At 32.8% G+C, this 57671-nt stretch carries 57 protein-coding genes and 2 pseudogenes; 4 read left to right on the top strand and 55 right to left on the bottom strand.

Annotation, left to right across the window (positions count from 1 at the left end; all coding sequences use genetic code 11):
- The first annotated feature begins 50 nt into the window (after positions 1–50).
- On the top strand, positions 51–992 hold the full coding sequence (locus tag CDZ92_RS05230; protein WP_096154150.1) for a selenium metabolism-associated LysR family transcriptional regulator: 942 nt from the start codon (positions 51–53) through the stop codon (positions 990–992).
- Between the two features lie 48 nt (positions 993–1040).
- Here the strand turns inward: CDZ92_RS05230 and CDZ92_RS05225 are convergent, their stop codons facing one another.
- The 3 genes from CDZ92_RS05225 to CDZ92_RS05215 all read right to left on the bottom strand — a co-directional run bounded on the left by CDZ92_RS05225 (position 1041) and on the right by CDZ92_RS05215 (position 3969).
- Positions 1041–2258 carry a dicarboxylate/amino acid:cation symporter gene (locus tag CDZ92_RS05225; protein WP_096154148.1) on the bottom strand — a complete coding sequence of 406 codons (1218 nt, stop codon included), beginning with the start codon at positions 2256–2258 and terminating at the stop codon, positions 1041–1043.
- Between the two features lie 37 nt (positions 2259–2295).
- The gene (locus CDZ92_RS05220) at positions 2296–2673 is read right to left on the bottom strand and encodes a RidA family protein (RefSeq protein ID WP_100333602.1); all 378 of its coding nucleotides are present in this window, start codon (positions 2671–2673) and stop codon (positions 2296–2298) included.
- A 66-nt stretch (positions 2674–2739) separates the two neighbouring features.
- On the bottom strand, positions 2740–3969 hold the full coding sequence (locus tag CDZ92_RS05215; RefSeq protein WP_096154144.1) for a threonine synthase: 1230 nt from the start codon (positions 3967–3969) through the stop codon (positions 2740–2742).
- Between the two features lie 637 nt (positions 3970–4606).
- On the opposite strand from CDZ92_RS05215, the gene CDZ92_RS19855 reads away from it, so the two are divergent.
- Positions 4607–4747 (top strand): hypothetical protein, encoded by a 141-nt coding sequence (locus CDZ92_RS19855; protein ID WP_176483715.1) that lies wholly within the window; start codon positions 4607–4609, stop codon positions 4745–4747.
- A 295-nt stretch (positions 4748–5042) separates the two neighbouring features.
- Here CDZ92_RS19855 and CDZ92_RS20235 read toward each other — a convergent pair whose 3' ends face one another.
- The 41 genes and pseudogenes from CDZ92_RS20235 to CDZ92_RS05005 form a co-directional block, all read right to left on the bottom strand.
- A complete protein-coding gene (locus CDZ92_RS20235; protein WP_227521480.1) occupies positions 5043–5318 on the bottom strand; it encodes a hypothetical protein in 276 nt (91 codons plus the stop codon).
- Positions 5284–6066: a serine hydrolase domain-containing protein gene (locus CDZ92_RS05210; RefSeq protein ID WP_227521479.1), complete on the bottom strand. Its 783-nt coding sequence runs from the start codon at positions 6064–6066 to the stop codon at positions 5284–5286. The genes CDZ92_RS20235 and CDZ92_RS05210 overlap by 35 nt, the downstream gene beginning before the upstream one ends.
- Positions 6067–6599: 533 nt before the next feature.
- Positions 6600–6890, bottom strand: coding sequence for a VOC family protein (locus CDZ92_RS05205; protein ID WP_096154142.1), 291 nt, complete (start codon positions 6888–6890; stop codon positions 6600–6602).
- A 372-nt stretch (positions 6891–7262) separates the two neighbouring features.
- The gene (locus CDZ92_RS05200; RefSeq protein WP_096154140.1) at positions 7263–7478 is read right to left on the bottom strand and encodes a hypothetical protein; all 216 of its coding nucleotides are present in this window, start codon (positions 7476–7478) and stop codon (positions 7263–7265) included.
- A 206-nt stretch (positions 7479–7684) separates the two neighbouring features.
- Positions 7685–8422 (bottom strand): NAD(P)-binding oxidoreductase, encoded by a 738-nt coding sequence (locus CDZ92_RS05195; RefSeq protein WP_096154139.1) that lies wholly within the window; start codon positions 8420–8422, stop codon positions 7685–7687.
- A 514-nt stretch (positions 8423–8936) separates the two neighbouring features.
- The gene (locus CDZ92_RS05190) at positions 8937–9125 is read right to left on the bottom strand and encodes a hypothetical protein (RefSeq protein WP_096154137.1); all 189 of its coding nucleotides are present in this window, start codon (positions 9123–9125) and stop codon (positions 8937–8939) included.
- Between the two features lie 161 nt (positions 9126–9286).
- A complete protein-coding gene (locus CDZ92_RS05185) occupies positions 9287–9727 on the bottom strand; it encodes a hypothetical protein (RefSeq protein ID WP_096154135.1) in 441 nt (146 codons plus the stop codon).
- 784 nt (positions 9728–10511) lie between these two features.
- Positions 10512–10937, bottom strand: a complete 426-nt coding sequence (locus tag CDZ92_RS05180) for a hypothetical protein (RefSeq protein WP_096154134.1) — start codon at positions 10935–10937, stop codon at positions 10512–10514.
- Between the two features lie 169 nt (positions 10938–11106).
- Positions 11107–11676, bottom strand: coding sequence for a hypothetical protein (locus CDZ92_RS05175; protein ID WP_096154131.1), 570 nt, complete (start codon positions 11674–11676; stop codon positions 11107–11109).
- 153 nt (positions 11677–11829) lie between these two features.
- A complete protein-coding gene (locus CDZ92_RS05170) occupies positions 11830–12057 on the bottom strand; it encodes a hypothetical protein (RefSeq protein ID WP_096154129.1) in 228 nt (75 codons plus the stop codon).
- A gap of 209 nt (positions 12058–12266) precedes the next feature.
- Positions 12267–12406, bottom strand: a pseudogene (locus CDZ92_RS05165) (IS1595 family transposase); the annotation flags it as partial.
- Between the two features lie 111 nt (positions 12407–12517).
- Positions 12518–12649, bottom strand: coding sequence for a hypothetical protein (locus tag CDZ92_RS20230; protein WP_255249783.1), 132 nt, complete (start codon positions 12647–12649; stop codon positions 12518–12520).
- A gap of 376 nt (positions 12650–13025) precedes the next feature.
- Positions 13026–13517: a hypothetical protein gene (locus CDZ92_RS05160; RefSeq protein ID WP_096154128.1), complete on the bottom strand. Its 492-nt coding sequence runs from the start codon at positions 13515–13517 to the stop codon at positions 13026–13028.
- Between the two features lie 236 nt (positions 13518–13753).
- The gene (locus tag CDZ92_RS05155; protein WP_096154126.1) at positions 13754–14104 is read right to left on the bottom strand and encodes a hypothetical protein; all 351 of its coding nucleotides are present in this window, start codon (positions 14102–14104) and stop codon (positions 13754–13756) included.
- Positions 14105–14538: 434 nt separating this feature from the next.
- A complete protein-coding gene (locus CDZ92_RS05150; RefSeq protein ID WP_096154124.1) occupies positions 14539–15384 on the bottom strand; it encodes an aminoglycoside adenylyltransferase domain-containing protein in 846 nt (281 codons plus the stop codon).
- 153 nt (positions 15385–15537) lie between these two features.
- The gene (locus CDZ92_RS05145) at positions 15538–16539 is read right to left on the bottom strand and encodes a S66 family peptidase (RefSeq protein WP_096156919.1); all 1002 of its coding nucleotides are present in this window, start codon (positions 16537–16539) and stop codon (positions 15538–15540) included.
- 213 nt (positions 16540–16752) lie between these two features.
- A complete protein-coding gene (locus CDZ92_RS05140) occupies positions 16753–17457 on the bottom strand; it encodes a GNAT family N-acetyltransferase (protein WP_096154122.1) in 705 nt (234 codons plus the stop codon).
- A 103-nt stretch (positions 17458–17560) separates the two neighbouring features.
- Positions 17561–17713, bottom strand: a pseudogene (locus CDZ92_RS05135) (HAD hydrolase family protein); the annotation flags it as partial.
- Between the two features lie 133 nt (positions 17714–17846).
- The gene (locus CDZ92_RS05130) at positions 17847–18092 is read right to left on the bottom strand and encodes an ATP-dependent Lon protease (RefSeq protein WP_096154118.1); all 246 of its coding nucleotides are present in this window, start codon (positions 18090–18092) and stop codon (positions 17847–17849) included.
- A 136-nt stretch (positions 18093–18228) separates the two neighbouring features.
- Complete coding sequence (locus tag CDZ92_RS05125; RefSeq protein ID WP_096154116.1) at positions 18229–18600, bottom strand: hypothetical protein; 372 nt, start codon at positions 18598–18600, stop codon at positions 18229–18231.
- A gap of 152 nt (positions 18601–18752) precedes the next feature.
- Entirely contained in the window at positions 18753–19217 is a 465-nt protein-coding gene (locus tag CDZ92_RS05120; RefSeq protein ID WP_096154114.1) for a hypothetical protein, read from the bottom strand.
- A gap of 503 nt (positions 19218–19720) precedes the next feature.
- Positions 19721–20308 carry a hypothetical protein gene (locus CDZ92_RS05110; protein ID WP_096154110.1) on the bottom strand — a complete coding sequence of 196 codons (588 nt, stop codon included), beginning with the start codon at positions 20306–20308 and terminating at the stop codon, positions 19721–19723.
- A gap of 58 nt (positions 20309–20366) precedes the next feature.
- The gene (locus tag CDZ92_RS05105; protein ID WP_096154108.1) at positions 20367–20585 is read right to left on the bottom strand and encodes a DUF6366 family protein; all 219 of its coding nucleotides are present in this window, start codon (positions 20583–20585) and stop codon (positions 20367–20369) included.
- 88 nt (positions 20586–20673) lie between these two features.
- A complete protein-coding gene (locus CDZ92_RS05100) occupies positions 20674–21501 on the bottom strand; it encodes a DUF368 domain-containing protein (protein WP_096154106.1) in 828 nt (275 codons plus the stop codon).
- A gap of 720 nt (positions 21502–22221) precedes the next feature.
- A complete protein-coding gene (locus CDZ92_RS05095) occupies positions 22222–22488 on the bottom strand; it encodes a hypothetical protein (protein WP_096154105.1) in 267 nt (88 codons plus the stop codon).
- A 253-nt stretch (positions 22489–22741) separates the two neighbouring features.
- The gene (locus tag CDZ92_RS05090) at positions 22742–22957 is read right to left on the bottom strand and encodes a glycosyl transferase (protein ID WP_096154104.1); all 216 of its coding nucleotides are present in this window, start codon (positions 22955–22957) and stop codon (positions 22742–22744) included.
- A gap of 161 nt (positions 22958–23118) precedes the next feature.
- Entirely contained in the window at positions 23119–23394 is a 276-nt protein-coding gene (locus CDZ92_RS05085; RefSeq protein WP_096154102.1) for a hypothetical protein, read from the bottom strand.
- Between the two features lie 258 nt (positions 23395–23652).
- Complete coding sequence (locus CDZ92_RS05080; RefSeq protein ID WP_096154100.1) at positions 23653–24591, bottom strand: phosphotransferase enzyme family protein; 939 nt, start codon at positions 24589–24591, stop codon at positions 23653–23655.
- 220 nt (positions 24592–24811) lie between these two features.
- A complete protein-coding gene (locus CDZ92_RS05075) occupies positions 24812–25564 on the bottom strand; it encodes an alpha/beta hydrolase (protein ID WP_227521478.1) in 753 nt (250 codons plus the stop codon).
- Positions 25565–25768: 204 nt separating this feature from the next.
- Entirely contained in the window at positions 25769–26086 is a 318-nt protein-coding gene (locus tag CDZ92_RS05070; RefSeq protein WP_096154096.1) for a hypothetical protein, read from the bottom strand.
- A gap of 134 nt (positions 26087–26220) precedes the next feature.
- Positions 26221–26754: a GNAT family N-acetyltransferase gene (locus CDZ92_RS05065; protein ID WP_096154094.1), complete on the bottom strand. Its 534-nt coding sequence runs from the start codon at positions 26752–26754 to the stop codon at positions 26221–26223.
- 190 nt (positions 26755–26944) lie between these two features.
- A complete protein-coding gene (locus CDZ92_RS05060) occupies positions 26945–27247 on the bottom strand; it encodes a DUF4190 domain-containing protein (protein WP_096154092.1) in 303 nt (100 codons plus the stop codon).
- A gap of 198 nt (positions 27248–27445) precedes the next feature.
- A complete protein-coding gene (locus CDZ92_RS05055; RefSeq protein WP_096154090.1) occupies positions 27446–27991 on the bottom strand; it encodes a hypothetical protein in 546 nt (181 codons plus the stop codon).
- 289 nt (positions 27992–28280) lie between these two features.
- Positions 28281–28766 (bottom strand): tetratricopeptide repeat protein, encoded by a 486-nt coding sequence (locus CDZ92_RS05050; protein ID WP_096154088.1) that lies wholly within the window; start codon positions 28764–28766, stop codon positions 28281–28283.
- Between the two features lie 115 nt (positions 28767–28881).
- On the bottom strand, positions 28882–29376 hold the full coding sequence (locus CDZ92_RS05045; protein WP_096154086.1) for a hypothetical protein: 495 nt from the start codon (positions 29374–29376) through the stop codon (positions 28882–28884).
- Positions 29377–29817: 441 nt separating this feature from the next.
- Positions 29818–30096 (bottom strand): hypothetical protein, encoded by a 279-nt coding sequence (locus tag CDZ92_RS05040; RefSeq protein WP_096154084.1) that lies wholly within the window; start codon positions 30094–30096, stop codon positions 29818–29820.
- A gap of 227 nt (positions 30097–30323) precedes the next feature.
- Positions 30324–30707 carry a VOC family protein gene (locus CDZ92_RS05035; protein WP_096154082.1) on the bottom strand — a complete coding sequence of 128 codons (384 nt, stop codon included), beginning with the start codon at positions 30705–30707 and terminating at the stop codon, positions 30324–30326.
- A gap of 113 nt (positions 30708–30820) precedes the next feature.
- The gene (locus CDZ92_RS05030; protein WP_096154080.1) at positions 30821–31642 is read right to left on the bottom strand and encodes a cobalamin-binding protein; all 822 of its coding nucleotides are present in this window, start codon (positions 31640–31642) and stop codon (positions 30821–30823) included.
- Between the two features lie 121 nt (positions 31643–31763).
- On the bottom strand, positions 31764–32144 hold the full coding sequence (locus CDZ92_RS05025) for a hypothetical protein (RefSeq protein ID WP_096154078.1): 381 nt from the start codon (positions 32142–32144) through the stop codon (positions 31764–31766).
- Positions 32145–33031: 887 nt separating this feature from the next.
- Entirely contained in the window at positions 33032–33478 is a 447-nt protein-coding gene (locus CDZ92_RS05010) for a 5-methylcytosine restriction system specificity protein McrC (RefSeq protein ID WP_369679959.1), read from the bottom strand.
- Entirely contained in the window at positions 33432–33725 is a 294-nt protein-coding gene (locus CDZ92_RS05005) for a hypothetical protein (RefSeq protein ID WP_096154074.1), read from the bottom strand. Before CDZ92_RS05005 ends, CDZ92_RS05010 begins: the two co-directional genes overlap by 47 nt.
- 135 nt (positions 33726–33860) lie before the next feature.
- Here CDZ92_RS05005 and CDZ92_RS05000 point away from each other — a divergent pair, with 135 nt between their 5' ends.
- Complete coding sequence (locus CDZ92_RS05000) at positions 33861–34514, top strand: winged helix-turn-helix domain-containing protein (RefSeq protein WP_096154073.1); 654 nt, start codon at positions 33861–33863, stop codon at positions 34512–34514.
- Positions 34515–34601: 87 nt separating this feature from the next.
- On the opposite strand, the gene CDZ92_RS04995 is transcribed toward CDZ92_RS05000, so the two are convergent.
- From CDZ92_RS04995 to CDZ92_RS04970, 6 genes are all read right to left on the bottom strand, one after another.
- The gene (locus CDZ92_RS04995; RefSeq protein ID WP_096154071.1) at positions 34602–37076 is read right to left on the bottom strand and encodes a restriction endonuclease-like protein; all 2475 of its coding nucleotides are present in this window, start codon (positions 37074–37076) and stop codon (positions 34602–34604) included.
- Positions 37045–39432, bottom strand: a complete 2388-nt coding sequence (locus tag CDZ92_RS04990) for a hypothetical protein (RefSeq protein ID WP_096154069.1) — start codon at positions 39430–39432, stop codon at positions 37045–37047. Before CDZ92_RS04990 ends, CDZ92_RS04995 begins: the two co-directional genes overlap by 32 nt.
- 98 nt (positions 39433–39530) lie before the next feature.
- Positions 39531–41429, bottom strand: a complete 1899-nt coding sequence (drmB, locus tag CDZ92_RS04985) for a DUF1998 domain-containing protein (RefSeq protein ID WP_096154068.1) — start codon at positions 41427–41429, stop codon at positions 39531–39533.
- A complete protein-coding gene (locus CDZ92_RS04980) occupies positions 41426–44947 on the bottom strand; it encodes a helicase-related protein (RefSeq protein ID WP_096154066.1) in 3522 nt (1173 codons plus the stop codon). The genes drmB and CDZ92_RS04980 overlap by 4 nt, the downstream gene beginning before the upstream one ends.
- Before the next feature lie 19 nt (positions 44948–44966).
- Complete coding sequence (locus CDZ92_RS04975; RefSeq protein ID WP_096154064.1) at positions 44967–46490, bottom strand: hypothetical protein; 1524 nt, start codon at positions 46488–46490, stop codon at positions 44967–44969.
- 5 nt (positions 46491–46495) lie between these two features.
- Positions 46496–47482, bottom strand: coding sequence for a hypothetical protein (locus tag CDZ92_RS04970; protein WP_255249782.1), 987 nt, complete (start codon positions 47480–47482; stop codon positions 46496–46498).
- A 488-nt stretch (positions 47483–47970) separates the two neighbouring features.
- Here CDZ92_RS04970 and CDZ92_RS04965 point away from each other — a divergent pair, with 488 nt between their 5' ends.
- Positions 47971–49617, top strand: a complete 1647-nt coding sequence (locus CDZ92_RS04965; protein ID WP_096154062.1) for a DNA cytosine methyltransferase — start codon at positions 47971–47973, stop codon at positions 49615–49617.
- Positions 49618–49664: 47 nt separating this feature from the next.
- On the opposite strand, the gene CDZ92_RS04960 is transcribed toward CDZ92_RS04965, so the two are convergent.
- The 5 genes from CDZ92_RS04960 to CDZ92_RS04940 form a co-directional block, all read right to left on the bottom strand.
- Positions 49665–51506, bottom strand: a complete 1842-nt coding sequence (locus CDZ92_RS04960) for an AIPR family protein (protein WP_096154060.1) — start codon at positions 51504–51506, stop codon at positions 49665–49667.
- Positions 51503–52528, bottom strand: a complete 1026-nt coding sequence (locus CDZ92_RS04955) for a PD-(D/E)XK motif protein (protein ID WP_096156916.1) — start codon at positions 52526–52528, stop codon at positions 51503–51505. The genes CDZ92_RS04960 and CDZ92_RS04955 overlap by 4 nt, the downstream gene beginning before the upstream one ends.
- A gap of 1 nt (position 52529) precedes the next feature.
- Positions 52530–55205 carry a Z1 domain-containing protein gene (locus tag CDZ92_RS04950; RefSeq protein WP_369679944.1) on the bottom strand — a complete coding sequence of 892 codons (2676 nt, stop codon included), beginning with the start codon at positions 55203–55205 and terminating at the stop codon, positions 52530–52532.
- The gene (locus tag CDZ92_RS04945) at positions 55192–56670 is read right to left on the bottom strand and encodes an ATP-binding protein (RefSeq protein ID WP_096154058.1); all 1479 of its coding nucleotides are present in this window, start codon (positions 56668–56670) and stop codon (positions 55192–55194) included. The genes CDZ92_RS04950 and CDZ92_RS04945 overlap by 14 nt, the downstream gene beginning before the upstream one ends.
- A 497-nt stretch (positions 56671–57167) precedes the next feature.
- On the bottom strand, positions 57168–57632 hold the full coding sequence (locus CDZ92_RS04940) for a hypothetical protein (RefSeq protein ID WP_096154056.1): 465 nt from the start codon (positions 57630–57632) through the stop codon (positions 57168–57170).
- Between the last annotated feature and the right edge of the window lie 39 nt (positions 57633–57671).

Genomic DNA, 57671 nt, shown 5'->3' with positions numbered 1-57671 from the left:
AATTATAGTATAATTACTAGTAGAAAGCTTTAGTGGAAAGGGGATACGGGATGAATATAGAACATTTAAAGGTGTTTTATATCGTAGCAAAGGGTAACAGTTTTTCAGAAACAGCTAAAATACTACATCTCTCTCAACCTAGTGTAAGCTTACAAATACAACAATTAGAAAACTCATTATCAATCAAGCTATTTGAGCGAACAACAAAGCGCGTTACCTTAACACCGGCAGGTAAACTATTATATAAATATGCTGAGAAAATATTAAACGTAATTCATGAGACCAAAAGGGAGATTTCCCTTTTATCAGAGTCCATTCATGGAGATTTGAATATTGGTGCCAGTCTAACAATAGGCGGGTATATTTTGCCTTACATACTTGGACGATATCAAAAGGAGTTTCCTCACGTAAATCTTCTTTTAAAGCTAGACAACTCTGATGTCGTCATTGAGAAACTGTACAATCAAGAAATTCATTTGGGATTCATCGAAACATATACTATTAATCGAGAAGTTCAGCAACTCCCTTTTATGGAAGATGAGCTTGTGATTATCGTATCTTCTAGTCTATTTGATTCAAAGATTAACAAAGAAGAGATTACAGCGGAAGAGCTCTTCTCATTACCAATGATTATGAGAGAAAAGGGATCTGGAACAAGACAGGTTGTGGAAGAAAACTTAAGAAAATTTCACCTGAATCCAAGAGACCTAAATGTAATTTTAGAACTTGAAAATACAGAAGCGATCAAGTCAGCCGTTGAGTCTGGGATGGGAGTATCCATTATATCTAAATCAGCTATTAAAAAGGAATTACAGTTGGGGGTTCTTCGGGAGATATATATTCAAGATGTTCGTATGAAGCGTCACTTCACCTTGATTTACAAAGAAGAAGCACTCACCCTTCCAAGTGAATCCTTTCTTTCGTTTATTTCTCAATACTATCAGATAGAAAAATTAAAAAACGAATCAATAGAAGAAGGGACACCCTTATAAATAGGGCGTCCCTCTTATTTTTATCATTTTTTATTACGAGTTTTAGTATTAAACCGTTTGACCTTTGTCTAATACAGGTGTAGAAGTGTTTTCGGAATTCTCTATAACAACACAACCAGATGCATCCCCCATAACATTCACACTTGTTCTCATCATGTCTAGTATTCGGTCAATACCAGCTATTAGCGCAATTCCTTCTAATGGAAGATTTACTGCTGCCAACACCATTGTCAACATCACCATTCCAGCTCCTGGAACTCCGGCCGCCCCAATCGATGCTAATGTTGCCACTAGTGCAACCATTAACAGTTGAGTAAAGGAAAGATCCACTCCAAAGTATTGGGCAATGAACAAAGTCGCAATGCCTAGATAAATAGCTGTCCCGTCCATATTAATAGTAGCTCCTAATGGTAAAACAAAGCTACTTGTTTCTTTAGAAACTCCTAAATTTTCTTGTGTGTTTTTCATTGTCACAGGAAGGGTTCCTGCACTACTGCACGTAGAGAAAGCAACAGCTGCAGCTGGGAAAATCCCTTTAAAAAAGTGAAGAGGACTCATTTTTCCAAATGTCTTTACTGCGAGTGAATAAACGATTGCCACATGAATGATGGCCGCTACAGCCATGGCGATAATCACTTTAATTAACGGTAACAATATAGCTAATCCATAAGTTCCTACAATGGGTGCTAATAAACCGAAAATTCCTATTGGAACTAACTTCATTACAATTGCGGTAATCTTATACATGATTTCAGACAAGCCTTCAAAAAAGTGTAAGACAGGTCTTGCTTTTTCCCCTACGATGACAATTCCAATACCTAAGAAGATAGCAAAGAAGATAATTTGTAGAATAGATCCCGTAACTAATGACTCAAGCGGGTTTGTTGGAATGATATTTAATAAAGTATTAATGACACCTGGAGATTCTTTAGGTTCAGCAGCAGTTTCATTAAGAGTAATGTCTATTCCAGATCCCGGGGAGAATATCAATCCAGCACCTAATCCAATTGTAACAGCAAGGAGCCCAGTAATCAGGTAATAGGTGATTGTTTTGCCCCCTAAACGGCTCAACTTTTTCATATCCCCCGCACTGGTAATTCCAACGATAATGGTTGAAAGAATTAATGGCACAATGATAAACCTAATTAATCGTAAGAATAAGTCCCCAAGTGGTTGAACGATAGAAGCCTTTTCCCCCATAAATATTCCTACGAGGATTGCGAGAATAAATGCAACAGCAATTTGAAGCGTAAAATTCTTTTTCATCATTTTTCCTCCTTCAAATTTAAAATTGATTTAATACTTATCGTCTAAAAGCGATAATTTCAATCTCTATTTCTGCATCTTTGGGAAGACGGCTAACTTCAAAAGTTGCCCTAGCAGGATATGGTTCTGATAAAAATGTCGAATATACTTCATTAAAAGAAGAAAAGTCTTCTAACGATTTCATAAATACTGTTGCTTTGGCAATATGTTGATAGGAAAGTTCTGCAGTAGCTAGGATCGCCCCGATGTTTTTCATTACTTGTTCAGTTTGCAGACCAATATCCCCTTGAACCAATTCATTTGTTTCAGGATTAATGGGTAATTGACCTGAGACGAAAATTAGATTACCTGTATCAATCGCTTGTGAATAGGGACCTAAAGCGGAAGGCGCAAGTTCGGTTTTCAATTCTTTCAAGTGTAATCCTCCTTTAACAAAAATGATTAAAAACCACATATGACAACGCTTTCATTTAGACTTAGATTATTGCATTGTTATATTTCTAGGTCTAATCTTTTCATTCTTTTGCAGCCTAGGTATTTCAACTTCCACTGTATTAGGGTATTTGATTCCTGCCCCTGTATTTAAAACAACAACTTTATCAGTTGCTTTGATCCAACCATCTTTTCGTAATAGTCTTGCTGCTAGGAATGCTGCAGCTCCCTCTGGACAAACAAAAGCACCTTCTTTTTTAGAAATGAGCTTCAGTTCTTCAATGACGGCAAGATCATTCACGGATACAGCACAGCCTTCTGATTCATAAATAGCCTGTAAAACTAAGAAGTCACCTAAAGCTTTAGGTACATTAATCCCAAAAGCAATGGTCTCCGAATCATTCCAAAACTCTGATTCAGTTTTCCCTTCTTCCCATGCTTTCACGATTGGTGCACAACCGTCTGATTGAACGGCTACTAATCTAGGCATTTTTTCGCCAATCCAGCCTAATTGTTGAAGTTCTTTTAACGCTTTATAAATTCCTATTAGGCCAACACCCCCACCGGTTGGATAAAGGATCACATCAGGAACTTCCCAGCCCAATTGTTCAGCAATCTCCAATCCCATCGTTTTCTTTCCTTCAATGCGGTATGGTTCTTTTAACGTAGAAACGTCATATAGTCCATTATCTTTTACAGCCTGGCCTACAATTTTTCCGGCGTCACTAATTAAACCGTTTACTAAGTAAAGATTTGCACCAGCTACTGCACACTCATTTCGAGTGATCATTGGTGCATCTACTGGCATGACAATCGTGGAGGAGATTCCTGACTTTGCTGCGTAAAGAGACCAGGCTGCTCCAGCGTTACCATTCGTTGGCATCGCCAATTCTTTAACTCCTAATTCCTTTGCCTTTGATACTCCTACCGCAGCCCCTCTAGCTTTAAAGGTGCCGGTTGGAATGATACCTTCATCTTTCATATATAACTCAGGAATATCCATGTCTTCACCCAGTTTTTTCATTCGTACTAAAGGGGTCATTCCTTCCCCCATCGATACGATATTTTCCTCCTTAAGCAATGGCAAAAGTTCATGATATCGCCAAAGATCATTTCTTCTTCCAATGAGGTCAGACGGCTTCCAATTTTCTTTCATACTAGTGAGGTCGTACTCGACTAGCAAAGGCGATCCACATTCGCAAAGCTGTTGAACTTGATTCACGTCATACTTTAAAGAACATTTTGGACAATATAGATGGGAAACGTAGCTATATTTCATATTTCTTCCTCCTCTTGCTATATATGTATTACTATATAATTTATAGTATCACAATTATGGTCAGTATTTTCTAAATATTTAAAAAACAACCTATGACTCTTTCTTATCGCATGTATTAAGATTCTTAATAAATGAATCAATTTCATAATTCCTGTTCGTTTAGTGAAAAACGAATGTTCCGTTTATTATAATTAGACAACGTTCGATTTAACACGTAAATTATATTTAAAAATAGGTTAATTATTCATTTTTCGTTTAGTAATTGTACATTATGAAACTCACTCAAGTAGTTGGACATTTTTGGTCCCCAAAGACTGGCGCTTTGATTCCATTAAAATATGGGAAAATCGCAGAGCGTTTCTATTAATCTCCTTTATTCAATAAAAAAAGCACTAGAATCTAGTGCTTTTGCTAAACTATTAAATATTCAACTCGTGGTCAAAACAAAAAGATGCACGGGGACGGTTCTCTTGCTTCCGGAGCACTAGAACCGTCTCTTTGCTTCAAAAATCTCTACCATAAACAATTCTTTATTGTTTTATTATTTTTTAAAAATAAAAGGGATATTCTATGATTATTTTTATAAAAGGACTGCAAAATAAGAAAGTAGGGATTTTTTAACAAAGGAGGAACACCAATGTCCAAAGACAAGCAGACACCTTCACCAGAGGTAGACCAAAAGAAACTTTTAAATGATAAAGTGGAGAAAGCTCGTCAAAACAATTTTGAAGATAACCACATTCGAAGAGTGACTCCAAACGGTGCCCAAGGCGAATAAGTTTTTTCTCAGAAGCAGAATATCATTTATTCGTGATATTCTGCTTTTTATGTTCAGTTAGTCTAATAGGAATATCCCTTTTGGAGACACTTTTAGTGGAACAAGCAAAACAGCTGCACCGATACAGCCCCTAATACTATTAGTATTTACCTTCAACTTCAGTGCTCGTTAGATAGTTATTTGTATTTAAAAAATGCGAATCCTTCTGGAAAATTAATCCTCGTTCCTTTAAATAAAATACTTCAAAATCTATTCCAAGATTATGTCTTATTAACCCACATTAGGCATCTATTTTTTATTTAATATTTTTGATTATCTTCAACATCATCCCTGCTGCGACATTTTGCCCAAAAAACTGATTAGTTGTTCCTGTAAAATATAGGTCGGTCTTTGGATGGTAAAATGAAAAAGCACCTGTCTGCCCCCAATGTCCTATCAATCCATTTTTAAATTCTTTAATAGATATAGGTTGATTTGCAATTCCAACCCCATAAAAGAATAATCCTGGACCGAAAAGGATTTTCCATTCTTTAAGCTCAGTGAAATATTCTTTCGGAAAAGAACTGTCCATTGAAAAATGCCTTTAAAAATAGCATAGATTCCTTCGCAGTTGATACAATGCCTCCTTCTGGTCCGATAGATGACATATATTGGGGAAGATGGAGTTCCTTATCTTTGTAATACATAGTGGCAGGTTTTTCATCATTCACATCTTCAAATAAGTACGTTTCCACTAAATCTAGTTCATCAAAAATAAATTCTTTGAAAACCGTATGGATTTCTTTTTTAGTTATTGTTTCAATAATTCTACCTAAAAGTTGATAATTTGTATCAGAGTATTGAGCCCTTTTTCCAGGTGCGAATTTCGGTTTCTTTTTTTTGGCACTCGCTATTACTCTTCCAAAACCCCAACTTTGATCTTTTCCTGTCACTAATTCCTTCACCGCCTCAGAGGAAAAGTAATCAGGTATTCCTGACGTATTAGACATTAAATGTTTGATTGTTATATCTTTGGAGTAATCTATACCTTTATATATGTGGAGTTCATGTAGAATTTCATCCGTAAAATATTCGGAGATTTTATTTTCTAATTGTAAGTAGCCTTCTCTTCTTAATAGTAGTAATACAGTTGTTACGTATAATTTTGTAACACTTGCGATAAAATATGGTTTATTTTCAGATAGATTTCCTGCCCCGTATAAGAGCGATAAAGAACTGTCCCCATTTTCAACACATAATACAGCACCATATATATTTTTCTTTGATACCGAAGTTGAAACTAAATCAGCAACAAATGATGAATCAATTGTTCTTAGCAACTATTATAGCCCCCTCTCAATTAAATTATCCTTTGCTTTGGATCTTCTCTAATTATATTCACAAACTATATACTTAAAGCATTTTTCTTGTTCAACTATTGATCGTTAGTACAAAAACATTTCAACAAAATAGCGCTAATCCCTTCTTGGATCAACGCTCTCCGTTTGTTCAATAAGGTTGAACTCATTTGGCATTTTCATTATTTATTTTTTTGTTTCTTATAATACTATGAATGATCAGTCCGATTAGAAATAAAGTTAATGATGTGAATACGATTCCATAGCCTATTTCCTGATTGGTATAGTTTTGATAAACATATAGTGACATCGACGCAGAGCTTATTATTAAAGCAAATATTGTTAACGAATGGGTTTTTACTTTTCTCAAGAAAACTCACCTCTTTCTTCTTCAATACTCCTTCTTCTTTACTTCAACAAGAGAAAGACGACAACCTTCATTCAGCTATCTCACCCGTTAGCCGAAGACAAATGAAGGTTCTTGTGCTATCAATTCATTTGGAAAAAACATATATCTATTCCTTTTCTTGTCCTAAAAACACGGTACTTTCGTCTACAAAACAAATAGGATTGCCAAAAGGATCTTTGGCATAAAAACATCTTTCTCCCCAAGGTTGAGTTTCAATCCTCTCATCAATTGGACACCCGGTCATTTTTACACGTTCATACACTTTTTCAAGTTCAGAATTGTTGTTTTTTTCTTCTTCAAGCAGTTCAATAATTCTCTTGTTTTGTTTCAACTGCTCTCTTAACAATGCAATAATCGTACTTATTCCTATAATAATAATCAGTATCATTACCCACATAAAATTCCCCTCCCATACCCACGCATCTATTAAAGAATTCTGATTCGTTAGCACAATAAAGAAATGCCATTAATTCACAGAAACTCTTAACCCCTATAAACCTATTTTATAGCTGCTGAATTTATATACGGCTGTTAAAAGAGTTAAGTTTCATAAAATCAAATAATAACCATTTTTCCAAGAGTCGTTACAACAATAGGACATCTTCCGCTAAACTGTTCCGTTAGTACAATAACACTTCAACAAAAAAGCGCTAATCCCTTCTTGGATCAACGCACCCGTTAGCTTAACATCTTTATACCATTCATTAATTTCTTCTTCTTTAAAGTCATATCCCCAAAAAAACCGCTCCTATGTGTTTTTATCTTTCTCCTATTCATAACGAATGACAAATTGAAAAGTCACACTTTTATTTATTTTAAATATCAATTTATAATCTGGTAATGCCCAATCATTATGTGCTGTTGAATGAGTATTGGCATTGTCTAATTCTTTTACCAATTCTTCAAAAAACTCTTTATCATCAATAGTTGTAATCATTGCATATTGTTCGGTCTGCTCCTGATTTTCCAAGGACAACTTTAGCATCAACAGAAAGAAGCTAATCTTCTTCTTAAAGATTAGCCCCGTTACTTTAAATGAATATCATTACAAGTTGTTATAATGCCATTTATTCTCCAATTTCTAGTAAAATACAAACTTACCTGATAAATAGCTAATTTCTAAACCCTAGACTTTGCCGTTTTCAGTATATTCATAGAAACGCTGCCATCCTTGTGCAAGAAAGCACAGTTTTACGTATCGCTTCCTAAAGATGATTTATTATAAACCACCGGAGTCTTAAACCGCCATTCTATCCACGTTTTTTCAACTGTCACTAGTTCAGTTATAAAACGACTTACATTAATTCTGCTAGTTTTACCCGGATTGAATAATGGACTTCTTACAGGAGATTCGAAAATTTCATAAGAACTTTCTTCATCATGGTTAACTAATGTATCAGGTCGGACGATAGCCCATTCTATCTTTTCATCCTCTTTACCAATCTCGCGTATCAGATGATTTGCTGCCTTGATGTTATCACGATGAGGTGGAAGCAAAAGCTCTAGTACGGAAAAGATGATTTTTTCTCCTGTTGAATTTGCCTCTCCCGATATAGTATTTGTATAGCCTGTCGTACCCATAAGAATGATCTTTACTTTTTTGTTAGCATTGTTTTTGACTGTCTCACATACTCTTTTAATTGCATCAAACACTAAATTACGAGGATTACCAAACATTCCTTTGGGTGTAACATTGTGACCAAGACACAAAATAATGACATTGCATTCACTTATAAGGGTATTCAACTCAGAATCATCTATTTCGTTGATATTTCCCTTAACGATTTCCACTAATGGATTTTCTTCTAGGTGATTAAACAGAACTGCGCTTTTTCTAATGAAAATCCGAGTATTAATTTTCCTTTTGATTAATTGATTGACCACTAGTTTACCAGTAGCTCCGCTGGCCCCAAGAACTAATACTCTCATTTTCCACCACCTCCGTTTCTCACGCCGCGGTTGGAGAGTCACACTACCTTATTCGGGCAATACAAATACTGTATTTCATCATGCTTCCTCCTCTTGCAATATATGTATTATCCTATTATTCAAAGTATCACAATTATGTTCAGCGTTTTACTAATATTTAAATACTGTAATATCATTTGTTTTTTCCTATCCACATCAAGTTGATAACGGATAGTTATATTAAATATGCCATTTTCAATTCTATCTAAGGGTTTCTTCAATAAGAAAGGTGCGTTCTCCTTCTTGAGATCGCACCCGTTACTTTAATAATTGGCTCTGTTAAAGGTTAGTGTTGATTTTTTGATACCTATCTAGCAGTTGATTTACGCGCAAGTCGTAGACTCCTGCGGGAGTAGCGTTGGCCTGGAGACCCCACAGGCGAAGCCGAGGAGGCTCCAGCCACGCCCGCGGAAAGCGGAGACTTGCGCGGAAATCAACAGCGGTCTTTAACAGAGCCTAATAATTAATAATATACTTAAAGGTGTTTAATACTTAAACCTAAATAAATCAAACTGGAAACTGCAATAAATCCAATAAAAAATAATACTTTATTTCTGTTAGACCAATTTTTCATCCAACCCCATCTTTTACGGTCTCTATCTAACAACAAAAAATCAATCACTACTGTTAAAATAATCAAAAGAAAGACTAAAAAAGGAACCATAAGTTCTTTTACCTCCTTCAGTATCCATTACAGACTATTACAAATTACACCATATTTTTATTGACTAAACTGCTTCATATATACAATAACACTTCAACAAAAAAGCGCTAATCCCTTCTTGGATCAACGCATCCCGTTACTTGAATAAGAAAATTCACGAATTAATCATTACTTTCAAACTCTATTGCACTTGATATTAAACTTACATCTTCTTTATCATTAAAGTAATCTTGAAGTTTCTCAACTGATCTGTTATCTATTTTGAACGTTCCGTTTTTGTCTGGTAAAAGTCGTTGAATATACCCCTCACCATCCTCATTAATCCAAAGGTGATAATTTTTGTATTTATTATCCTTTAGTCCTAAAATAAATGACAATAAAGGTTTAGTAGTAATAACCTCTCCCTCTAGTTCCTTAGCATGGTTGACTGTATCAACAAACATTTCAATTGTTTCCTCATTATCAATAAATTCATCCTTTGGCTTTACACCACCATCATTTTCCCAATAATTTAGATCTACTCGCTCCACATTATTAACATCAATAGAGGAACAGGCAGCTAATAAAAATATTAAAAAGAATAATAAGTGCCATTTTCGCATTTTCGTCCTCCTCCTTTCTTTTTAAATTACCCTAAAAATCCATACTATTATTGATTTATGAGCAGGTTAGTCAAATTAGAAAAAAAAAGAGCTTTAACCAAACTGGTCTCTAACTCTTGCTGCCGTTACTTCACGCCCTTGAAAAATAAATTCATAGAAACCATCATTAACCCCTTTAAACCAAATTCAGCACCTATAAAATAGATACGGCTATTAAAAGGTTAAAGTTTCAAAAAAACAAATAATAACCATCTTTTAAGAAGTCGGTACAACAACAGGACATCTTTCGAATTCAATAAAGAAAGGTGCTAATCTTGCTAAGATCAGTACCTCTCCTTGTTTCATATTCGCTCCAAGTTTGTTGAATAAGCAACTATTCCAGTGGCTATTCTAAACTGGATTTCTTTTTCCAATAAATTCCCTCCTTGATGAACGTACGGTTTATAACTCTATACTACCTCTTTAAATACAATAAGTTGATAATTCCTTGATAAGGATATAAAAAGGATCTTTGGAAATCGTCAACACGAATTAACATTAAAAATAGAGTAATTCTTTCGTACATAAATATATTATCAGTAACTTCTAAAAAATATGGTAGATACCTAGTATACCAAAAGCTCTTCTTGCTCTTCTTCTACAGTCTACGCTTAAAGACTAAAGTTACCTATAGTCCTCCAAGACTCGCTACGAGTGAATGGCTAGTTCTTACTCGACGGGAATCCCACCCGCTTTATGATACGACCTAGGCTCGGCCGCACAAGCATCCGTTAGTTGAAGAAATTTACTTTTCACCTTTATTCTCTTTGATAAATTCTAATAGTTCAGGCGATTTTATGTAATAAGCCATCATTTCATCTTTGTGTATTACCTTAAAAATGCTATTACTATCATAGATAATATGAATAATTTTCTCTGGATTTACATAAAACCCAATGCTAGAGTTCGAAAATTCTTCGACCAAAGGAACTGTTCGAACTAATATATTTTCTTCCACTTCATCAATAAAGGTTGCGGTATTATGCAAATCAACAATCTTTCTTATCTCATCTTCTTCTTTTAAGTCACCACTATTAACAACTATCCCATTTTCACTAATGATAAATTGAATTTCTTTAACACCCTCAATAGGTTTTATTTTATTATTTGAACATGACGTGAAAACAAATAACATTAAAAACATTACTATAAATATATTATATCCAGACATTTTCATTCACCCCTCGATTATCTCCCAATACTTCTACAAGAACAGCTACCAATCCTGCTTAGATCAGTAGCTGTTCTTCTTCAATATTCGCTGCAGATAGCTTAATAACCAAAAGGTTTCGGAAACTATCTCAATTAGTTATTAAAGCCACAGTGACTATCTAATGAAATTAATGGCGTTTATTTATTTCAAAAAGGATTTCGCCATTTTCAGAATGACCAGTTACAATTCGTTCAGGTTCAAAGTCGTGTATTAAAAAGTAAGTCTTGTTACCATAAGAATCCTCGATAATATTTGCAGGAATAAGTTCATTACTCACTTGAACTTTTACCGTTTGAATATCAGGATTATTTATATCTCCGAAACTAATTAAACGGTTCTCCTGACTTGGTAAAAATTTAAAAAAATAAGTTAAATCATCCGTAAAAGAACGTGGAGTTTTCCATGATGAATTTAATCTTTCCCATCCCTTTTTATCATTTTTTACAAAAATATCAATGACTGGGATAGTGTATTCGGTATGCAAATTACTGTTGGTCAACTTATCGGGATTTGCTTTAGAAACTATAATTGCAAATTCATCTAATTTTTCAATATGAATTATTTCTTTTGCCTGATAATAAGGCATTTCTTGCTCTAATGCTTTCTCTAATGTTAGTGGTTTATTACCATAGAAAACAAACCAAATAATTGTAATTGCTATTACTGGAAAAAATAATAAAGTGAATTTTTGCTTCATATATTTCCCCCTTTTTCATAACAGGTTATTGAACTATTCTGCTTCTTTCCTTCTACAAGAGCTGTTACCAATCATGATTCGATCAGTAGATGTTCTTCTTCAATATTCGCTATCCGATTCCTTAATAAGCAATAACTTTTTAGCATACACAAGCTATCTTTTAAATAAAAATATTTGTTTTAATTTTAAATAATCTACTATTTGTTTCGCAATAATATAGCAAAATAAAAAACCGAAAAATAAAAGTATTGTCATAATGATACCTACATACGGATACGGATTAATTGGCAATAAAGTTAAAATAAATTGCTGTACATTGAAAAATACATATCCGAAAACAACGGTTAAAACACCTACTATAAATTTCGCTTTTATATCCAAAGTCTACACCACCTTGATAATTGTATAGAATTAATCAAAGTTCTCCCCGCTTTTTACTCAACTAAAATGCGTTAGTTAAATGAATCAATTTCATAATTAAGGTTCGTTTATTGAAAAACGAACATTTTAGTATATTACATAATAATACGTTAGCGAATTAGGTTAAAATATTGCAGAAATAGATGCTATCATTCGTTTTTGTATAGTAGTTGAATCCACCCCTTAAGTCTGCAGTGGTAGTTGTTGACGTTCTGGATGTGATAGAGGCCTTTTGTGCGAACTTTCCCGTCGGAACTGAATTGATATACATCTAAACTTTTACAGCCGCATATGTTTTAAAGGTGCGCCAAGTAAAACACTAGTGATGGTATTTTCATCCTACTTTCTTATATCATTAAGATTAAAACTTTTTATTACTTTGTTTTTAAAATTAATCACTACTTCTCCATTCAACAATTCACTATTTACCATTGACTTCTACTCTCTGACCAATTTCTTTTAATTTTCTTTTTTTATTAAAATACATATTTGTTAATGTAAATGGAAAGCCCACTACGTCGATCGCAGTTTTTATGAATTTATCCGTTTTCATTTATTTCATCTCCTTCAAGGAAAATAATACCTTAAATATGTTTCCTGTGATTGATTAATTTGAATTTACTGGTAAATATATTAATTCCACATTAGTGTAATAAGAATGGGTACCGCCGTAGCATCCCTATCTTTAACTAAAGCTTTCCATTTTTTCAACAATAACTTATTAGTTCACTTAATTTAGAACTCTGGTACAAACGCTACCAGTTTGTTATTGCCTCCCTTTTACATACAATATCTTTATATAGAATAGATAAAATAGAAATCCTTTTTTTTACAATTATGTTCCTTTACTTCAATAACAAAGGTGCGATCTCCTCCTTTAGGATACGCACCCGCTTAGCTCAAAAAGTGCTAAGGATATATATATTTTTTTAGTCTACAATTGGAATTATCTTAAGTGAAGTAAAAGAAACACCATGAAATGCATAAAATAAACGAGATTTTTCTGTTATAGGTACTTCTTTTTCCTTACCATCACCAAGTATTTTTATTTGTTTGATACTTTCATCGTAAGCCTTTCCTGCTACAATTGAAATATTTGTCCCTTGGTGAGTCTCAATATTAAATCCCATTGTTGAAAAAGTACTCCCGTCATCATCAAAACCAATAAATGGCTGTCCTCTATACCAACTAAATCCCTTCTTACTTTCTATTATACTCGCAACACCTAACGCTTCCTTAAGTTCAAAAAACACAATCGTTTCACCACTATATTCCTCAACAGATAATAAAATTGCATTGGAACTCTCTTCTTCCAATCCATTTTTAATTGCATCTTCCTTTGTGTTATACCATTTAGTGTTGTCTTGAGTGCAACCTACCAACAAGGTAATGGAAAAAAATAAAAGAAATAACTTCTTCAACTATATCACTTCCCCTAAAATAGTTTATTTGCATTTTGACAGGACTCACGGAGATGTTCAATTTCCAGTTCTGTGGTCATTTCATTCAAGTCAATATCTCCAAAGTAGCACAACAATATATTATATAAAAAACAATAGCTTTTTAAAGTCAGAGGAGAATACCCCTCAATCAGTTTATCAAGCTGGTATTAATACCTTATTAAAGAATAGATCCCAAATTGTTTTAAATATCCTACTTATTGACTGTCTTTCTTTGTTTTATCAAGGAATTTAACAGCTTCTTCAATATCATAAGTTTTTAATATTAATTGTTTCAGTTCTCCACCACCAGTTTCGAAAATAAGTACTGCTGGAGCTTTTTCTATTTCATATTTAGGATACTTTTCCTTTGCAGTAGCTAAGTTTGTTAAATATTCTGATTTTACAACAGAATAATCGTTGCTAAAAAATTTACTAAACTTTTCAATAATATTTTCTTCGCCTTGAACAATAAGCAAAAAGAATTTCGTATCAGCTTTTTCATTAGAAGAACAACCTATAATCAAAGCTAACAATAAAAACGAACATATTAGAATTAATCGTTTCATTATAACTCCCCCAAAAGCTTTCACAATCTTTTTTAAAATTAGCTTATGCTATTACTTGAACCGAATGTTACCAAAAGATAGCCAAAAAAGAAGACGATTTCCACTATCAAACTTCTAGAACCTTAACCTTAAGTATGTAAAAAACTATTAAATGGGTAATACATTAAAAAATGCATCTCCCTGATTTCCGTGTTATTATACTTAACTATAACACTAAAGTATCGTACGAAATTTATAAATATAAACAGTTGTAAGAACACGTTTCTAAGTGGACATTGTTCCTCTCCCAGGGCACTGAAAAAGTAATAGTTTTTTAAAAAGAAGATAATTAAGGGGGTAAACTATGTCCCCAAACACATTAGCATCGCTTAGAAACGATTCTGGAGCCTCGTTTTTTGGGCATTCATTTTAATTTTTAAAAATTAGAGACTATTTCAGTGGCCTCTTCCTGTCCCGGTGTCCAACCTTGTTGCAGTTAAGCTCCAGTTTATTAACTTTTGAACATTATCTAAAATATAGTCTCTTAACAATAAAAGTTCAATTCTATCAAAATCATAATTATCTTTATCGTTCGCATAACTATCTACTACTTTTTTAACAGTACTACTCATCTCTTTAGGAAGTGTTAATAATCCCCATTTTCCAGCTTCTTGCTTTGAAGAAATTACTCCTTCTTTTAAATACCAAAATACTCTAATCAAATTTAACGTAGAATAAATCGGGTCGGCTTCAATATTTTGTAAACACTCCTGAAAATCACTAAATATTGACGATAAATAATCTGACCTTGGAATGAAAGGAAAGACTTCTTCAATAGGTTTGCCATCTACACATATTCCTCTATGGTTAGTTATAGTTATATGAGCAGCTAAATCTGTATCTGTGTTATTATCACTATTTAAAAACTTGTATGTATTTTTTGACAAATCATTTTCATATCTTTCTCTCCAGAACTCACTATAATGAAAATCAAATGGACAGGGATGTTGCCAGTCTATTAATTGTTCTTTATTTAAAAAACTAATTTCAATCGGAAATGGGGAGTTAGAATAGGTTAAAAAGAACTTTGCTAATTTCCTTTTAGTTACAACTGTTAATGATTTGTTTGTGATGACCAAAACATCAATATCACTACTGTTAGGGTTAAACCCTCCCATCGCTAATGACCCGTGTATATAGAAACCGATGAAATCATCATTTATTATTTCGATAATCTCTTTATTTAGTTTGTATATAAAGTTTTTTATATCTGAAGAACACGTTTCCCAATTATAAACCATTTATAATTCCCCTTACCTGATTTCATTATCCTGCCCGATTGCTTAGTACCAATTATCCCAAATATTGGACATTTACTCAAGATATATTGACCATAAAAAAAGAAGCTTACCGTGTTGGAGATAAGCTCCTATTGCGTTGAATAAGCGTTGTTATTAGATTACACCATCTTCAAGGAATGTAATTATTCTTTGAATAGTATCTAGGTTCACTTCGATCCCAATTGGAAATACATGCGAAGGGAAAGTGTGTCCAATGTCAACATTTGATAGTATAGGTATATTCGTATCACCAATTATTTCAATAAGTAATTCATCGAGTGAAAATGGCGAACCTAAATCATTGAAATGTTCATGCTTTCCAATAACCAAGCCTGCAATTTCATCAAAAACTCCAGCAACCTTTAACATACTTAGTGACCGTTCTTGAATAGCCATATCTTTAAAGGAGTCTTCAATAAATAGAATTGCTCCTTTTAAATTAGGAAAGTATTCTGAACCAATAAAGCCAGACATCGTATTTAAATTTCCACCAATCAATTTGCCTGTGGCATTCCCTTCACGTAGCGTTATCCATCCATCATTTTTGGCCATTTCTTTTCCTCTATCTTGTAAGTTCCAATCTAACCTTTCCTCTGTCCATTCCAAGGGTACTTCTAGCGAGAACGGAGCCCTCTTTTTTAATTTCACTATGTCTTCAAAATACTCTTTACCCTTTAATAACATTTCTGGAAATTCACCGAAAGAAGGAATAATGGCAGGACCATAAAAAGTGGTTAATCCTGTTTTAGTATAGATTCCTAATAAAAGAGCTGTAACATCACTGTACCCCATTACAACTTTTGGTTTACTTTTTAAATATTCGTAGTCAATATAAGGTAATAAGGAATTGGAATTAAGCCCTCCAATTGTACTTATAATTGCTTTTACATCGTCATTATATATTAACTCATTTATTTCTTCGGCTCTTTCTCTAATTGAACCTGAACGATAAGCTTGTATTTTATTCGAGCATGATCCTTTGATAATTTCAAATCCCATTTTCTCCAACTGATTTAACCCTCTTTGGTACCTCTCCCTAAAAAGAACTGGTGCTGGAGACGATGGAGTAATAATGCCAACAGTATCTCCCTTTTTTAAAGCTTTTGGTTTTAACATTGGATAACAACCTTTCATCGTCCATTTCTCATTTCATGTTGAACTATACTGCCCTTTTGCTTAATACCAATTATTTCAAATTCCTTTGTGCAACTCAATCTTATTTTCGCAAAAAAAAGACACTTTCCTTGTTTCAGAAACGCGCTCGATTCTGGAATAATCCAAGAGGGTGAACACCTATACCCATGTTCCGTTCAAGATCTTTTATGGTTTTTACTTAACTATCTTATAAATCCCTTTTCGATCGCGGAGTTCGCATCCATTTTTCTCAAAGATTTTAATCATGTAAGAGTTGTTCACATCGGTGCTGCCAACATAATAGTTGGCCTGGAATTTCTTGAGTAATACCAGACTGATTTTATGGATATTCCCCCCCAGTCCTTGTCCTCTTAGATTAGGGAGAACGCCAAAGTAAAATAATCTTCCTTCAGTCCCTATTTCAATATGAGGAATACTTATCCCAATTATAACTTCATCATTAATGAAATAATAACAATGCCGGCGCCACTCCGGTCCCAATTCATTGTTGAGCGAATTCATGACTTGGTCAATTGGCTGCCTTATATTTTTATTGGCAGACCTCGATCGGCAAAGGTCGTATAATTTTGCATATTCATTGTCATCCATCAATCCTTCTGAAAGAGAATGCCAACCAAATTGATCATCAATTTCCGGTAAATCCGCCAGTTTCCTTGTATACTCAACAATACTTGAAATCTTGCGAAACTTTTTTTCGAGCAACCAGCTTTCAAAACTTTCATCCATAAGTAAAGATAAATAGCCGATCCTCAGGTGGCCCCATTCCTCCAAGATTTGTGTAAAATGATGTAAGTATGCTTCTTTTGGAATATTATCTTTTTTGATTTGATCAACAAGCCAATATTCTTGTTTGTTTTTGATGATATTAAATAAGTTCAAGTTGTTACCCCCTTTAATAGCATAGGTATCCTCTCGCAATATGCTCATAATGAAATTGCCTGTTGTTCTGGTCTTTTACAGATTTTAGAATCTGTTAACTCGCTAAGACAGGTAGCATATCTCGAATAGGTCTTGCAGATGCGAAAATGACCTCAATACCCGCTTTTGTCAACTCCGACAATGAATGACGTATCTTGCTAGATACTGGTTGTCCTTTAAAACAAACTGTTCCATCTAAATCAAAAACAAATTTCAATAGTCTCACTCACTTTCATATTAAGTCTTTAAATTTTACTGTAAAAAAAAGTAATTGTCTTCTTATTCAACTATCCCGCTGCTAGTTAGTTCAACAAGCGATAAAATTTACGTACCCAATAGCAAAAATATGTTTACTCTTTTAAATCTGCCTCAATTGATTCCCTTTCTTCTTTTTCTTTTAAATACTTTTCATAAGCCAACTGAACTTCATCTACGCTTCCAGTTGGTACTGCTTTTTTATGTATATCATTTAACAACATGTATGACCTAAGAATAATTCCCAATACTATTGTACCTAAAATATAAACACCAATAGGTCCAAAGAAAATCAAAATACCTAAAATACCTGCCAACAAAATAGATCCTAATAATTTCATTACATTCATCCTCCCCTTCATCTACATTACTACTTCTATACTTCAATAAGAAAAAGCCAATCTCCTTCTTGAAGATTAGCACCCGTTTGTTGAACAAGACTTTTTGAATTTATAAAGGTCTTTCCTATAAATATATTCAATCACCCACCTTATACACTTTACCTTGTGCATAAATAAATTCGTTTATATCTTCACCTTTTATGGAATAAACACTTGTTCCTTTACTAACAAATGTTGCCTCTCCATCTTTCAACTGATACTCAGGATTGTCGACTTCCTCACTTCTGGTAACAGAGAAAGTAATTTCACCTAATTTTATTCCAATATCACTTTCAGTAATTATGGTTGTTTTCTCCTCATTTAAATAATATTTGTTTCCGTTCCAAGCAATAGCATCTACCCAGTCCACTGCCACTTGCATCTTATCGATTTCCTTTTCACTTACGACAGAACACCCAGCTAGCAGAAAAACACTAATAGAAAATAAAGCGAAAAGTATTTTACTCATAGTCTCTCTCCTTTTTTAATTGACGTTTTTACTGTAAATGTTGTTGTGCTAAGCTGCTTCGTTAGCTTAATAACTCCCACAAAATAGGAGCTTATCCTTCTTTAAGATAAGCCCCCTTTAGTTCAATATGAATTTATAATAATGGAGGACTATCAGATAGACAAATCGATAAATTCTAGTTCAGTTTCTGCTTCTGCTTTCGAACGATAAACGGTAATTTTATCATAGGGTTTCATGTTGTCTTGCCACGTTCCTATATTACTCAGAAAATCTTTTTCGTTTTCAGAAATTATAAAGCACTCTAAATCCCTATTGATATAACAAAATGGTGCGTCACTTTCCGAATCACACTGTTGATAAACAGTTCCGATAAATCCACCTTTACTATCTTTTGCCATAATATCTACATGTGGAACCGTAAAAAACTCTAAATGTGGAATATCATCTTCAAAGATAAATTGAATATCATAATCGCTAGCACATTTTTGATACTCTTCATTTTTATAGTGAGCACTCATAGGAAAAATTGTTGTCCCTGCTAGTATAACTTCAGTATCTTCTATATTTACACCCACGGCTCCAATTACTTCTGTTCTATCTAGATAAACTTTTCGCATATAAACCCCCGTTTAATCTTATTTTAAAGTAAATGCTCATTACTTTTGTGATTTCTTATTGATACAGATAGGTAAGGGTTTGAAATTATCGCTCCCTTATCCCCCTGTTCACACCAGTACGTGCGACTTTCACCGCATACGGCGTTCCAACTATTTGGACATGGGGACAGGAAGAGGCCACTGAAAAAGTCCAACTTTTAAAAAGTAAAAATAATGTGCAAGAAAATGACGCTCTAGATTCGCTTCTAAGCGACGTTTCTGTGATAGGTAGACATTTTTGACCCCCTAAAAAACATTGTTTTTTAAAAAAGGCGACTTTTTCAGTGGCCTCGGACAGGAACATCGTCCACCCCCAATTGCATAAAAGGCATCTACTAATAAATATAAACTGTTGTAAGAACACGTTTCTAAGTGGCATTGTTCCTGTCACGGTGTCCAACTGAACAGTACCTTTCCTTGTTTCATATTCGCACCTGTTAGTTCAAAGTCTTAGGTTACTATTTTTAATAATCTTTTTGGTACAAGATAGATTCTTCCTGTATTTCTTTCATCATATCCACCCAATAATTACGAGTAATAATAGAAGTCACTACATAATATTGACTAGATATTTTTCTCCAAGCTAAAGTAGTGTTATATATTGGTTCTAATACTTCACGTTCTTCTGCTGAAAAGGTTATCATATCTAATCTATCCAAGTTAGCTTCTATAAAATTATCTTCTATATAAACTAAATCACTTGCCATTAAATACGAAGTTGTCTTAGTCGCATTCTCTAAACCTTTAGCACGATTAGGGTATATCGATCTAGCCATTTCTTCGATTTCATAACTAGCATGTTCAATTGTCTTATAAGCACTTTTTAATTGTATCCATTGTGCATAAGGAATTTGATTTTCATCCATTGCAGTCGTTAATATACTTGAGGCGGTATGAATTTCAATCTGAATGGCATGGACCTTTTCCATTAAAAGTGGATTTAAATAGTTATGTAGATTACTTACTTCTTGATGTTTCTTATAACCATAAATGGCGGCAATAAATAATAGAAAAACTAAAAAATAAAACTGTTTTTTTGATAAATTCATCATAAAAAATTTCCTCGATTCTAAAACTATTCAATATTAATTTCTTCAACAATCGCACCCGTTACTTAAATAAGAGTGATACAATAAAAAATCCAAATATGATTATAAGAGTAAGAATTCCAGTACCTTTCCAACCTAAACTACCTACTAAATCAGCTAGGTTTCTACTGTTTGCTCTATTAAAAGCATCATTCATATTACCAGTAGGATTTCTTTTTAATTCCTCCTGTCTCAACCTCTCTCTCTTTTGTTCAGGAGTTTCTTTTTTATCATTACTCATCATTTTCCCCCTTTAAAACCAAAGCACCCGTTTAGTTGAAGTGAAGTTTTTCACATACTCAATATCTAATCCAAAAATAGTAACACTACTAAAATTTATTGTTTTGAGTTTGCTTTAAAGTAATTATAAAAGCAATACCACCAAAAAAAGTTATCAATGACACTACGATAGTTGAAGTGCTAACTATACTATCTAAATGATACCAAATCGCATAAATTGAACCACTAACTAACCCAATCATCGCCGCATAGGTTTCTACCGTATAATTTGTTAATAAGTACCGAATAAGCCTACTGGTCAAAAGAACTCCTAACACTATACCAGAACCAATCGCTAAAATTATCGGCAAATCAAAGGACATTAATGATGCTGTTGCTATATCATATATACCTAATATAATCAGTATTAAAGCACCGCTTATTCCTGGGAGAACAAGAGCGGTACTTGCAATAAACCCTGCAACGGCAAAGAATATATAGTCGGCAATAGCTAAATTATTTAAATCCATTTGATTTATGCCACTTAAAGGTTGACTTAATACTACAATGCTTAAAAACAAGAACATTATTATGTAATGTTTTAATTTAATTTTGTTTTTTGAATGATTGAGTGTTTCTTTCCAAAGGTAAGGCAAGAAGCCTACAATAATACCAATAAAAAACATAAGCGTTGGTGTGCGATAGTAACTTAATAAATAATTGATAATAAAGATAGAAATAGCAAATCCAATGACCATACCTGTCCCAAATGTAAATAGAAAAGGTAAAGCCTCTCTTCTATGTTTTGTTGTCAAAATACTTAACGAATATATTAGTCGTTCATAAATTCCTAAAATCATAGCAACTGTACTGCCACTAATACCAGGAACGGTTTCTGTTATTCCAACCGCCATGCCTCGAAATATAATACCTAACATTCTTTTCAACACCTTAATGTTTTTAATTTATTTATTATAATCTTATTATCACAATTATAATTTTAATATAAATTTTATTTTTTTTTAATAAAAGTAGCGTTCCTAACAGCTAAACTAATCTGCCATGTTACTTCAACAAAAGTAGCTACTAATCCTGCTAAGATCAGAAGCCTATTAAGCTAACCTGCCTCTATTGCTTAATACCAATTATTTCAAATTTATTTTTGCAACTCAATCATTTTTTTCGAAAAAAAAGACGCTTTCCTTGTTTCAGAAATGCGCCCGATTGCGGAGGATCAAGATAATATTAATGATTGCTGCCTTTATCTTGTTTAACTAACGCTCCCATTTACTTAAGGAAGCTACAAAATAAATTAAAAAGGGCTTATCAGAACTCCTATTAAACCTAAAAAACAACCAATACCTAAAAAAGCAATTGCAACTTTAATATTCATCCTGCTATTATTTACAAATTCATTTGAAAGTATATGGCCAATTTTAAAATTTTTAAAACGTTCTAAAACGAATAAAACTGAATAGAAGCAAGAAGACAAAAAACTAACGATAAAATGTACAAAAATTTAAACCATTCCAGTTTGATCCTCTCCCTATAACTCAACTTATTGCACATTTCTTACATGAACAGCGATTATTAATCTGCAATTACTCCCGATTACAAAACAGGAGAGAGCACTATCAATTTTTATTAAGCACCTAATGCTAGTTATTTAGGGTACTTAATATTTTTTCTCTTAACCTATTTGCTCTTTTTTCATTTTTTAAATCCTTATCAACTTTGGCCCAACCTATTAGATAACGAACATCTTCATTTTTTGAAAAAAAGTCCTCTTTATCTTTATATATCTCCTGAAACCAATCCGTAGATTTTAAACGTTCAATGTTTTTATTAACTTTATCATCTTCTGGCATCCCGCGAAGAAACATTTGCATAGATATTCCTATATTAGCTAAGATTTCAAAAATCAATCCCATCCACCTCTTTTCAAAAAAGCATTCCCCTACAGAAGCTATTTAAGAGACTATAGTAACTAACAGTTATTTAATATTAAAAAACAAAAAACCTGCCCGATTGCTTAATACCAATTATTTCAAATATCAGACATTTACTCAAGATATATTTTCCATAAAAAAGAAGATTACCTTGTTACAGATAAGCGCACGTTTAATGAAGATCTTCTATTAATATCTTATTAAAGAAAAGCTCCATTTAATGCAATATTTATTTCCTGTCTTTTAGTAAAGTAACTACTCCAATACTAAATACCAAGATACCAATTAACATCAATGAATGTATAAATCCGTTTAGAAGAGGTACAAATTCTCCAGTTAAATTCTGGTTTCGATACACTATGTTAACCAGGCTGTACCCTAAAGGTGAACTAACCAGTAAAATAATAATCCCAAAAATAAAATATACCATTGCTTGTTTGTTCATCAATCATTCCCCTTACTACAATTTAATTCTTCTGCCCTATTGCTTAATACCAATTATTACAAATATTAGGTATTTACTCAAGATATATTTTTCCACAAAAAAGAAGCTTACTTTGTTGCAGTTAAGCTCCAAATTGTTGAATTAGACTATTTTTTCACAGATTACCCGGCAATAATTAAGTTTGCAACTGCTAATACAACTGACAGAAATGAAACAATAAATAAGATCCTATAAATTCCCTTTTTTTCTTGATTTCCATTATCAAGCTGTAAATTACTTATAGTGAGAAACAGTGTTAAACATAGTAGGAACGGGAATATAGACTCTCTACCAGTAAAGCCCGCCCAAATAACAAAACTCATTGATATAATTGTTAAGACTAATAATACTACCTTACTATAAGATTTCTTTTTTTTATATTGTAGAATGTTTTCCATGTACTACCACTCTTTCGTATATTATCAAAACTTTACTATAATTCTATTTTTAACTTTTTTCAGGTATCCTTCCCGATTGCTTAATTCCAATTATTTCATAATATTTAAATTCCTGCAATAAGGTATATTGTGATTGTTCGTTCTGAACGGAAATGAAAATGGCGCTAATCCTTGCTAGAGGATTAGCGCTCGGTTAGATGAAAAAGGGCTGTTGAAGTTAGCACGTCCCCTTTTATTCAGTTCAATAACAAAAGTTTGTTAAATACTTAGAATGGAGTGATTATGTTCAATCCTTAATCTAAAATGGTTCATTATTCGTATTTGTTCTTCGGTTAACTTCTCTTTATTCCAATACATATGCATTAAGCTGTATTCAAATATTTCTTTTAGTTTAATAAATAGAGGAAGTTTGTCTAACATCTCTGGAGATATTTCATTTTCCTCTTGATACCCTTCGATTATTGCTTTAGTAATAGAACGTCCATAGTCAATGATGTTACCATTTCCTACATACGAATACTCCAATGCACTGTAAATTGGTACAGCTAAATCAAAAATATAAAAATTTTTCTCACAATCCTGAAAATCAACCATGGTCAGATTCGAATTACCATCAACCAATATGTTTTCTAACCATAAATCTCCATGTAGTAAGCCATAAGTTGAATGACTTTTGGGCAGATTTTTTATTGTAGATAAAATCTCCTGCGCAATTTCTCTAATCGTGCTTTCTTCTTTAGGGATATATTTAAGGAAATCATACTCCTCATTATCATGCCAATCGTTGATATATTTAATCGTCTCTTTATTTTCAAACTTCTTTGAATAACGATGTAACCTACCAATTTGTCGACCTAATTCTTTTAATATACTGGCATTCCATTGAGCCCTTGGTAAATGTACACCAGGAGCCGCTTTATATAATACAGTCAAGTATTCCCTATCAAGTATTATCCTTTCTATTAATTTACCGTTTAAGGAAGATATGGTTGGCGATACGCCAAATCCTTCATCATACAAAAAGTTTGTATAAGTAACTTCTTCTAACTGTTCAGCATATGTTTTATAGTTCGTTATTCTAGCGAAGAAGTTACCTTGAACTGCAGTACACCGATACATTTCATTTGTTACTAGTTCAATCTTAGTAAAATCTATTGGATATATTTTGTTGAGCAATTCTAGTATCTTTGGTTCCATAAAAACTATTCTCCGTTCTGAAAAGAGATTCCTTATTTATATCGTCATTTGTCTAAGTTGTTGTTGGCAATATTTTAGGACTCACTCAAAAGCAATACAATAATAACATAAATATCCAATTTAATTTATACCTTATTCAATTATATTGCCTTAAAATTAAAAATGATCGCTGATTCTTGTTAAAGGATCGCGCCCAATTGTTTAATATGAATTTATGTTATTAGTCTTGATATAAATATTTAAGAATTGCAGGAAACCTCTCTCGCCAAGCAACTTCGTTATGAACTGCATTCTCTACAATTTCAAAACGATAATTGATATTCTTTACATCGATTACATTTTTAAAGGAAATATTTGAGTTTATGTATTCGTCTGAACCAAATGTGGCAGTTTGCTCTTTCGTACCTACATCAAAATAGAACTTTTTTATATCAGATAAATTACTTTTTTCAGTCAGCTCTTCTATTTCTTTTTGACTTAGCCAATAAGCATTAGATAGCGCAGCGACTCTTTTAAATATAGATGGATATTTACACATTGCATATGTAGAAATAAGCCCGCCTGCAGAACTTCCTGCCATTGCCGTATCATCTACTTTGGTCTTGTACTTCTTATCAATATATGGTTTTAATTCTTCTACTATAAAATTAATATATTGTTCTCCTTCTCCCCCTAAATCAATCAATTCATCGATTTCTAAACCTCTATTTATACTTTTTTCAATTATCCATGGACCAAATTCATCTGTTCGTTTTGTTCCTTCTGCGTTACAATCAATACCAACAACAATAAGTTCAAGACCAATTTCCTCTAGACAATCTGCAATTCTCCAACTAGAACCAAAAAATGAATCTTCATCTCGATACAAATTTTGAGCATCGTGCATATATAAAACTGGATAATCTTTATTAGAATTCTCGTATTCTTTCGGAAGATAAACACTTATCATTCGTTCTCTATTTAATGCGTTCATCTTAATTTTAAATTGCTTAATCATAAATATCTTAGTTCCTTCCCCTATTATCAAAATTGTAATTTTCATTTACATTAACAGGTCTTTTGCAAAAACTACCTCATTACTTTACATACATTTTAACATAAATAACCAATAACTATTGACACTCTTTCAATTATTTATCCTTCTTTTAGCTAAGCTCTCCGTTAGCGAAACAAGTTGTTAAAAATTTAGTTTTCCTTCAACAAAAATTGTCTTTACCTGTGTATTTATTACTTCTTTTATTTCACCGTTCTTTTCAAAGATGTATAAACCACCTATTCGCTTATCTTCGTTTTCTTTCCAACCTCTACTTCCCATATAATTACGGAAGATATTAAAGTCATTTTCCCCAGAAGAAGTCTTTACATAATACACATCTGCGAATAAAGATTTAGTAACTTGAGTATCAGTTAATGCTAACTTTCCAATAGGATAAACATACAAAATAATAGCGAATAGAACTAGACCAAGCAATAGTTTAATAACTTTAGATTTCATTCCAACGCTCCCACATTATTTATTTACAAAACATTTTTAATTCCTTATTCAACATAACTGCCCAATAATTGAAGAAGGGCCATAACCGGTTCAATTAGCTGATCTTCAGTTTTACCCTAGTAATCTGAATCTCGTTAACTATAATATTTTAGTAATGAGTACACATATGTATCATATGGCTCTCCATTTTGATACATATAATCCCTTAGAACACCTTCTTTTAGAAATCCTACTTTGGTAAGCAACTTATTAGAAGCCTCATTATCTGTAAAGACAACTGCACCTATCCTAGTTAGACCAAATTCACTAAAGCCGTATTCAATTACTTTAGATACGGCTTCATAGGTATATCCCTTTCTCCAGTGATTAGGATGTATGTCATACCCTATCTCTGCTCGTTTATGTTTAGAGGACCAAGAATTGAATCCAATAGTGCCTATAATTCCTTGAGTTCCTTTAATTTCAATTCCCCAACGTATCCCTCTTTTTTCCTTGTAACTATTTGCAAAGAAATCAACAAATGCTTCTGCTTGTTCTATATTTTCTAAAGTATCTTGCCCATAATACCGTGTTACATCTTCATTTGAAAAACAAGCAAATATACCCTCTGCATCATTCTTTGTTATTTCTCTAAGTACCAATCTTTCTGTCTCTAATGTTGGAAACATTTTTTAATCTCCTTCTCAACCTTTTAATGTAACAGTCTCCTTTAATAATCCTGCCTTTTGATTAATACTAATTTTTTCAAATTCATTTGTGCAACTCAATCTTTTTTTCGCAAAAAAGACGCTTTCCTTGTTTCAGAAAAGCTCCCGTTTATTGAAGCTCTAATTATTCATTTAAAGCTACCTACGAGTATTACTCTATAATGAAATCGGATGGTGTGAAAAAAAGAATAGTGATGATAAAAATAATTAATGGTAAGACTAGGCCTAAAAAACTGCATATTAGCCCGGCTAAAGCAAGAGATCTGCCAGGTTGATTGGTAGTACTAGTTTTTTTAATGCCTATTATTCCAAGGATAAATCCAGGTAAAGCAAAAACAATTCCAAATATCAAAGTAAACATCATTCCCAGAAGCGACATAATCCCGAAAATCAAAGATAGAATTGCATGAATATTAGTCTCTTCCCGTTTGGACGTTAGGATGGTTTCATTCATCCGGTCTTCCCCCTTTCCCTATCTGCAACTTCAACTTTAACACATTTTTTTAGATTCATTGTTTCATCCCCAGGCCTTCAAATCAATCTTTTTTGCTATTAGACGCTTTCCTTTTTTATGAAAAGCGGCCTTTAGTGGAATAACTAAAATATGGCCACAGTCTAAAAACACTTAATTCTTCTTGAGCTAACGCAACCGTTAGTTAGAAATACTGTAAACTACTTCTTTTGTTTTCTCCAATGCTTCTTCCTGAGTAAAGTAATCTAGTTTATATCCAATTACAAATCTACTTTCATTGAATATAAACATATGAACTTGGAAAGGGTCATTTTCAATATTCTCTGAAATAATTACCTCTATTTCATTAATATGAATTCGTTCTCCTGAAAAATTAGAAATTTCGCCATAACTTTTATCAACGGAAAACATTATCACAGCATCTACATTATAAGGGCCGTAGAGTATTTCAGTATTTGGATATTCCATATGTTCTACAATATCTTCCGACACACTCTTACTATATTGAACGTCTACACTTCTCGCTTTTCCCTCATTATTGTACGATACGTATGCAAATGATAAATCTAAGTCATCAAATTGAGGCAAAAAAACTTCTTTACCAATTTCTTCATTGATCCTTTGGTTAAGATTTTTAAATTCTTCTTTACCTTCTTTATCGCTACTGCATCCAAACCCCGCAGTAACTAAAATAATACTTACTATTAATATAGAAAAATATCTCATTCTTTAAATCACTACCTCTTTATGTATTTAAACAAAATTATATAAATTGCTATACAGTAGTAGTCTATACTTTATTTTTCAGTAATCGCACCTTTATTCGCATAACTTACAATTCGATAAGGTCCCTTTTATTTCCTTCCTTATTCCATTAAATGGTCGGTTTGCTGATTAACTTACTGTAATGAGTCTGCCATAAAAGGTGAATTTATCCATATTTAAAAGCAATCATCTTTACGAATAATCCTTATATAAAAATACTACCCGTTAATTTAAGTGAATTTATTTATAACTACTTCCAAACTTCATCTAATTTATCAGAATAGAATTCAATTGCTTTTTTATAACTGGAAATGTCCGAGTCGTTTGTCGTCTCTATTAAGCAATTTAGTAGTAACTCCATGGCTTTACTATGTTCCTTCAAATTATATAAGGTCATCGAATAGAATGTTTGCATTGCTCTATTGTCGGGGAATAGTTCCATCCCTTTTAGAAACGTACTTTTTGATTTTTCATATTCTCCTAATGTTCTATATGTACTACCTAATCCCAATAAGGCTCCTTCCAAATCCGCTGGAAGTAACCCAAACTTAATAGCATTTTCATAGAAAGGTACTGCTTTAGCTTCTTCTCCTAATAGATCAAAACTCCAAGCACATTGGTAGTTAATCGAAGCATCATCAGGAAACTCCTCTACTAATTTTATTAATAATTCATTTGATTCTTTATGATTTCCCCTTTTCCGTAAATCTATTGCTTTATCTAATTCTTTGTTCATTTGTTTCATCTCCTTACTATATCTGTTCTTCTACTAACCGGCCTTGTTCCTAAAACAACAGGGAGCTGCCAATACAGCAGCTCCTCTACTAAAATGCTAATCATTCACGAATCCTCTATTTATTTGTTGCTTTTAACGGTACTGTAACATCATTTGTTTTTTTACTATCAACATCAAGTTGATAACGAATGGTTATATTAAATATGTCATTATCAATTTTAAAAAGATTTTTTGGGATTAATGTTTTATCAAAATAGTTTTGTTCCTCTTCAAGAACCATTGAATAAACTTCATCACAACCATTTTCATACGATTTTCCTGGATAGCTTATTAAATCATTGCAATTAAATAACAACTGTATCATTTTATTACTTTTATTGTGAATTTTAACTTCTACTTCGTACAACTTCTTATCTGGATTCCAGTTTGCGTTTGCACTAACAGATAAGTTATTATCCTCATTTTGTCCCTGCAGTTCAGTAATTTCTGGGCTGCTTATAGAACATGATGTAAAGAAAACAACTACCAATATAGATATAAAAACATAGAATATTCTCATATATCCCCCATGTATTGGTCTCGTGTTGACCATCTCCTTCTCATCTGTCATAACCGCCTCTCCTTTCTAAATAGTTAGACGATTGTTTTCGTAAAAGGAATCACTTTGTTGAAACAACATAAAACATATGGTTCATCTATCAGAGAACTTCAATATGAAAGGTGCGATCTCCTTCTTGAAGATACGCACCCGTTAATTGAACTATTAACTTTTATCCATTCCTTAAAGACTTAATATTAAAATTTATCTAAAAATGACAGGACTCTACAATGTACCCAACCAATTTCATCTTTGATCTATATCATCTCCAATTATCATTTCTCCTTAAAGCATAAGTATTTGTATTCGTGTTAGGTGGATGAGTTAAACATTAATAAAGACCTCCGTTTAATACGAAGGTCCCTGTTATTGAAAAAAATATTTTTTATAGTTACCGGTTTAATGAGGGGAAAGAAACCATCGTATAGGTTTGTATTATATTTTTTGAACTTTTCATCTAGTCTGGATTATATACAAACCAATTACAAAAACAATTATGATTCCGATTATATAAATACTTTGAATTATTAACTTTTCTTTTCTAGTAGAAAGCAATTGGGATTCTACATATCGAAAACAAGTTCCTAGACATATAACGCTAAGTAACATAAGCGAACGCCCAACAATGTCTTCTGTAATCAAAATATACCTTACTCCAGCAATGAAAATTAATAATATCCCTAAATATCCGATAAGCAAATTTAAATAAAGCTTTTTCTTCTCCTCAGACAATACTTACTCCCCCATATTAACGACCATAACACCCACAAAAAATGTTCCTCATACTTGAAGGAACGCTATCTGTTAGTCAAAGTCATCTCTCAATTTGCTTTTTGCTTTTTATCACCAATAAAATTCCAAATCCACTATACTTTATAAGGTTTTCAATAAGAAACCCACTAAGGAACGGTTAAAGTTCTATTCTTAAATGATCTCTGTTAAGCAGTAAACACATAAGTCTATTCCTGTTCATGTCCTAAAAACACGGTACTTTCGTCTACAAAACAAATCCGATTGCCAAAAGGATCTTTGGCATAAAAACATCTTTCTCCCCAAGGTTGAGTCTCAATCCTCTCATCAATTGGACACCCAGTCATTTTTACGCGTTCATACACTTTTTCAAGTTCAGAAACTGAAAAGTATATGTAATCAGGGTTTCTTCTCAATGAAAAAATATCTCCATCTGCTTTAGGATCAAAACAGGCTAAAATTGTCCCCTCACAATCAAAATAATGCCTACCTGGTGAAACCCTTTTCCCTGAAACATTAAAAATAAAGGAGTAGTACTCCGTTGCTTTTTCAATATCTGTAACTGGTAAAATCACTCTATATAATTTAACCAAAGTTAACCCCCCTCTTTAATTTCCGGAAGCAATAGGAAAGCTCTTGGATGCATAGGGACGGTACTCTTGCTTTTGAAGCAACAGAACCGTTTCTTCACTTCCCCTAGCTTCCATTAGCCTTCATCCAATAATAAATCACTATTTTCTATATATGGCGGAAATATAGTAGGGTGAAGGATACTTGCTATTTTATTTAAACCGAGTAATAATCTAGGCGATGGTCTACAAAACAATGGTTCTTCTAATATGTATAAATGATTGTTTTGAATCGCATTCATTTGTTCCGACTCAGCTCGTTTAAGTATTACTTTAGGATTAACCTTTTCCTTCTGTACGCCAACCCAAACAATACACATCACATCGGGATTTCTTTTTTTAACTTCCTCCCAATCTGTTTGAACACTTGCTTGTGCCTTATCCTGAAATACATTTACCCCACCAGCTAGCTCACTAATTTCCGTTAACCAATTCGTTGCTCCTGGTGTAAAAATAGGTTTAGCCCACCATTCCCAGTAAAGGGTTTTCGGCTTTTGTACTTGCTTTGCTAACAATCGATAGTTTTCTAGTATTAACGTGTATTTCTCATGCAATCGTTTTGCTTTTTCTTCCGTATTCGTCGCTTTTCCAACAAACAATAGACATTCTCCAACCTCTGTTAATGTCTTAGGATTAGGTACAATTAAATAGGGGATATTTCTCTGCTTCAATTCTTCGATATTTCGTTCCATTCCAGGTACACTTAGAGAGGCCAACACTAAATCAGGCTTCAGCTTTTCCACTTTGTCCATATCAATATTCAAATCAGGACCTAGCTTAGGTAATGATTGAACATCCTCTGGCCAATCCGAGTAATTATCGACACCTATTAACGTAGAGGTTAAACCTAAGTAAGCTACTATTTCTGTATTACTTGGGCAAATAGAAATTAATTTCATCTTAAAACTCCTCGTAAAAAACCCTATATTTTAGAAATAATCATTTTCTTCCTCATTTACCCAATTAAGAGGTAAAGTTTCTTGTCTCTCCTGTTGTTGATAGATTCATAATTTTACTATCCTATAGTTGAAGAAAATCAAAACCGAAAAGTGCTTTAACCCCTAATAAAGAAGTAGTCAGAAACACTATAGCTCCTATTGATACTACTATTAGACCTTTTTTATTATTCACTCTCATTAAATCTGCTCCATCTATTATCCAGCCAAGACCAATCAATAAAAACGCGAAATAATATAAATCGTATATTTGAAAAACTATCCCGACAAAAAAGATTACATACCCAATGTAATCCAGCATGTGAAACAAAGCAAAAATAGGATTCTTTAGCTCTATTTTCAATTGTTCTTTTTCAAATGCAGTAAAATTTTTATATTCCTTTTTAACTTGTATGTATCCTATTATTATAGCTAATAGGATTACTCCAATCTGAACTATAAGCATATAACTCCCCACTTTTACTCTGTACTTATATCACTGAACGCTCTTTTTAATTTCGGTAACAAGTTTCATATTCTTTTTTCATTTACAAGCTTTTACAAGCCAAACCATTTTCGTGGTAAATTTCTTTACCTATTATTAATGGAATACTTCTATTTGAATCGGGATAATGAGGATCATAATTTTGAATGTAAAGCGTATCTTCGTTCATCCATTCCATAGAAAAATTACAATTTGCAAACTCTATAAATTTTACTAAATGTAAAAAAGTAAGTTTCATATACAAATATTGAAGAAACAAGAACAACCCCAGACAAAGTTGCTAACAGTAACTTTTTAGGAAAAGGTTTCTTCTTGATGAAAGAAAAAATAGTCTTTGCACACAAAATCAAGAATAATATAACGGTAATAAAAGATATTAATAAACTAAATAAAATTAAAATAGTAAACCACCCGTTCTATGATTTTCATTATATTTTCAAGTCACAGCCCCACTACGATCGGAAATCACAGCTATTAAGTAAAAAAAAATCAATACTAACCTTTCATACAACCTAATTACAATTGTCTATGCTTATTACGATAAATAAATACAGTTACTGCGTTTAAAAGGATTGTGACGATTAGTAGAATAGTAGCTGCTAATACTACACCATCCGTAATGTCCATAATGGCACTAAAATCTTCTATTCTAACAAGATGTTGAAATACAACATTTCAGAGAATAGCGCCAACGCACATACTGTGACACTGATAATTGAAAACAAGGCCCAATGTTTATTCCCACCAGTTTGGTAACGCATGAGACTGATTGCTGGGAGGGCCCAGGCAAGTAGGCCTAGAAATAGACTAGCGAATGTAAGATAGCTCATCATTTTAAAATCTCCCTTTTAATTTTCAAAATTAGTTCCTTCATTTTCTATAGCACTCATCAAACGTTCATATATTTCCTCCCAAGAACTATCCAAATTTAACGTCATCACTTCTATCCTCATCCGCTCATCCCATACAAACGATTCTTGAACATCCTTGCCATTGTACGGATAAATAAGGATACCTCTTACCTTTAGCTCTTTCGGTTGATGCATCAGATAGGTAAAGAGTTGGTATAGATTATGACTATGGAATGATTCTTTACCGAAGTGTTCTTGGAAAATGTGCTTATAGAATTTAGCATCCATGATAATTTTTTCTTTTCTATTTCGGTTCGTTAAGGAAATGTCCGTTACCATAGTTGGAAGCAGTGACTGATTACCAGTTAACTTCCACTGGAATCGTTCTGATGCTACCTTATATTGCTTTTGTTCTAATCGATAGAAATGAAATAAGAACCAAATCAGCTATTTTACTCCAATGCACAAAACTACCTGCAGGAGGATTCTCTTTTTGAATTCGTTTTACGATGTCCACAATGGTGAACTTTGTAATTACTTCTTCACGCAAATATTGATTTAATCTTGAGAGAATCTCTAATTTGTATAGCTCATCATATTGCTCTGATTCTTTAAAAGCTAAGTATCGTTTAAAGGCAATGTCTATGTAATGATCTTTTAATAATTGTTTCTTCAGTTCGTTATATTGCATAGTAACCTCCTAGAAAATAGATATTAATAGACTAATTATAGCATTTAATGGAAAAATTTTGTCCAATCATGCTACTTTTCCCTCTAACGAATTTACAATATTAGTAGAAAGGTATTTTTGTTGGGGGGATTTTTCTTGTTGATCGCCAATGAAGAAAAGATGAAAAGCTTTCAATCTTTCTCCTCTGTCACGGAATTAGACCAAACAGTAAGAGGCTACTTCTATCATTACAAAAATTCCATGTCCCTAAATACACAAAAAATACTGAACTTCATATGGAAAAATTCTGTAGAAGTATTTGGAGTTTCCTCTTGTAGCATAAAAACAATTGCAAATGAGGTCGGCAGTTCCGAAAGACAGGTCAATCGAGCATTAAACAAATTAATAAAGATGAAGATTGTGAAAAGAATACCAACCTATAGAGAAAGTGGTGCCAGGGACGTCAACATACTAGTGATACAACCATTTCCATATAAAGAGAGAAAAAACTCTATGGCCATTGCATCTAAATCTTCATTACATATTTCCATCCCGAAACAATTTAAAACAATAGGTGAACTCTTTCTCCCTACTGAGCAAGTAGAAAAGCTTTGGCAGAGTGTTTTACTTGCTTATGAAACTGCTGAAGTAGAGAAACCTTTAGAGGAATTCACGAAGATGGTACTTGTGGCGTTGATTAGGAGTGTGTATAAAAGAATGGTATTAGAGAATGGTTGGAAGTTGGAAAGATATTTTTATTTAGTGTTGGTTGAGGGATTTTTGGAGGAGAAGAGAAAGAAAGTTAATTAACCGCTTTTTCTTGAAATATCATTTAAAATTGCTAGCTCTATATCTAAAGTAGAGCTAGCAATTTATATTTTTATAACTCAATTTTGGTTAACTAGCTATTTCATTCATAATAACCCTAAATAAAATAGATGGGTTTCTTCTAAACTCTCGTAAGTCTTTAATGACTTCACCATTTTTTGATTTCAGTATCACGATATTTTCATCAATATTTAATGAGATCGTTATTTCTTTTATCTTTAACGTTAGGATTTTATTCGCTTGGTCCAAGTAGTGGTTGTCTAAATCGACTTTAATTTCATCCGATACTCTTCTAAGTGTTTGCCAAACCATTCTTTCCTCATCGGTTTGCAAATACAGCTCTGGTAGTTCTTTTGCTTGCTTTAGGGTTCTTAAAGTAGTCATAGCGTACCTTGCAATACCATAGCCTACTGGTCGAATTACCGTTGGTAGTCTCAACCATACTTCCACATTAAACATAACAACATCTTCTTCTACATTAACAGTTGAGATTTTCCCGTAATGTAAAATTCCATTTTCTTTCCCAACAGGTTTAGTAATGTAAAGAGCTATGTACTTTGCTTCTTGCCAGCCGGCTTTTAATTGACTAGCTTCAATAGAGTAACACGCCTCACGCATTATATGAAAATACTGTTCTTCTTTTGACACTACTCCTACAAAAACTTTCTCTTCAAAGGAATCTTTCCACTTTTGCAAAGAACCTCGAGGCAAAATACCTTCTCTTTGTAATTCTTCTGGACTTTTATCAATTAAGTTTACAATAAACCTTTCGACAAGTGCTGTTGCATTTGGTAGAAAAGGAAATCCACCAATATTTACTTTATCTATACTCTTATAAAATTTATGTCCCTCATAAATATGTTCTTCATTCCAAGGGAACAACACATAAGCACCAAACGCTTTTCGTTCATATGGTCCATCATATTCTGCAACAATGGAATCTCGGTAGCGGTGCATTGTGTTTATATCATCTTCCATCGGCCCTGGGGAATGATAATTTCTACCGTAATAGCTATCCTCAGTTGCAAAATCAATTCTGTATTTCGCGTCGAACACATAATTGAAGGAGTACTTTTCACCCTTCTTCTCAATGCTTAGCATTGTATCTGGTTTTTGTACAACAGTTGGTAAGTTACCTTCCCGCTTTTGATAGGTCAATGTAATTTTTTCATTTGTAACTGGATGTTTGTACACTCTTTCTGCCTTGTTGTTAGATTCCAAGTTTACATATAATCTATCTCTGCTTACTTTAATGATATCTTGACTAATCAATTCGTATTTCCGTCCTAATATTTGTCCGAGTTTTAAATACGTCCAATATTCATAAAGGGTGGCAACGTCTTTTACTGACATTTTGTATATGTTGTTATGTAGTACAAGACCTTTCATAACAGTTAAATAAATTTGATAAGCATCTCGGTAACCTGTTGCTAACTGTAACACTAAACTGGATACCATTCGGTCAGGTAAGCTTAAATGGCTCCAAAAAGGTGAACGTAATTTCCTTTCCAGTCGCTTTTTCATAATAGCAACTAGTGTGATGGTTTCTTCGTTTTGTTCCGGAGAGGAATAACGTCTATTTTTAGGCTGTAATCTATCAAGTAACTGTCCGAGCTTTAATACAATTCGGTGCATCATCCACTTCACAAATCGGTTTTCGTGAGTGTCATAAGTAATTTCTTTTTTACTAGATATCCCTTTTATAGGCATATATTGATTACCATCAATAGAGATACCTTTATGTACCGGTTGCAGTAACTGGCTATTTTTCCTCAAATAATTTCTTCCAGTTGAATCAAGGTTTTTTAGCCGCTCTCCTCGAACAACTTCGTGCTTCTTTATAAGTTTATGATGTGGCTGCCGCTCAATTTGGTCGATAGCTTTTAAAAAAGAGTTAAAATACACCGTAATCAATCGAAAGAACTCTGCTGGTGATGGATTTCCTTCCAACTTTGTACTTGCACTCAAGTATGTCTTCTTTAAAAAATGAAAAGCGAGATTATAGATTTCATCGTTTACTTCCTCTAACAGTGCCTGATAATCTTCTTTATAGTTTAGCTTTGTTGGAAATATTTCCATCGTAACTTCTAGTAACGTGTTGTTCGCTTCCCTAATTTCAAATGTGGAAAAGCCTATTTCACTCTGAAAATGCAAACTGCCAAGCAGAACATATGTATTTCCCACTTCAACTCTATCTATAGCTTTTCTTAGCAATGAATTTTCATGGTAAAAAGAATAATCTCTACCATCTTTCGGGGAAACCATTACCGTGTAAACACCATTTTCGAAAAATATCGGCCGATGTTCACCATCTTCTACTAGTTCAAGTTTCTCTATATCAAATACTTTTACTGATTCCACATGCTCAAGAGGTGTCACTAAGAATTTCATCACATCGTGAAAATCCATGTTTCTGTATTGCTGTAAACCTAAGTAGCGATCATGATAAGGTTTACCTTTTATTACTAGAGAAAAGCGGTTAGTTTCTATTTTTACTAACTCCACATCTTCTCTAACTGATCCAGAAAGAGGTAAAGGAATCATCAGACAACCTCCTATACATCTCGAACACTTTCGCAGCACTTTTTGGATATTTCATTTCTTCTGTGTCTGGTAGAACCGTGTTATCGTCTAACTCTTTGTTTGTAAACAATCTGAATAGCTGTTTTAATGTGCGCTCTACTCTAGTGTCGCTTCCTGAGATTCTTGGCAGGATTTTTTGTAGAATGCAACGATCAATCGCATGTTCAAATGTCATGAGCTTACCTTCCTCGTTATAAGCAAGATAAAAACAAATTTCATCTCTGACACGATATCCAACATGTGCTCCAAGTTGTTTTAGTATAGAATTAATCTTAACTAGCTCCTCAGTTCCCTTACTTACAATATCAGAATAGATATTAAAAACATCCTTCAAATGTATGTATCTAGATACAAAATTGTAATTGTGTAACGCTATCGGTTTTATTTCAGGTATATCTCTTAAAAATTCTAAATAATCCAAGCGTACTTCATTAAATTCAATAGTTGTAGCCCTATCCAATACCTTTTTACTAAAAGGGTAAGTAGTTTCATCCATATTAACAGTTCCAATAATGAATAAGTTATCAGGAAAATAAACAGGATTATCTAGTTTTTCATTCTTTAATAAAGAAGAAGTAATTATCTTATTATCTTTACTCTCTCTACTCTCCATTACACTTAAAATATCACTAAAGTAATATTCCACTCTCGCAAGATTCATTTCATCTAATAGTACAAAATAAGGCCGTTCGGAATTTTGGATAGCATTCTTGATAACAGTAGTTAAAAGACCTTCTTTAAACTTACCAGCGATGTCAACATACCCTAACAGGTCAGATCCATCACTCCAATCTGGTCTGACTGGTATTATAGTAAATTGCCCATTTTTTTCTGTAGCGCCGATACTTTCGGCAAACCATTTTATAATCATTGTTTTACCAGTTCCAGAGATTCCTGATAAAATAACAAAAGGCTTTGTTCTAAGAGATAAGTACAAGTTTTGAATTTCTTGAGCCTCGTAGTAAAAACCTTTACTCCCAATATACTGGTCTACGTGTTCAACAATTTCATTCATGGATAAATCTTTAACTAATTCATCGTGTACTTGACTAGAATTAGATGAGGGGCTATATTCCGCTGTTATTTCTTTATCCACTAAGTTCCACTCCTCGTCTACTATACCGACCTCTTTAAACCAATTTAAAATATTCCTAGTTCTATACTCAGATACAGATTCCACCATCTGATTTACATCCTTAGAATTTTGAACAACTAACATTCCCACTTTTGTTAATAAGGATAACTTTACATTTCTTTTATATGAATTTAAATATATTAAAAGATCAGCAATCATTTTTAGATAGGGATGCTGCATCATTCTGTATTTCAAGTAATCATTTTTATTGTTGAATTTACGGAACTCGTTAACAATTCCTTGATTTATCTCATACTGATCGGAAAGAAAACCTAAAATTTTTAGACTTTGTCTAGCACGCAATTTTAATCGCCTACCAGAGTCTTCTGTATATTTTTGTGAGATTAACTTAGGATCAAGATTTTCGCTGATAATTTCGTTTAACAGTGATAACACTTGGTTTAAACTAGCCTCAGGCAATTGATCGGTAGTGTATTCATCTAATTTTATATATACAGTACCATCCTCGTGAGACTTTTCTACAAAAGGTAGCTCTTTAAAAAATGCCATAAAAAATGAGGAACGTCCTCTAGTTTTAACGAAGTGATTAGAAGATGCCTTTTTATTTGAAACAAACTCGTTCCAAGCTTCTAGGATATATTCAAATGAAATCTTGTCATACGGCTGGTCTTTTTCTCCTTTAGAGTACTTTTCCCTAGAAGGTATTGTTTCAACACATATTTCTTCATCTGTAACATTAGTGATCCAGTTCGAATTTTGTGTACTTAAAGTCCTAATTTCATTTGTATGTTTCGCTAACCCTTCTAGTATTTTTTTGATTTCACTATCATATTTTGTTATTTCACTTGAACTGTTTATTCCAATATCATTGGTTCGTTTTAATAATTCATCCACGCTATAATATTTAATGGGGTTCCCTTTCCCCTTATGTATTTCTCCTAAATCCAAGCCAATCAACTTATTTCTAATAGATTCTTTCGCTAAAGTTCCTTTAAGTATAAACCTACCTTTACGTTTATCATCTTTTTCATATCCCTCAAGGTAATAAACTTCTTTTATCGTATTATTGTAGATTGGGCAATAATATTTATAATCTCCTGATTTAAGATTACTCTCGCTTATAACCCAACTTTCACTAGTTACTCTATATAACTCTTCTGCTGATATTCCTTCCCTGTAAGAAACACCGATTTTAATAAGAATGGTATCGTTATTAGACATTGGTTAACCCCCTCTAAAAAATACTCTCTCTTTTACAGTAAAATATTTACAATGATATTATAACAAAAAAGTATGCCATTTGGTTGGCATACTTTTTATTACATCTTAAAAAATCCAAAATTACTATCTACTAAAAGAGTTCTATCCAAGAATAAATTCCCTAATTCACAAGATGTTTCTGGAAGATAAGAGCAACTATGGCAGGCAGCACCATTAAGATTGTTAACACCTTGACCTGAAGATTTTCCAATTTCCGAACATACAGGGTCAGAACTGCACCATCTTGCTTTATCAATTGCTTTATTGACCACTGGGAAGAAATTTTTTTGTCTCCCCATTCTTACAAGACCTCCAAATGTGCCATCTATATCACCTGAAGATGTATAGATTAATATCCCACATTGCTCTTCATTTAGATAAAGCCTCTCACGAATAGAAGCTGAATTATAGCCACATGTTAAAGCCAACTCATCAATAATAATGTGTGACAGTGTATGAAGAAGGACATTTCTTGGCTTTAGAATATCCTCATCAACATGTGTCCCTCTTTTCTCAACACGAGTAAGCAACTTATTGAAATAACGTTGAACATCACTTTTTTGTTCCCATGACTGCAATTTTTCAAAATTTATAGTAAAGAAAATGCCTTCTCCATAAACCTTATAGGCCGGTAGCCAATTATTTTCCGGTAGATTTGGGTCTTTAAATAATAAATGTTTCCCCTTAGTTATTCTGTTATTTGCAACCTCTTCATCATTGGTAGTTAGTCTATTAAATCCCGTTAAAGCAATTGTTTCTTTTAATTTTGTCACTCTATTTATCATACTAAAGAAAGTAGTGGTATCTTCTTCAGTGACATCATCGCAAATCCATTCTTTTTTTACCTTGAGATTTTTTGTATCAATTTCTTTTGTTAAGGTTTCAAATTCCTTTTTCCTTAATTCCTTTTCTGCATTCCTAGTACTTACTCTTTCAGGAGTTTGCTCTTCCTCTATTCCACCCTCAACGTATAAGATAGCAAGTTCAATATCCGAATGCTTATATTCTTGAATTTCTGGAGGACATAATTTTTTCACAGTCTTAATTTTCCCATCCATATTATCAGCCGTATCCAGCCAAGATGAGGTAACCCCATTTTTTTCAAACATATCTATAAGTTTTTCTACTTCAGGATTTTCCCCCGGTAAATGAATTGCACTTATAGTATTAGGATAATACACATTTATAGAATTTTTTAATACTGCTATTGGATAAGAAGTGCAACTATCTTTATCATTTTCAGAACCATACCATGGTTTATGACCGGGACATTGATATAACTTTTTTTCATTTTTATTTAGCATTTTACTTAACTCACTTACTCGGTCCTCATCCAAATCAGAAGTAGTTTTTCTAGACATTATTCCTTTAAGTGGCCTTTCTTTATTACAAGAGCACTTAACCTTGAGAGAATCGAGAGTTGCCCCTCCTGTTGAAAGAAGTTTCATTTGCCCATCACAAGAGGTATTCTCATCTCCGTGAACCCATTCTCCCCATGGAAAATCAGATATGTGACCATGATTACATACCATTACAAATGGTACTTGAATCATCTTCATTTGTTTTTTACATTCTTTACAATCTAGCCAACTTGTTCTTGATGACAAAGAAGTTTGATGTAATGTTTTGCATTTGGGGCAATAGTGCCAAGTAGGGAATCGTAACAATGGAATATACAAATCCGTATTTGTTTGAGTAATCGCGCCTCCTGCATTTTTATATTGATAACTTGGTCTAAAATCTGGAGGCATCAGTAATTGTTTTACCTTTAATAAAGATCTTAATCTAGGTTCTTGTATTTCATATTCATCAAATGCTTCAATACGATATTCATTTTTGTTATGATACCATTTATCAAGGGCGCCAATCATTGCTGATTCCCCTTCGGGACTAATAACAAGAGCACCCGGTCCAAATGTTGTAACAAGTTGTCCTCTTCTTAAAGGTAAATCTTTCATGAAAATAAAGCCTCCCAACCACTTTCACTTTCGCTATTCTCATCACTAGAGTTATATATTGTTGCAATAAGCCCCCTGCATTCTGAATCTACATTTCTCATTGAATTAATCATCGATTCGGCATTTACTTTTAATGCATGAGGAATCGTAGTTCCTGCGGAATACATATAACCATTTACCTTTGGATCTACTTGCCATGCCGTATAATTTCCTTTTTCAAGTCGTTTCAATATCACCCTAAACCTGCTTTTTAATTCTTCAATTTGTTCTGGATCAACAAGTTCTGCTCTTTCTATTAAACGATTGTAAAACGGAACTATCTTTTTATTTAGGTTATTCTGAATTTCTTTCCAATCAGGAGTTCTAGCAATATCATCATTTAATGCTTGTCTCAAAAAACCTATAACAACTGCATGCAAACCTCTATCTAAACATGAATCTGAAAAAGGAGTAACACTTGTAGGTTCTACTTGTGCATATAGTTTTTGATGGTATTCTCTAAAATGTTCAAAATGAGATTTATCTCTCGATTTTGTATTAGAATATAAAGTAAATATTAATCCCGGTCTCTCCCACCAACGACGTCCAACACGACCACTAACCTGAATATACTGTGCTGTCATTTTTGGCTGTCCTACTATGGCCATTACCGATAAACGATCGATATCTACTCCAACCTCAATAATGTTAGATGCAAGACATAAATCAATAGAAGAATTTATGTCCTTTTGCTCTTTATTAGGTTTATATTCTAGTTTCAAATCATCAATAGTTTTTGAGATTTCATGGCTTTGCTTCCTAGATGTTAACTCAAGAACATTATTTATATACCTTATATCCTTTTGAAGTCCCTTTCTCATTGCCATTGAATTTGAATATTGTGGTATATCTGTTTGAGTTAATGTCAGACCGCCGCCTAATTCCCGTAAAGTATTATAGAATGAAAGCAAGGTCCAGTATGGATCCCTTTCCTGTTCATTAATTTCAGCCGTTGATTGAAGAATAGATGAAAATGCCATTACCTGTGACATCATAATACGAACGGTTGTAGTATAAACCCCCACATATTTCCTTCCCGGCATTGGCTTGCGTGTTTCCTTGTTTATTGCTGGAGTTGCAAAAAAGGAATCTTCATTTTCAAGTCCCGGACTAGGAAACAATCTTGAATTTTTTCTTCCAAATAAAGCAAGGGCTTGTTCCTCAAATTGTTTAATTGTTGCCGTTGCTGCTATTATTTTTGGTTTCACTACTTTTCCGTCTACATTTTTCAAACATAATTCTTCTATTAATGTCTCAAAAAGACCTGTTAATGTTCCAAGTGGCCCTGATATTAAATGTAACTCATCTTGCACTATTAACGATGGAGGACTAATAAACCTATCTCCGTTTGAGTCTATTCCAAACAACGCTCTAGCCTTTGGCTTCCATACTAATTGAACAAACTTATCAACTGTTCCAATTAAGAAAGTTGGACGTTTCTCATATATCGTGTCATCTACAATATAAATTGGTAATTCTTCATGGAAGTCGCAATTTTTATCCGGGCAATGAACAACTAATTTATCATTGTTTATTTTGTATCCGAAGTAGTACTTTGTCTTGCTTCCTTTTTGATCGTAGTAACCTAAATTTGCTCCGCACCAAGGACAACTATTTACAACAAATTGGTTAGCATCTTTATCATTTTTTTGAAGTTTACTTAGTTGCGTTTTTGCCTTCACGTTAGTATTTGGAGTCGTATCTGATCCAACCCAAATACCAATAGAAAAAGGAATTTCTCCAAGTTTTAAAGTATTTTTTCTTCGCAAGTACTCTAAAGCACACACTAGTCTTGATGATCGTTGGAATTGGTCAGCAGTTAGAAGTCTCAATGTGTATCGCATCATAACATCTACACCAGCATCCATATTATTTTTCAAGCGTCTCAGAATCATTTGAAAGGCCGCAACACCTAAGTATGCTTCCGTTTTACCACCACCAGTAGGGAACCAAATTAAATCAACAATTTCTCTTGAATCGCATTTTTCATCAACTAATGACTCAATTGACATTAATACAAAAGCAATCTGGAATGCCCTCCAAGTATTACTAGCGTTCTTTAGTTTATTTTCATCATTAATACTTTCTTTAAAAGGTTTATTAAATATAATTTGTTTATCTTCTACACGTCCAAAACGTCTATCTTTACCATTTACCTGTTGAAGAAGTATTGCGGTATTCGCTAAACGAAATGCTTCTAATAATTGTGGATCCTTTAGCAATTTAAGACCCTTTTCCATTCTATCCAGACTTTCTTTACATAGTTCTAAATGCTTTTCAGCAATCGATTGTAATAGTTCTGGGACATCCTGAACCTCTGTTGATTTATTCTCTATCCATTCCCTATAACCATCAATTAAAGGCATTAATATTTTTTCAGGAGATTCATTACTAGAAAGACCAGCAAGATCACTCATTTTAATTTCTAGTTCAACCTTTTTCCCATCTTGATTTACAAAAACGTTTGGAGTCATACTTAGTGCTTCATATTCTGGCATAAAAGTGGTCGACAATTGCTGGACGTTCTTAGAATTTTGCTCCCAGTTTGCAGCACACCCATGACCGAAAGCATATACTCCTTCGTTTCGATATAGAAGTTCGGTAGAAGCCTCTTCATCACCTAAAAACTTTTTCATCTCATACTGTTTTGGATAAACAGAAAAATAGTGCTCATCTGGCGCACTTATACTCATTGTTGCTTGAAACAATATTAATTGTTGTCTATTAAATTTCGGAACTGATGAACGGTTTGTAACACTTATGGTGATTATATATTTATCCTTAACTTCACGAAGTTTAGCCTGAAATTGAATATGATAATGAGAGATTTTCTCCCCTTTTTTATTTTTCATTTCAGTATGTTTTTCCATTTGTTTATGGTTAATAAGTTCATTTAAAGGTAACTCCCATATTCCTTCTACACTTTCCCTCAGCCACCATTGAAAACTATTACTTTCACCCTTAATTTTTACATTGTGAGGTGTATATGTTCCACCTTCTATTCTAACTTTTAATTGAGGGAGATCTTTATTAACACAAAATGTTAGCCCCATAGTTGAAGGCATAAAGTCATTTTTTTGTGGAAATAATTCTACTTCACCATCGTCTTCAGTTGTTTCTATACCTTCTTTACGCTCAAACAATTTATCTATTTTATCGTCTTCTTGAATTTCATTAGGTTCTTCACCAATTGGGGTTTCAAGGGCAACTTCGTCACTTTCACTTGTACCTAATGGAAACAAATGGCCGCTTACATATCTTTGAGTAGGTGTTTCTCTTTGGAGAATCTCCTCTTTAATTCCGCCAACTTTCCAATAATAAGGTTTGTACAATTCATCCCTTGATTCAAATATCGAAGTGCCGATATGATTAAATTTTATATACTGATCTCTAATTTGACCGGGTCCAATTATTTCTTCTTTGACATTATCCATTACTTTTTGACGATTATTTAATGATTTATCTAATGAGATAGCCATAGCAATTACCCCTTCCCTACTAATCTATATTCATTGGCTTCATAAGGTTGTATGGTGCTATTAAATGTCTTGAACGATCTATTGATACAATTCTTTCAATATTAAAAGAAGCCCCATTAAATTCTTTTGACATAAACATGTAGTAGCCTTTTTCTTGTAATTCCTTTAAGATATCTTTTGAAAGTTCACTCATTAATTTATCAGAAATAATTCTTCCTGCTTTTCTATGGGCAAGTTGAATAATCTTCATAGTATCATAAGTTTCACTTATCTTATCCTCATCGTATTTCAATGCCTTAAGTAGTCTGGGAAGTTCCGTTGGACAAATTGATTCTTCATTACACCAAGACCTTAAAGAAGCAACGGATGCAGTTCTAATATGATATTTATTTAACAATATATCGCTTACTTTTCTTAATCCTTTCTTCTTTACGTTGAACCGTAACTTGTCCTTCCATTCATTTTGTACAAGACGATATTTTACAGCATTTTTCTTAAGAACATCATGGTCAGCAACTTCCGCAATTAATTTGGTGTCTCTATCATTTCTTATTACTATATAGTCGTCTTCCTCTATATCCTTGAAATTAAGTTGTTTAATGAAATTACCTTTTTCAATAGGAGCAAAAACGCGTATTTTTGAATCTTTTGGTGCAAATAAGAAACGATCATTTTCAAGAAAAACTATGGATGCTTCTACAACATCTTGAGCGTTAACCTCAAATGTTTTTTTCTGATTTTCTAAAAACTTATTTACTGCATTATTAATTAAATCTGCTTGTTCTAACGAAAAATTACTTCTCTTTTGCTTCGTCTCTCCAAAAGAAACATTATCAAAAATTGTGCTGAACACACCTTGCTTATCTAAGTCTTCAAATACCTTGTTTTGGCTTATAGAATTGGTAAAAATATCATAGGATATAAAAGTCACCATTTTACCTTTAAAGGTATTTTTTACATACTCACCAAAATAACCTGGATTACCGAGATAAACAACTTTATCAAAGGTTGCTATATCTTTTCGAAAACTGTTTTCAGTAAAGTATCTAACTTTTAAAAATGATTTCAATCCATTTTGGAATAGTAATTTCTCCTCTATTGTTATTGCCCTTTTTGTGACAATTGCTACCTTTAAACCCGCTTCAGCCTTGCTGTTAATATAATTGCATATGAAGTCAAACATGTTATTATTCGTATTTTCTATCACTTGCTTATACGATTTTGCAATAGGAATTACAACCTTTGTGAATAGTTCAGGATAACTCTTTTTAATCTGCATAAATTGTAAAAGTACTTGATTATCAGCATCCTTGCTAATAACCTTATTAAATGGAAGCAAACTACTTGCTATTTTAAAAAACACTTTTTTAAGGACATTTAGACCTTCTACCAAATGTTCGTCATTCTCATATTTGTTTTGAACTTCTAATCTGAACTGTTCTATACTACTGGCAAAAGGTAATAAATCATTACTTTCTACGTGCTTAAATAAAACAGTACTATTTCCTACACTATATAGGTCCAATAAATTATCAAAATTCATAACCATTACCTCCAAGCAAGAAACTCTACCCCAAGAGGTATTTGAGTCTCAATTGACTTCAAATAACTTAAAATTTCCTCTGTAACGATTTTGTGTTCTTTTTGTAATAAATCTCTTCTTAATTCTTCTTTCACCTCGTGTATTCGGTTTTCATTATCAGATCTGCTTGATAAGATAATTTTAGGATTTTCTTTAAAGAACTTGTCTTGTTTAATAAAGCTATTTAAGTCCGAATAAATTACTGGTACTGTCTTATTTACTTCTACGTCTATTTTTTTCATATGTGAGGAAAATATTTTTCCGTTTGTGTAACTATTACTGTTATCAAGATATAGAAAGTCTTTTATTGTTCCCTTTACACCCTCGTATATAAATATCTCTTCACTCATATTCTCGTTAATCTGACCTGAATTTCCTACTATGTAAAAAGAGTCTCCAGGGTAGAACTCAACTTTATTTAATTGGCCAGATGAATAGAGAGTTCTCAACAATTGACTATTTTCCAAACCAACTTTTTGTTTCTTACTTACCTTTCGTGTTCGTTTAATTTCATCAAATTCTTCATCTAAAAGAATAACTCTGTCAATCCAATACCTTTCAGGAATACCTCTATCAATTTTCCCATCTTTTATTTTCAATATCATTTCATTTTGGAACACTGGACTTGGTTCTACTGCAATAACAGAGGCTTTTCTTGCAGATTCATCATCCTTATAAATAATTCGACTTCCCTTTTCTAAATTCATTATCGCTTTTCTAATAGACCTCATTTGTTTATTTTTAGAGTATGTTTTATCAGCAATTCCCATTGCAATGAATAGTGAAAAAAATTGTTCACTAGGTAGAGATAGTATGAGATTCATAGACTTTTTATACTTAATTCCATGGTCATTTATAAAAGCACCTAGTTCGAAAGCGAAATTAATCCAGTTAGGAAGTTCTAATTTCCCCTTTTGAGATAGTATATTTAACTGCTTAATCGCCATTTTCATTTACCTTCCTCATTATTTTAATTTTTAGAATTATACTAATTTTACCATATAAAACGACAAAATAATCTATAATATATTATTTTCACTATTTTCTCCCCAAGATTTTACAACATCTCGTATAATTATTAATGGCTTTAATTTAATATGAATATTATTTTAAATGCAATTGTTTAATTCACAGTTTAATACTCTACATATTTTTGGAGTAAATTTAAATGTGAAAAGATAGCAGTACTTTCGTTCATTTTAATGAAGGTATTTATCGTACCAAACATCTTTTCAATATAAAGAATACAAAGTGATACATTTTATTGATAGAAGACAGTTGCATTTTTGTTTGACTTTTGCACTCCCATTATTTAATTTAGTTTCGTTAAATAATTAATTAAAAAGTAAATCTTATAAACATGTAATTTTATGCTGCACAAATCGACAAATTTAATTTATAATTGTATAATGTAGTTTTATTAAATTTGAAGGTGGATAAAATGGACAAACATAAAGTTTTAGACCTATTTGCAGGTGCAGGTGGATTAAGTCTTGGTTTTCAACAAACAGGTAGATATGAAACTGTTATGGCTGTTGAAGTAAATGAAAATGCAGCTAAAACATATTCTAAAAACCACAAAATAGTAGTTAATACCTCAGATATAAGAAGTATAGATTTTAAGGATTATACCCAATTTCCAAATCTAAATGGAGTTACCATTGTTATTGGAGGTCCTCCCTGCCAAGGTTTTTCCAATGCCAACCGACAAAAGAGTGAATTATTTTCAAATAACAATCTGCTAGTTAAAGAATTTGTAAGAGCAATAAAAGAAGTTCAGCCAGTAGCTTTTGTAATGGAAAATGTTAAAACGATAAATTCCATTAAACATAAATTTTTTGTAACAACTGGTGACCAAGAAGAGATATCAACAATTGGAGTTAATATTGTTGAGGAAGATCTTTATATTGGTAATACTGAATACCTAAATGAGCAATTAGTTAATCTATACAATTCAAGTCAAATACGCTGTGAGTTTGCAGATAGTAATATAATTACAAAACTCAAATCTCTAATAAGATATGTAAATAAATACAAAGAAGTATTAGGCTTTATTGATAAAAATGCCACCTTTTTTAACCGTTACATCATGAATTGGGAATCATATTTTAATACCTATAACAATAAAGAATTATACAATCTTATATATAGTTTTAAGATAATGGTTGAAAATAGAACTAGTAATAAAGACCTTACATCTACACTTGTTAATAAAGCTATACAAATTATTGAGATCCAGAATATAACTTTAATTTTTAAAGAAATTATTGAGAAGAGAATTGAGAGTTCCCCTGCATTTATTAAAGTTGAAAAAGGTATTTACACTAGGGGATACACCTATACAGTAATCGATTATCTTATTAAAACTTTTCATTCTCTAGGATTTCATTTAGATTATGGTGTTCTAAACGCAGCTAATTTTGGGGTCCCTCAAGAAAGGAATAGATATTTCATTATTGGGAATAAGAACTCAAAACCTAGACTACCAAAAATAGTAATAAAGCAAGAAGAATTCTTCAATATAGGAAATGCTATCTTAGATATTGAAGGAATGCAACCTAATTTTTCACTCTCGGATGAGCCATTAATTAAAGATACAAAAAAGTTAAATCATCCGTTAAATATTTATCTGAATGCAGGTAAAGAAGAGCTTTTTAATCATATTGTTACTAAATCTACTAGCACCGCTTTAGAAAGATTTAAGAGCCTTGGGCCTGGGCAAAACTTCCATGATTTAGACGATTCCTTAAAAACTACTTATGCAGATAGTAGTAGAACACAAAATACAATCTATAAAAGATTAGATTATAATGAAGTCTGCAAAACAGTTGTAAATGTAAGAAAGTCAATGTGGATCCACCCGCAAAAAAATAGAGCTGTAAGTATTAGGGAAGCAGCAAGATTACAATCCTTCCCTGATGATTATAAATTTTTCGGGACAAAAGATTCACAATATCAGCAGATAGGAAATGCTGTTCCTCCCCTACTTGGTAGAGCTGTAGCTGAAAGTATGCTTGAGTGTTTTAATGATAGGCCAGAAATTGGTTTAAAAGAATTATTAAAAAAAGAAAAAGAAGCAGTGTATTAATTTATAACTGCTTCTTTTGTGTAATATTTAGCTTATAATAAAATAACTTACACCAGGGATTCCAAAACAGCAGATGACTCCTTAATAAATCCCTCCCAACAATCTTGTTTTTTAGCCCACTGTGTAACATTCTGTTCGCCTGCAGACTCTCGTAAGTAATTTAATGCATTTGTAGCAATAATTCTAACTACATCTCTCCACTCGGCAGATAACTCTTGCTTGTTCCAGACTTCAATTAGAGAAATTCGATCCTTGTATAAATGACCAAGCATAGCAACAGTGTAGTAAATTACGTTTGCTCTGTAGCCTTTAAGTTTTATTCCATCAACTATCTCAGCTACATAGGCATTTATTAGTCTTTTAGCAATTAGTTCCTTGTAAAAATCACTGCTGATATTTTCTATTGGCTTAGTAACTTCTCCATCATCATTAGTACTAAAACTGTGTTTCCAATACTGACTATTTATGTCCATAAATTTCTTAAACGCTTCCTCCCCACCTTTACTTGAGACGTGAGGATGCCCTTCCCAAGACATAAAGTATTTTGCTAATTCAACTTTAGTTATCACGTTTTCTTTAGGATACATTTTCTTAAATGCATTTTGTTCTTTACCTTTTAAACGACGGCTAATATCAACCATATATTGACCTCTTGCACGTTCGAAATACCACTTGGTTTCTTCTTTACGGTTATCAAAAGTAGGAATCCATGTATTCCTTGAAAGTTTTTCTACATCTGACATAAACCTTGTATTAGCCAAGAGATCAGATTTATTTATCTTATTTTGTGTGTTTGCATATTCAGATATCTTTGAAATTAATTGGTCTTCTAAATCATGGCGGTCTACTTTTGAGACAGCATTTGTCTCACCTGTATTTAGAATGGTTAATTTAGTTTGTACATAAACTCCATTTAAATCAATTTCGTTCTTAAACGCCTGATGGATTGAAGCTGTTGTTTGACCTCCATTAACAATTTGCCAGCTAGTTAACGATTTAATCTTGTAGAGATCCGAATCTCCTATTTGAACAATGTCACCAGACTTGGCAACGCTAGAAATCCCATTGTTATATGCGATAAACAGATCTCGTTGCTCCGAGTCTTTTAACGTATCTCTTATACCTCTGTTTGTGCCTCCGCGAGCTTGTAGGAATGAACGCACATTTCGCTCAACTAATTTTGGCCCCCAGTCATCGTATAGTTTTGCTAGCAAAATAGCAGGGATAGCACCAATATAGCAATCTATTATTCCATTTCCTGTAGGGGTAGGAACATGCATCAATTGAATTGTTGCGTTATATTCTTTTTGAAATTCAATATCAAAGTCTCTTATACCCTGTTCTGCCTCAGATAATTTATAAACTCTGTCCATGTCCCAAACATGTATATTTACTGTTTCGATTCCAGGAATAGATAAATCTATTGGTTTATTTGTAAGATAAAACTTACTGGATACTACAAATATATTTACTTCCTCTATCTCATTACGATTATTTCTAATTAACTTTATTAGGTCAAGAAATTCCATTGATTTATCTGCTGTTTCAAAGATAGAGTCTACGCTGGTAAAGAATCTCTTCGCTTTGTTTGCTACCTCTTTTATTGTGGTCATATTAACTACTGGTATGGAATCATTACTAAATAATGGTTCATAATCAACAACATAAAGGTTTAATACATTCGTATCTTCAAAATAAAGATATCCGTTTATTTGTAGTTTTAAGTCTCGTTTTGCGTAGTATATAAGTGTCGGCTCGTCCTCCACATTAATATATGGAAGGACCTCTTGTAAGAACGGTGTTTGCCTAGAACCCACTACATTTGCCTTCTGTTCAACAGTATCTAAAAATTCTTGTAAAAATTCTAGTTTTCTTTTTTCTTCAATCATTTCTCTACTTCCTTTTTTAACTTAAATACATTTTCCAAGTCCACTATGAATTCTTCGCAATGAGATAAGTCAATAGAATATGAAATCCTGCTTACACCTTTAGGAAGTTGTTTTGATTCTATTCTAGGAAACTTCTCTCTTACCTCAAAGGCTAATTCTTCATGAATAAAAAAATAATTACTGTTATACTCTTCCACCTTAATATTGTTTAGTAGGAGTGTTTCTCTAAATTTAACCGCTAGTGTAGGAGCTTTTTTTATAAGCTTCTCTTCAATACTTTTTGCTATATTCTCTAAAGTTCTACCAACCGTGTCATTTTTCTCTATTTTAAGTACAAATAGGAATAACTCATTAATAACCGGATTTAGTTCTAACTGTTTTTCACTAGATATCTTGACTTCATCCCTAATTTTTGGAGAGATAGTTTTAATTTCTATACCAGTTTTCTTTCTTACAAAATCTATCCTAAACTTTAATGGACCTTTCCAATCATTAATAATTAAAGGAGGTTCTGAAGGAAAATATTCAAGCCATTTGTTAATAAAATATAACTCTCCAAATAAACCCGCTTCCTCTTCATCAGAGAGTTTTGCTTCCCATTTTCTTTTAAAAAAGTTATGCCACTTATCAAGTACCTCATAGAGAGATGTATAGAGAGGTATTTCTTTTTCTATTAGAATGTGATCTACGATGTTCTGTAACACATTTTCGAATATGTCGTCACTCTCGTCTACTTCTTGTGATATAACCAAGAAATTTTTCTCTTTTAATGGTCCTATATTCGCAAAGTACTCTTGATTAATGTGAATTCCTCTCCACTTAGGGAATGCTTTTAGTTGCTCAGCTGCCCAATTTTCATTGGTGATATCTATATATAATCGTTTTTGGTTATTTAATAAGTCTAACCCTATTAACAGGTAAGGTTTTTGAAAATATATTGGTTCTAGCTGATACACATCTTTATTTTCTTCTTTTGAGGCGCGTTCCACTAATGCGTTAAAACCATTTGATATATTTATCATGTTAATTATTCCTTCCAACTGTTCGATTATGAACGTATCCATTACTAGTTTTTGTTTTATCATTTGATTTTGTAGACTCTAGTTCAACATTCGGGAATGATAAAGCAATTCCCATGGGTACTAAATCCTCAGTAAAGTTTATATTTAACTTTTTAAACGGTTCTACATCTGGATGCAGCGGATATATCATCAATAGCGGGTTCTCTTTATTCCGTAGTTCTTTATTTTTAGTTTTGTTATTCGAACTTCCATAAATATCAACAAACTCTTGATTAGAAGCAACAATAGCTCCTAAGTCTACTAGTTTATTACTTTTCCCTTTGTCTTGGTCTATACTTCTTAAGACTGCACTTTGTATTGATACTGGACCTAGGTTGACTTTCCACTTTTTTATTCCTCTTGTTTTTACTGGTTTACTATTTAAAGTATTAGGCGTTATATCGACAATAGCTACATTAAATGTATTCAACACACCTTTGTTGTTTAAATCAGCTATATAGTTAGCTATTTTCTTACTATTTACTTTTGAAGCAGTTTTACTAGTTTGATAACTATATAAAAATTCGATAATATGGGTACTTGGTATTTTTTTAGCTATATGGTAACGAGTAGTTCCTTCATTTACTTCAAATTGATTACCTATACTATTAATTAGTTTAAGAGTTGCATCCATATTATTCTCATAGAATGCCTTATCTTTATCAAAAATACGAGTTTGCTGAAGACTGTTAGAGTAATCTGGAGTTTTTTCCGCTGCCTTCATCTTATTTGGACTAGTAACACTCATACTCTTATGATCTTTCATTTTCGCAGCATACTCTTCAGGTGTAACTTTTAACTCACCATACTTTTTAAATTCTTCTCTTAGTTCACTCATTACTATAGCAAGGTGCTCAAAGTTCTCTGCTAGTTCCTTACTAGTAAAAATACGACATAGATCCATATAACCTTTTCGATAACCAAACCATCTTCCCATCTGCATAAGTGAATCATACATTGCACTGTTTCGGTAGTAATAGGAAATAGATAAACCATCTAAGGTTAAACCTCTAGATAATTTGTTACCGCCGATTACAATTACGTTTAATCCATTTTCTTTATGCTTTTCATATTCCAGTGCATCTTCACTTTCACCATTTATCTCCATAACTTCAACCTTACCAATAATCTTTCTAACTTCTTTATAGACTTCCACCCATGAATATATTTCGTATTTTTCATTAGATAAATCATTAATTGATTGAATAGGTATAATATCTTCTTCATATAAAACCCTTAATTTATCTATGTACTTACTATCTGAGTAGTAAAGTACTTCGTTAGATAATTTCTTATAAAATTTTTCAATGACACCGCACATTGAGTTCTGAACATCTGTGAATCTACTAGTGTGTATAAGCATAGAATTATGTTCGTTCTTCTGCCCTCTCAGATTTCTAATAGCAATAGTTAATAAAAAGGAAAGTATTGCCTCCACCATAGTTGTTGGAACTTCCTTGAATAAATCTTTATCATCTTTACTTTTAATATCATCTAGTAAACTAATATCGATTTCACTAAGATATCTAATGTACATCGGCTTATTGTCTTCCATATATCCAGATGTATTAAAGAACTCGTCTGGACCACAATAGTCCTTAGGTTTAGGTAAAGATATTGCAAAATCTTTTGGATATAAGTCAATTCCAACATTATTGTTATTCGCATCAGCGTCAATTAATAAATTAGCAAATGGTGTAGCTGTATAACCTACATATGCCTTTTTATCAAATAAACTTAATAGTTTTCTGATAAGCTTATTAATAGTACTTGGTTCGTTTTTATTACTTGTATCAACACTAGCTTGGTCTGCCTCATCATCAATAATTAAGGTTGGTGGATTAATATCCGACATATTAATACTTGTTCTAATCAATTCGATGAGATTTGGAAGAACATCTTTGTGCTTCTTCACAATAACCAGTATAGGTTTATCTAAGTTCTTAATTCCAATTGCATTTGCAGTTGATATATCCTCTTGTGGTGTTGTCCATGTTTCAATTTGTGTCCCACCGGTTTTTATCTTAGCTACCCCTTGTTTTTCATTTGTTATAGGATCTATGGTCCCTACGACCTCTTTTTCTAGGCGGAGTTGTGTTTGGGTCCTTAAATCATTGTGCATTCCAGCTAATACAATTACTAGTTTATAACCAACATCAAAGGCCTTATTGATTAATCCAGTAAAATTAGCTGTCTTACCTGATTGGACATATCCCAATACCAACCCTCTGTTATCGAAGTCTTCTTTAGCCCTGGGGTTACCAATGCAATCTAATATCTCATTAGTAGAAAAATCAATAGAACTTACCGTATCAATATCCCATTTCTTCTCAGTTAAAAGATATTTTTCATATCTTGGCCAGAAGTACGAATACCCCCTAGAGTAATCTCCCCAATTATATGATTCCCTCCCTTTTAAAACACCGGGCTTTTCTACATTAATAGAACCGTATTTTGCGTAAGCTTCCAACGCCAAACTTTCCTTTAAATCTTCTTCTAGCTGTCCCACTTTGTTAGTGAAATTTTCTTCTGTCTGTCTTATTGCGCGTTTTAAAGGGTCTTGTATACCATAGTTTTTATGCATTGTGAATAAATTATCAATCATAATTAAATAGCTATCTCTATCAAAATTTGACACTAGCAACAACTTCTTTCTTTACGATATCTTTTATAGTAAGAATCTCTATACTCTCAAAGCCATTCATTAATGAGATTGACTCGGATATTTGATCAATGCTTATTTCCAAACCAGAATTTACGAGTATTTCAGCATATTCTATAATCGTTTTCTTCTGGTTCTCATCGATTGTTTGCTTTTCTTGTTTAACCATCGATTCCGTTTTTAATAAATTGTTGGGTGATCCTAACTCAATTAACTTAAGATAAAGATTCACCTTCCTTTTTACCCCGTCATCTAACTGTTTCAAAATATGTGTCAATACTGGATGGGTTCTGTTAAGCACATAATTGCTAATATTGTCATCTGAGTGTAATTCCCACGTGTTTAATGAGCCTTTTACTTTTTCACCTGTACGGGATGCTCTTGTTCTATAGAGCATTATTTCATGAGAGAGTTGTCTGTAGTATTTCGCTATTGCTTCCATTGCTTCTTTGATATCTTCAGGAATTGTAACAGTTGATTTCTTAACGTCTAATTTCCACTCTTCATCGGCTTCATTAGTGAAATCTACTTTTATTCTTACTAACTCTGAGATTGCGTCTTTAGGAAACAATCCGAACCAATCCCCATACGACACCAATCTATTCTCCCTATAAATGTAAAAACCTTGGTGATCTCTCCAGCCTTTTACCCCTCCCGCCTCTTTATGCTCTTTTATATTAAATGTTGAAGGGTGTGGAAGTACATAAGGAGTAACCACCACCTTTTTTCCATTAGATTGAAGGTATTGGATTTCTCCTTCATAACATCTAGGGTTTCCTTCTAAGAATGGATTCCATGGTAACAGTTGATTATCGTTTATCTCCAAAAGAATTTCTCTTTCTAAAAGAACATGAAAAACCATCTCTAAGTACTTCTGAATACGATTTACCTTACTAAAGAAACTACCAGATTTAACAATATTTTTAGTCCCATATCCACAAAATCTATCTAGTTTATCAATAAACACAATAGTACCGTTATCCCCTTCTATTTCATCAATATCTACGTCTATATCCACAGGGATTGATTTATAAAGTAGCCATTTGTTCTCTTTACTCACATAATCCAAGTCCCAACATCTGAAAGAATACTTATAGTCTTTTTTACTGATAACTGTTAGTCTTTTACCCAAAGAGAAAGCTGCAGTCTTTAACCCCATACCAAATCTACCTAATTCATCACGCTCTCGTGTAGCTCTCGGGTCCTTAGATCCAACGGTCATTGCAGTTTGTAGTTCCTTTTCATCCATACCTATACCGTTATCAATTATTTTTATAGAACCGTCTCCATCGTTATATGAAAAATCAAGAGTAATTTTAGTTGCTTTAGCATCAATACTATTGTCTATTAAATCAGCTATTGCTGTCTTAGAGTTATACCCAATACTTCGTAAAGCTTGTATTACTGGAGTAGCCGATGGTTGAGTAATTATTTCATCCATAAAGTTCACCTATTTCCAATTGAATTCCATATCTATTATTCTAGCATGTTAAAGACTAAAGTACTGTTTAAGCAGATAATTTCGTGTAGCAAAATGTTGGAAAAATATATGCATTAATAAAAATAGTTTCGTTACCAAAATAACCAAACCAATTACTAGCATCGAATTTCGGTGCCAGTCCCCCGATACGGTGATACATTAATATACCGGGGGACTGGCCCACTAGGGTGACACCTATTCTAAGACTGTTGTTGAAGCAGGAATAACACGAGCATCTGCACATATACTTGATAGAAAAATGAGAATCGAAGTCACATTTATTTGAACAAAATGAAAAGTTATTTTCTATTGGTTCACTGCAATTTACGCATAGTTCTCCTCACTAGTTTCCAAATGAAGTCTTTTCTCAAAAAGTCTTTCAATGAGTAATTCATTTTTATTGCGTGTGACCTAATATATTGGGGCCAGCGCAACGCTAACGGGACTGGTCAAACTCTCTAACTGTTAGCATAATTAACAATTGTAGTAAATAGTTCTCTAATAGTAGGTAGAGTTGTATCGATAACTCCTAAATGAGGTTTACGGATGACTAGTGTTAATGTGTCGAACATTTCACCTGATTTAAAACGCCAATACGTCTTTGTTGTTGAAGCTTTTTCTGTTGATGGAGAGTATGAAAGTTCTTCATTCGGATCAATTATTTCTTTTATGTATTCTTTTGTTAAGGTCCTACTCGGAAAGTCGATATCTAATCTTATTCCTCTCTTTTGCGGAAAAAGATATCCAATTTTATTATTAGGTTCATTATATTGAGGTTTTAAACCTTCCTGCCAAGGTACAGGATTTGAACTAGCAATTAAAATTCTATCATCCTTGAACTCGGTGTCTATTGGTTTACAACCATCTATGTCTTCGAATAGTTTCATCCATCTTCTAAATTCTGTTGTAACTAATTTTTCCATTTATCTCTCACCTTTTCCCTACAACTTAATCTATATATA

The sequence above is a fragment of the Bacillus sp. FJAT-45066 genome (assembly GCF_002335755.1).
GTDB lineage: Bacteria > Bacillota > Bacilli > Bacillales > Bacillaceae_I > Bacillus_CD > Bacillus_CD alkalisoli.
Note: the sequence above shows the minus strand (reverse complement) of the source record. Positions and strands in the feature narration are given on the sequence as shown.

Coding starts and splice junctions, on each gene's coding strand:
- CDZ92_RS05230 (WP_096154150.1), top strand. CDS start 51: ATGAATATAGAACATTTAAAGGTGTTTTATATCGTAGCAAAGGGTAAC.
- CDZ92_RS05225 (WP_096154148.1), bottom strand. CDS start 2,258: ATGAAAAAGAATTTTACGCTTCAAATTGCTGTTGCATTTATTCTCGCA.
- CDZ92_RS05215 (WP_096154144.1), bottom strand. CDS start 3,969: ATGAAATATAGCTACGTTTCCCATCTATATTGTCCAAAATGTTCTTTA.
- CDZ92_RS19855 (WP_176483715.1), top strand. CDS start 4,607: ATGTCCAAAGACAAGCAGACACCTTCACCAGAGGTAGACCAAAAGAAA.
- CDZ92_RS20235 (WP_227521480.1), bottom strand. CDS start 5,318: ATGGACAGTTCTTTTCCGAAAGAATATTTCACTGAGCTTAAAGAATGG.
- CDZ92_RS05205 (WP_096154142.1), bottom strand. CDS start 6,890: ATGTGGGTAATGATACTGATTATTATTATAGGAATAAGTACGATTATT.
- CDZ92_RS05200 (WP_096154140.1), bottom strand. CDS start 7,478: ATGCTAAAGTTGTCCTTGGAAAATCAGGAGCAGACCGAACAATATGCA.
- CDZ92_RS05195 (WP_096154139.1), bottom strand. CDS start 8,422: ATGAGAGTATTAGTTCTTGGGGCCAGCGGAGCTACTGGTAAACTAGTG.
- CDZ92_RS05190 (WP_096154137.1), bottom strand. CDS start 9,125: ATGGTTCCTTTTTTAGTCTTTCTTTTGATTATTTTAACAGTAGTGATT.
- CDZ92_RS05185 (WP_096154135.1), bottom strand. CDS start 9,727: ATGCGAAAATGGCACTTATTATTCTTTTTAATATTTTTATTAGCTGCC.
- CDZ92_RS05180 (WP_096154134.1), bottom strand. CDS start 10,937: ATGTCTGGATATAATATATTTATAGTAATGTTTTTAATGTTATTTGTT.
- CDZ92_RS05175 (WP_096154131.1), bottom strand. CDS start 11,676: ATGAAGCAAAAATTCACTTTATTATTTTTTCCAGTAATAGCAATTACA.
- CDZ92_RS20230 (WP_255249783.1), bottom strand. CDS start 12,649: ATGAAAACGGATAAATTCATAAAAACTGCGATCGACGTAGTGGGCTTT.
- CDZ92_RS05155 (WP_096154126.1), bottom strand. CDS start 14,104: ATGAAACGATTAATTCTAATATGTTCGTTTTTATTGTTAGCTTTGATT.
- CDZ92_RS05150 (WP_096154124.1), bottom strand. CDS start 15,384: ATGGTTTATAATTGGGAAACGTGTTCTTCAGATATAAAAAACTTTATA.
- CDZ92_RS05145 (WP_096156919.1), bottom strand. CDS start 16,539: ATGTTAAAACCAAAAGCTTTAAAAAAGGGAGATACTGTTGGCATTATT.
- CDZ92_RS05130 (WP_096154118.1), bottom strand. CDS start 18,092: ATGAAATTATTAGGATCTATTTTGTTGGCAGGTATTTTAGGTATTTTG.
- CDZ92_RS05125 (WP_096154116.1), bottom strand. CDS start 18,600: ATGAGTAAAATACTTTTCGCTTTATTTTCTATTAGTGTTTTTCTGCTA.
- CDZ92_RS05120 (WP_096154114.1), bottom strand. CDS start 19,217: ATGCGAAAAGTTTATCTAGATAGAACAGAAGTAATTGGAGCCGTGGGT.
- CDZ92_RS05110 (WP_096154110.1), bottom strand. CDS start 20,308: ATGATGAATTTATCAAAAAAACAGTTTTATTTTTTAGTTTTTCTATTA.
- CDZ92_RS05105 (WP_096154108.1), bottom strand. CDS start 20,585: ATGAGTAATGATAAAAAAGAAACTCCTGAACAAAAGAGAGAGAGGTTG.
- CDZ92_RS05100 (WP_096154106.1), bottom strand. CDS start 21,501: ATGTTAGGTATTATATTTCGAGGCATGGCGGTTGGAATAACAGAAACC.
- CDZ92_RS05090 (WP_096154104.1), bottom strand. CDS start 22,957: ATGAACAAACAAGCAATGGTATATTTTATTTTTGGGATTATTATTTTA.
- CDZ92_RS05085 (WP_096154102.1), bottom strand. CDS start 23,394: ATGGAAAACATTCTACAATATAAAAAAAAGAAATCTTATAGTAAGGTA.
- CDZ92_RS05080 (WP_096154100.1), bottom strand. CDS start 24,591: ATGGAACCAAAGATACTAGAATTGCTCAACAAAATATATCCAATAGAT.
- CDZ92_RS05075 (WP_227521478.1), bottom strand. CDS start 25,564: ATGAACGCATTAAATAGAGAACGAATGATAAGTGTTTATCTTCCGAAA.
- CDZ92_RS05070 (WP_096154096.1), bottom strand. CDS start 26,086: ATGAAATCTAAAGTTATTAAACTATTGCTTGGTCTAGTTCTATTCGCT.
- CDZ92_RS05065 (WP_096154094.1), bottom strand. CDS start 26,754: ATGTTTCCAACATTAGAGACAGAAAGATTGGTACTTAGAGAAATAACA.
- CDZ92_RS05060 (WP_096154092.1), bottom strand. CDS start 27,247: ATGAATGAAACCATCCTAACGTCCAAACGGGAAGAGACTAATATTCAT.
- CDZ92_RS05055 (WP_096154090.1), bottom strand. CDS start 27,991: ATGAGATATTTTTCTATATTAATAGTAAGTATTATTTTAGTTACTGCG.
- CDZ92_RS05050 (WP_096154088.1), bottom strand. CDS start 28,766: ATGAACAAAGAATTAGATAAAGCAATAGATTTACGGAAAAGGGGAAAT.
- CDZ92_RS05045 (WP_096154086.1), bottom strand. CDS start 29,376: ATGACAGATGAGAAGGAGATGGTCAACACGAGACCAATACATGGGGGA.
- CDZ92_RS05030 (WP_096154080.1), bottom strand. CDS start 31,642: ATGAAATTAATTTCTATTTGCCCAAGTAATACAGAAATAGTAGCTTAC.
- CDZ92_RS05025 (WP_096154078.1), bottom strand. CDS start 32,144: ATGCTTATAGTTCAGATTGGAGTAATCCTATTAGCTATAATAATAGGA.
- CDZ92_RS05005 (WP_096154074.1), bottom strand. CDS start 33,725: ATGCAATATAACGAACTGAAGAAACAATTATTAAAAGATCATTACATA.
- CDZ92_RS04995 (WP_096154071.1), bottom strand. CDS start 37,076: ATGATTCCTTTACCTCTTTCTGGATCAGTTAGAGAAGATGTGGAGTTA.
- CDZ92_RS04990 (WP_096154069.1), bottom strand. CDS start 39,432: ATGTCTAATAACGATACCATTCTTATTAAAATCGGTGTTTCTTACAGG.
- drmB (WP_096154068.1), bottom strand. CDS start 41,429: ATGAAAGATTTACCTTTAAGAAGAGGACAACTTGTTACAACATTTGGA.
- CDZ92_RS04980 (WP_096154066.1), bottom strand. CDS start 44,947: ATGGCTATCTCATTAGATAAATCATTAAATAATCGTCAAAAAGTAATG.
- CDZ92_RS04975 (WP_096154064.1), bottom strand. CDS start 46,490: ATGAATTTTGATAATTTATTGGACCTATATAGTGTAGGAAATAGTACT.
- CDZ92_RS04970 (WP_255249782.1), bottom strand. CDS start 47,482: ATGAAAATGGCGATTAAGCAGTTAAATATACTATCTCAAAAGGGGAAA.
- CDZ92_RS04965 (WP_096154062.1), top strand. CDS start 47,971: ATGGACAAACATAAAGTTTTAGACCTATTTGCAGGTGCAGGTGGATTA.
- CDZ92_RS04960 (WP_096154060.1), bottom strand. CDS start 51,506: ATGATTGAAGAAAAAAGAAAACTAGAATTTTTACAAGAATTTTTAGAT.
- CDZ92_RS04955 (WP_096156916.1), bottom strand. CDS start 52,528: ATGATAAATATATCAAATGGTTTTAACGCATTAGTGGAACGCGCCTCA.
- CDZ92_RS04945 (WP_096154058.1), bottom strand. CDS start 56,670: ATGGATGAAATAATTACTCAACCATCGGCTACTCCAGTAATACAAGCT.
- CDZ92_RS04940 (WP_096154056.1), bottom strand. CDS start 57,632: ATGGAAAAATTAGTTACAACAGAATTTAGAAGATGGATGAAACTATTC.